At 40.8% G+C, this 57671-nt stretch carries 39 protein-coding genes (2 of these 39 cut by a window edge); 13 read left to right on the forward strand and 26 right to left on the reverse strand.

Translation table 11 applies throughout. The features are described from left to right. The 3 genes in view from R2R28_RS24455 to R2R28_RS24465 are tightly spaced (at most 19 nt apart) and all read left to right on the forward strand, a layout consistent with a single transcriptional unit that may run on beyond the window. On the forward strand, nucleotides 1-407 hold the 3' portion of the coding sequence (locus tag R2R28_RS24455) for a DUF3347 domain-containing protein (protein WP_316828280.1). 136 nt of this gene lie to the left of the window's left edge; the window shows 407 of its 543 coding nt (coding positions 137-543); its start codon lies off the left edge, out of view; it ends in the stop codon at nucleotides 405-407. A 3-nt stretch (nucleotides 408-410) separates the two neighbouring features. Then, nucleotides 411-878, forward strand: a complete 468-nt coding sequence (locus tag R2R28_RS24460; RefSeq protein ID WP_316828281.1) for a heme-binding domain-containing protein — start codon at nucleotides 411-413, stop codon at nucleotides 876-878. 19 nt (nucleotides 879-897) lie between these two features. After that, nucleotides 898-3258, forward strand: a complete 2361-nt coding sequence (locus tag R2R28_RS24465; RefSeq protein WP_316828282.1) for a multicopper oxidase family protein — start codon at nucleotides 898-900, stop codon at nucleotides 3256-3258. A gap of 173 nt (nucleotides 3259-3431) precedes the next feature. Here R2R28_RS24465 and R2R28_RS24470 read toward each other — a convergent pair whose 3' ends face one another. From R2R28_RS24470 to R2R28_RS24560, 19 genes are all read right to left on the reverse strand, one after another. Continuing rightward, the gene (locus R2R28_RS24470; protein WP_316828283.1) at nucleotides 3432-3848 is read right to left on the reverse strand and encodes a hypothetical protein; all 417 of its coding nucleotides are present in this window, start codon (nucleotides 3846-3848) and stop codon (nucleotides 3432-3434) included. 59 nt (nucleotides 3849-3907) lie between these two features. Beyond that, nucleotides 3908-6076 carry an IPT/TIG domain-containing protein gene (locus R2R28_RS24475; RefSeq protein WP_316828284.1) on the reverse strand — a complete coding sequence of 723 codons (2169 nt, stop codon included), beginning with the start codon at nucleotides 6074-6076 and terminating at the stop codon, nucleotides 3908-3910. Nucleotides 6077-6093: 17 nt separating this feature from the next. Next, nucleotides 6094-9405, reverse strand: coding sequence for a carboxypeptidase regulatory-like domain-containing protein (locus R2R28_RS24480; protein ID WP_316828285.1), 3312 nt, complete (start codon nucleotides 9403-9405; stop codon nucleotides 6094-6096). A gap of 27 nt (nucleotides 9406-9432) precedes the next feature. Continuing rightward, nucleotides 9433-10440 (reverse strand): fasciclin domain-containing protein, encoded by a 1008-nt coding sequence (locus R2R28_RS24485; RefSeq protein ID WP_316828286.1) that lies wholly within the window; start codon nucleotides 10438-10440, stop codon nucleotides 9433-9435. A 1-nt stretch (nucleotide 10441) separates the two neighbouring features. Next, nucleotides 10442-11776, reverse strand: a complete 1335-nt coding sequence (locus R2R28_RS24490; RefSeq protein WP_316828287.1) for a fasciclin domain-containing protein — start codon at nucleotides 11774-11776, stop codon at nucleotides 10442-10444. Between the two features lie 15 nt (nucleotides 11777-11791). Then, entirely contained in the window at nucleotides 11792-12901 is a 1110-nt protein-coding gene (locus tag R2R28_RS24495; RefSeq protein ID WP_316828288.1) for a fasciclin domain-containing protein, read from the reverse strand. A 13-nt stretch (nucleotides 12902-12914) separates the two neighbouring features. Next, on the reverse strand, nucleotides 12915-14105 hold the full coding sequence (locus R2R28_RS24500; RefSeq protein ID WP_316828289.1) for a hypothetical protein: 1191 nt from the start codon (nucleotides 14103-14105) through the stop codon (nucleotides 12915-12917). A 44-nt stretch (nucleotides 14106-14149) separates the two neighbouring features. Further along, on the reverse strand, nucleotides 14150-15883 hold the full coding sequence (locus tag R2R28_RS24505) for a hypothetical protein (RefSeq protein ID WP_316828290.1): 1734 nt from the start codon (nucleotides 15881-15883) through the stop codon (nucleotides 14150-14152). Beyond that, nucleotides 15883-19446 (reverse strand): carboxypeptidase-like regulatory domain-containing protein, encoded by a 3564-nt coding sequence (locus R2R28_RS24510; protein WP_316828291.1) that lies wholly within the window; start codon nucleotides 19444-19446, stop codon nucleotides 15883-15885. The genes R2R28_RS24505 and R2R28_RS24510 overlap by 1 nt, the downstream gene beginning before the upstream one ends. Nucleotides 19447-19611: 165 nt before the next feature. Further along, nucleotides 19612-20634, reverse strand: a complete 1023-nt coding sequence (locus R2R28_RS24515) for a FecR family protein (RefSeq protein WP_316828292.1) — start codon at nucleotides 20632-20634, stop codon at nucleotides 19612-19614. 79 nt (nucleotides 20635-20713) lie between these two features. After that, nucleotides 20714-21325: an RNA polymerase sigma-70 factor gene (locus tag R2R28_RS24520; protein ID WP_316828293.1), complete on the reverse strand. Its 612-nt coding sequence runs from the start codon at nucleotides 21323-21325 to the stop codon at nucleotides 20714-20716. Nucleotides 21326-21806: 481 nt separating this feature from the next. Then, complete coding sequence (locus tag R2R28_RS24525; RefSeq protein ID WP_316828294.1) at nucleotides 21807-22337, reverse strand: hypothetical protein; 531 nt, start codon at nucleotides 22335-22337, stop codon at nucleotides 21807-21809. A gap of 28 nt (nucleotides 22338-22365) precedes the next feature. After that, on the reverse strand, nucleotides 22366-23478 hold the full coding sequence (locus R2R28_RS24530; protein ID WP_316828295.1) for a TlpA disulfide reductase family protein: 1113 nt from the start codon (nucleotides 23476-23478) through the stop codon (nucleotides 22366-22368). 20 nt (nucleotides 23479-23498) lie between these two features. Beyond that, nucleotides 23499-24947 carry a TlpA disulfide reductase family protein gene (locus R2R28_RS24535; protein WP_316828296.1) on the reverse strand — a complete coding sequence of 483 codons (1449 nt, stop codon included), beginning with the start codon at nucleotides 24945-24947 and terminating at the stop codon, nucleotides 23499-23501. 134 nt (nucleotides 24948-25081) lie between these two features. Then, nucleotides 25082-26467, reverse strand: coding sequence for a RagB/SusD family nutrient uptake outer membrane protein (locus R2R28_RS24540; RefSeq protein ID WP_316828297.1), 1386 nt, complete (start codon nucleotides 26465-26467; stop codon nucleotides 25082-25084). A gap of 17 nt (nucleotides 26468-26484) precedes the next feature. Then, nucleotides 26485-29940 carry a SusC/RagA family TonB-linked outer membrane protein gene (locus tag R2R28_RS24545; protein WP_316828298.1) on the reverse strand — a complete coding sequence of 1152 codons (3456 nt, stop codon included), beginning with the start codon at nucleotides 29938-29940 and terminating at the stop codon, nucleotides 26485-26487. Between the two features lie 105 nt (nucleotides 29941-30045). Beyond that, nucleotides 30046-31062 carry a FecR family protein gene (locus R2R28_RS24550; protein WP_316828299.1) on the reverse strand — a complete coding sequence of 339 codons (1017 nt, stop codon included), beginning with the start codon at nucleotides 31060-31062 and terminating at the stop codon, nucleotides 30046-30048. 43 nt (nucleotides 31063-31105) lie between these two features. Beyond that, complete coding sequence (locus R2R28_RS24555) at nucleotides 31106-31669, reverse strand: sigma-70 family RNA polymerase sigma factor (RefSeq protein WP_316828300.1); 564 nt, start codon at nucleotides 31667-31669, stop codon at nucleotides 31106-31108. Nucleotides 31670-31916: 247 nt separating this feature from the next. Further along, nucleotides 31917-32153 carry a hypothetical protein gene (locus R2R28_RS24560; RefSeq protein ID WP_316828301.1) on the reverse strand — a complete coding sequence of 79 codons (237 nt, stop codon included), beginning with the start codon at nucleotides 32151-32153 and terminating at the stop codon, nucleotides 31917-31919. Between the two features lie 179 nt (nucleotides 32154-32332). Between R2R28_RS24560 and R2R28_RS24565 the strand changes: the two genes are divergently transcribed. The 8 genes from R2R28_RS24565 (at nucleotide 32333) to R2R28_RS24600 (ending at nucleotide 45233) form a co-directional block, all read left to right on the forward strand. Next, nucleotides 32333-33733 carry a S41 family peptidase gene (locus tag R2R28_RS24565; protein ID WP_316828302.1) on the forward strand — a complete coding sequence of 467 codons (1401 nt, stop codon included), beginning with the start codon at nucleotides 32333-32335 and terminating at the stop codon, nucleotides 33731-33733. A 78-nt stretch (nucleotides 33734-33811) separates the two neighbouring features. Continuing rightward, nucleotides 33812-34405, forward strand: coding sequence for an RNA polymerase sigma-70 factor (locus R2R28_RS24570; RefSeq protein ID WP_316828303.1), 594 nt, complete (start codon nucleotides 33812-33814; stop codon nucleotides 34403-34405). A 995-nt stretch (nucleotides 34406-35400) separates the two neighbouring features. Then, nucleotides 35401-36423 (forward strand): FecR family protein, encoded by a 1023-nt coding sequence (locus R2R28_RS24575; protein ID WP_316828304.1) that lies wholly within the window; start codon nucleotides 35401-35403, stop codon nucleotides 36421-36423. Nucleotides 36424-36590: 167 nt separating this feature from the next. Beyond that, nucleotides 36591-39839, forward strand: a complete 3249-nt coding sequence (locus R2R28_RS24580; RefSeq protein ID WP_316828305.1) for a TonB-dependent receptor — start codon at nucleotides 36591-36593, stop codon at nucleotides 39837-39839. A 384-nt stretch (nucleotides 39840-40223) separates the two neighbouring features. Then, a complete protein-coding gene (locus R2R28_RS24585) occupies nucleotides 40224-41525 on the forward strand; it encodes a hypothetical protein (RefSeq protein ID WP_316828306.1) in 1302 nt (433 codons plus the stop codon). 97 nt (nucleotides 41526-41622) lie between these two features. After that, a complete protein-coding gene (locus tag R2R28_RS24590; RefSeq protein ID WP_316828307.1) occupies nucleotides 41623-42696 on the forward strand; it encodes a hypothetical protein in 1074 nt (357 codons plus the stop codon). A gap of 268 nt (nucleotides 42697-42964) precedes the next feature. Further along, entirely contained in the window at nucleotides 42965-44383 is a 1419-nt protein-coding gene (locus tag R2R28_RS24595; protein ID WP_316828308.1) for an inorganic phosphate transporter, read from the forward strand. Between the two features lie 28 nt (nucleotides 44384-44411). Further along, nucleotides 44412-45233, forward strand: coding sequence for a universal stress protein (locus R2R28_RS24600; protein WP_316828309.1), 822 nt, complete (start codon nucleotides 44412-44414; stop codon nucleotides 45231-45233). 182 nt (nucleotides 45234-45415) lie between these two features. Here the strand turns inward: R2R28_RS24600 and R2R28_RS24605 are convergent, their stop codons facing one another. Further along, nucleotides 45416-45748 (reverse strand): hypothetical protein, encoded by a 333-nt coding sequence (locus tag R2R28_RS24605; RefSeq protein ID WP_316828310.1) that lies wholly within the window; start codon nucleotides 45746-45748, stop codon nucleotides 45416-45418. Between the two features lie 202 nt (nucleotides 45749-45950). On the opposite strand from R2R28_RS24605, the gene R2R28_RS24610 reads away from it, so the two are divergent. Further along, the gene (locus R2R28_RS24610; RefSeq protein WP_316828311.1) at nucleotides 45951-47105 is read left to right on the forward strand and encodes a PepSY-associated TM helix domain-containing protein; all 1155 of its coding nucleotides are present in this window, start codon (nucleotides 45951-45953) and stop codon (nucleotides 47103-47105) included. Nucleotides 47106-47639: 534 nt separating this feature from the next. On the opposite strand, the gene R2R28_RS24615 is transcribed toward R2R28_RS24610, so the two are convergent. Continuing rightward, nucleotides 47640-50057, reverse strand: coding sequence for a TonB-dependent receptor (locus R2R28_RS24615; protein ID WP_316828312.1), 2418 nt, complete (start codon nucleotides 50055-50057; stop codon nucleotides 47640-47642). Nucleotides 50058-50158: 101 nt separating this feature from the next. Then, complete coding sequence (locus R2R28_RS24620; protein ID WP_316828313.1) at nucleotides 50159-50893, reverse strand: hypothetical protein; 735 nt, start codon at nucleotides 50891-50893, stop codon at nucleotides 50159-50161. 336 nt (nucleotides 50894-51229) lie between these two features. On the opposite strand from R2R28_RS24620, the gene R2R28_RS24625 reads away from it, so the two are divergent. Continuing rightward, the gene (locus R2R28_RS24625; protein WP_316828314.1) at nucleotides 51230-51586 is read left to right on the forward strand and encodes a response regulator transcription factor; all 357 of its coding nucleotides are present in this window, start codon (nucleotides 51230-51232) and stop codon (nucleotides 51584-51586) included. Between the two features lie 16 nt (nucleotides 51587-51602). Here the strand turns inward: R2R28_RS24625 and R2R28_RS24630 are convergent, their stop codons facing one another. The 4 genes from R2R28_RS24630 to R2R28_RS24645 all read right to left on the reverse strand — a co-directional run. Then, nucleotides 51603-53561 (reverse strand): ATP-binding protein, encoded by a 1959-nt coding sequence (locus R2R28_RS24630; RefSeq protein WP_316828315.1) that lies wholly within the window; start codon nucleotides 53559-53561, stop codon nucleotides 51603-51605. A 246-nt stretch (nucleotides 53562-53807) separates the two neighbouring features. Continuing rightward, nucleotides 53808-54143 (reverse strand): hypothetical protein, encoded by a 336-nt coding sequence (locus R2R28_RS24635; protein ID WP_316828316.1) that lies wholly within the window; start codon nucleotides 54141-54143, stop codon nucleotides 53808-53810. A 309-nt stretch (nucleotides 54144-54452) separates the two neighbouring features. Then, entirely contained in the window at nucleotides 54453-55313 is an 861-nt protein-coding gene (locus R2R28_RS24640; RefSeq protein ID WP_316828317.1) for a PorP/SprF family type IX secretion system membrane protein, read from the reverse strand. Between the two features lie 14 nt (nucleotides 55314-55327). Beyond that, nucleotides 55328-57671: part of an MBG domain-containing protein coding region (locus tag R2R28_RS24645; protein ID WP_316828318.1), annotated on the reverse strand (this coding region is incomplete at its 5' end). 1594 nt of the annotated region lie beyond the right edge of the window; the window shows 2344 of its 3938 annotated nt.

Genomic DNA, 57671 nt, shown 5'->3' on the forward strand with positions numbered 1-57671 from the left:
CTTACCTCAAATTAAAAAATGCCCTTAGTACGGATAATGGCAAAAATGCTTCCGCAGCCGGAAATGAACTGGTAAAAGCATTTAAGGATTTTGATCAATCTAAACTTACACCCGCGCAACGCAAAACCTATACCAATATTGAAAGTGATGCTAAGGAGCATGCGGAGCATATTGGATTAAATGCAGGTAAAATTGCTCACCAACGTGAACATTTCGATATGCTGAGCAAGGATATCTACGACATCAGCAAATTATTGGGTACAGACCGCGAAATTTACGTTGACAGGTGCCCTATGTACAATAAAGGTAAAGGCGCCATTTGGCTTAGTGAGGTTAAAGAGATTAAAAATCCTTATTTCGGAAAATCAATGTCTACCTGTGGCTCAATTAAAGAGACATTGCATTAGCAGATGACTACCGTTAAAAAAGCCTTAACCGGGCTGCTATTAATCATGATAGCGGCCCAGTTTTACAGGCCTGCCCAAAATAGTAATCCGTCGGATATGCCAAACCATATTTCGAAAGTTGTGGTTATACCTGCTAAAGTAGCCGGAATACTCAAAAAGGCTTGTTACGATTGCCATAGCAATAATACCAAATATCCCTGGTATGCTCAAATACAACCGGTTAACTGGTACATTAATAAGCATATTGAGGCTGCAAAAGCGCAACTCAATTTTGGAAACTTTAAGGAATATACCACGCGAAAAAAGATGAGTAAACTCCGTGCAATTGAAAACAGTCTGGAAGATGGTACCATGCCCATTACATCATACACCTTGATCCATAAGGGTGCTATTTTAAGCGAAGATGAAAAACAACTGGTTATCGCCTGGATAGCAGCATTGAGGGAGGGCCTTGAAAAAAATCAGTTTTAAAAAAGATAAATATCGAAAGATGAAAAATATAATATTCAGTATTTTAATCCTCTTTTCGCCGGGCGCTTTTGCCCAGGAGATGAAAGGAATGAAAATGCCAGAGCAAGAAAAAGACAAAGCAACGGCGGGCATGGATATGGGTGATCAATCCGGTACGATGGAAAACATTAAAAAGGCAAAAGCAAACCTTGGCCCAATAAAAACAATCACCTCGAACGTGCCTCCAAGAACCGTTCGCTACGATTTATATGTTGCGGATACTACGGTAACTTATGCCGGCAAACCCAAACATGCCATTGCCGTTAATGGCAGCATCCCGATGCCTCCCCTTACCTTTACCGAGGGCGATACCGCAGAAATTTACGTACACAACAAGTTAAAGGAAGAAACTTCGCTGCACTGGCATGGTCTTTTTTTGCCAAACCGTTATGATGGTGTGCCGAATATGACGCAAATGCCGATAAAACCGGGTGCGACGCACCTCTATAAATTCCCGATTATACAAAATGGAACGCACTGGTACCACAGCCACACGGGCTTGCAGGAACAAATTGGCATGTATGGCGCTTTTATCATCAAAAAACGCAAAGAATGGGATATTCCTTCCATTCCACTCGTACTAAGCGAATGGACAAATATGGACCCAATGGAAGTTCAGCGAAGTTTACACGCAGCATCCGATTGGTTTTCGATTAAAAAAGGCACCACACAAAGTTATGCAGAGGCTGTTAAAAGCGGTAATTTTAAAACGAAAGTGGCCAACGAGTGGAAAAGGATGAACGCCATGGATGTTAGCGATGTGTATTACGATAAATTCCTGATCAACGGAGAAAATCAAAATGTACAACCACAGTTTAAAGCGGGCGATAAAGTGAGGTTAAGAATTGCAAACGCTGGTGCATCATCCTATTTCTGGCTTAAATATGCCGGTGGAAAAATCACGGTAGTAGCAACAGATGGAAATGATGTGGAACCAGTTGAGGTGGATCGTTTGATTATTGCGGTATCCGAAACTTACGATGTGGTGGTGACCATCCCCGAAAATAAAAGTTATGAGTTTTTGGTCACGCCAGAAGACCGGACAAAATCTGCTTCCTTATGGCTTGGAAAGGGCGAAAAAGTGCCTGCAGGACAAATGCCGAAGCTAAAATATTTTGCCGGAATGAAGATGATGAACGACATGATGGACATGAATGGCAACATGGTAGAAATGAAAGGCATGAAAATGCAGAACCAGGTGATGGACATGAATATGGTGATGTACCCGGAAATTACCGGGTCAGAAAATCCCAAAAAAATGGACGATATGGATATGGGCGACATGAATATGGATGATGAAACGCCCAATATCGTTACCTTGAACTACAACATGTTGCGCGCTCCAAAAAAAACAGTTTTACCAAAAGGCCCGATCCGGGAGTTAAAATTCGACCTTACCGGCAACATGAACCGTTATGTATGGACACTGGATAATAAAACGGTTTCAGAATCGGACAAAATCCTGATTAAAAAGGGAGAAAATTTGAGGATTATTTTATATAACAATAGCATGATGCGCCACCCCATGCACCTGCACGGACACGATTTCAGGGTAATTAACGGACAGGGCGATTATGCCCCCCTGAAAAACGTACTCGATATTATGCCTATGGAAAGGGATACCATCGAATTTGCGGCTACAGAAAACGGAGGTGACTGGTTTTTCCACTGCCATATTTTATACCACATGATGAGTGGTATGGGCAGGGTTTTCAGTTATGAGAACTCACCTCCAAACCCAGATGTACCTGATCCGAAACTGGCTCAGCGCAAACTTTTCTGGGATGACCGCATGCCACACCTGATGGGCCGCGTAGGCATAGAAAGCAGCGGCAGCGATGGTCAACTGATGCTGGCACAAACGCGCTGGTCGCTCAATACCATGTGGCACTTAGGCACAAACGCCATGATGGGGTATGAAAGTGAAACCATGCTCGGCAGATATGTCGGCCGCAACCAGTGGTTGTTCCCTTATGTGGGCTTCGATTACCACTATAAAAAGTTCAATCCTGATGAAAAAAACATTTTCGGAAGTGATGAACGCAATATGTTCGGGCAAATCAGTAACAAAGAAAACCGGAAAACCATTGTTGCAGGTATCGCTTACACCCTACCTATGCTGATTGTTGCCGATGCGAGGATTGATGGTAACGGAAAATTAAGGTTTCAACTGGGGAGAGAAGATATACAGGTTTCTAAACGTTTACGTGCAAATTTTATGGTAAATACCGATAAAGAATATGCGGCCGGGCTCCGATATATATTAACGAAATACATGGCACTTTCTACGCATTATGATAGCGACATGGGCCTTGGAGGCGGATTAACTTTTAATTATTAATATCGTCCTTGTACCAACCCAGGTGTGCTCAGGTGGTCCATATTTAAATACCGCTTTATGTTTTTTCACAACCTAAGCCAACTGAGTGCACTTAAGATGATTTATGGGTGTTGGGTGAGCCGCCGAAATATGGAGAGATAGAAAAGTTTATTAAAAGGATATGGAAAACAGTGTCAGCAGTGCTTCGGTTCGGCTGGTCCTGCTGTACGCTGTACCGATGAAAAATCGGTGCCGCTTCCATCAGGTTTAGCTAACAGTGGTACAAGCTTGAAATAAAAGGCAAAATTAAAGCATTTTAGCCTTTCACTTTTATTAAGTTTCCTGATCCTGCTGCTTACAAAATTGATGTTTACATCGTTATAGGCCCTTTTATAATGCGCAATGTGCAGCTCAATATCAGCAAGTTTTTTCAGGTATTCGATGTATAAAGCCTGCATCTGTAAACGTTTAGACTGAATGGTTTCAAGCTCGGCAAGTAATTGATGGCCATCTTCGTCCAACGGACAAGCTTTTTCGAGTTTAAGGTTTTCTTCCAGTTTGATCAGCAGGCTTTTTAAATGCTCATGCTGGCTTCTATTAATCCCCTGCATTAATTTTTAATAAAACCCGGGAAGCATTAGCCGCTTCCCGGGTTAATAATAAGATTAGTTTATTTCAAAAACACTTTTCTAACAGCTTTATTCGTCGCATCCAGGATGTAAACATTCCCATCCTGATCTACAGCCATATCGTCCATAGAACCAATTTTCGCTGTTGCCAATGTTCCATCGGCAAAACCATAAGTAAACCTGACCAGGGTTGAAGCACTTTTGGCTGCAATATCAATTTCCCTGAGTGCATAATTATAACGGTCGCCGGCTATCAGTTTCCCTGCGCCATAAGGCATCAAACCGCCAGCAATGTTGTTAAACCTGGCCTGTGTTCCAATTCCATCCTGATAACCCGGTTCACTAAATCCGATCCAGTTGGTGAGGTTTGATCCACCAGAAGGAATATATGAAATGGCATTATTACTTGCCTGACCTGAATCTACGTAATATAGATTTCCAGAAGCATCAACAAATGGGTGCGCCGTAGGCCAAAGCGGTCCGGCAATTTTGGTAAAACCACCAATGGCATTTACCTTGTTCATCCCTGCAAAGGCGCCATTAATATTTACATACAGGTTGCCTGCGCTGTCAAATGTCATTAAACCTGGCGAGAAGCCAGAAACATATACGGTATTTTGGCCCGAAGGCGTAATTTTTCTAATCTGGTTGCGGCCGATATCGGATACAAAAATATTGTTCTGTTTATCAATCACAATGCCACAAGGTGTATCAAAAATAATATCGGCGCCATTGGCCTGTAACACGGTTACCGTACCGTCCGGTGCAATTTTTTTAACCACTTTGTTCATCCGGTCGGTTACATAAACATTACCGCTGTTATCAACCGCAATACCGGTCATAAAAGTTCCAAAAGCATTGCTATTAGGCCCTCCTGCCAAGGTAGTCATACCTGCCCTTCTAAAATTTTGTGGGGCTAAAGCTTCCTGACCGGCAACCACCACTTTTAAATCGCCTGTGCTCAAACCTGCCGGAGCATCCAATACCAATGTATTTTCGCTTGCGGTTTTTACCGTTGCCAGTACACCATTAAAATAAACTTTGTTATCAGCCGCAGTGCTACTAAAGCCAGAACCTTTAATGGTAACGGTTGTTCCGGCTAAACCATTATCCGGACTAACCGAAAGAATACCGAGGGTTTGATCTTTAAACTGTGGCCCATCAGTTGGTTGATCGTTCACCACTACCCTTACGCTTCCACTGCCAGTACCACCCGGCAGGATTAATTTAATCTGATTTGCCGAGGCAGATGTAACCGGAACGGAAACGCCATTAATGAATACTTTATTTTCATCAGCCAGGTTACTGAACAATGTACCCGAAATGGTCATTTCTGTACCTTTTGGACCGCTTAATGGGGTAACGATGCCAATAGATGGCGGTGCAACCACGGTAAAAATTGGTCCGGTAATTTTCTGCCCGCTTATATTTACCGATAATGGGCCAGTTTTTACACCATCGGGTACAATAACAACCAATTTTTCATTACTGGCTTCCAGTACGGTTGCCGTTGTGCCATTAAAATCGACCAGGTTTCCTGCAACAAGTTCTGCAAAACCTGTACCTGCAATGGTTACTTTGGTGTTTTTACCACCGGTTAAGGGTTTAATACTGGCAATAGCCTGGTAGGTAAAATTCTGTCCTTTTGCTTCTTTTCCGTTCACTTTTACCATGATGGCACCAAAACCCGCATCGGCGGGTACTTCGGCAACAATCAGGTTATCTGATACGCTCACCACCAAAGCCGCTTTACCGTTGATAAAAACGGTGGCAGGTGCGTTTGTACTGCTAAAACCTGCTCCGGTAATCCTGATTTGTGAACCTGCAGGGCCATTTGCAGGTAAAACGGTGGTGATGGTTAAATCCTGATAGGTATATGGGCCGACATCAAAACTTTGGGTATCGTACTTTAAGGCCAATGCACCTGTAGTTCCACCTTCGGGCATACGGATTACCAGCGCTTCGGCTGTTGCACTGATTACTTCTGCAGTTTTGCCGGCAATGGTGGCCGAATATTGTTTAATATCGGTACCAAAACCTGTTCCGGTAATGGTTACCAAGGTACCTGCATTACCGCTGTTTGGGTAATAACTTTCTATTTTAAATGCTACCGAAACCGCTTCGGTTTTATCCTTTTTACAGGCCCCAATGATGAGCATCAGGAAAAGCATCAATCCGATACTTAAACTCTTTTTATGTTGAATAATCATAAGATTTATCTTTAGTGTTAAAAACTATACCTTAATCCCAGTTGCATCTGTACCCTCGAGCTAAAATAATCGATGCTATAAGGCTGACCAGGGTTGTTGAAGGTAAATACCGGATAGTTGCCTGCATTTTGTTGTGGCGGGAACAAAGTTGGCGTTAAGCCTACACTGCTGGTGGAGTTAAAGGTATTGGGTGAGAAATACTGTACCCCCCAGGTTTTATTGATGAGGTTGGTGAGGTTGATGATGTCTACATTTAAACTCAGCGACTGCGATTTACTGCTATTTACAAACAGCTCATGTGCCAGATGCAGATCGGCCTGTACATTCCATGGGGTACGGCCTTTGTTACGCTCGGTAAAATCGCCCCTGCGGCTGCTCAGGTATTTGTTGCCATCAATAAACTGGTTAAAAGCTGTCGCCTGTTGTGCGGCCGTTTGCATAGGCAGATCCTTAAAATAGCGGATGGCTTCTTCGCGCAATGGAATATAGGCCAAACTTACCTGTTGCGATAAACCCTGGATACTACTGTTTACAATACCATAACTAAAGGGGCTACCCGATTGCGCACTAAAGAATAAACTTACCGTTGTTCTTCCGGCTTTTTCCCAAACATGGTTATAGCCGATACTAGACACGATGCGGTGGCGGGTATCGAAATTGCTATAACTCAATGCCGGATTATTGGGTACCAAAGCCTGGTTTAACTGCCAGTTACTCTCCATGGAGTTCCGCACCCCATTGCTTAAATCTTTCGATTCGCCATAAGTATAAGAAGCTGTAACATTTAATGCTTTAATAAAGGTTTTGGTTACTGTTCCGGTAAGGCTGTAACGATACCCCTGACTGGTATTGCTCAATAAATAGATGTTAGAAAAACGGGGATCAACCGTTCCACTATATACGGGCTGTTGTTTCTGTTTATCGTAACCATAATACAGGGGATTATCTTTGGTATTCAGTTGCTGAAAAAGCACATCTTTTAAACTTTTGGTGTACATGCCTTCAACGGTAAAACGCCAGTTGTTATCGGTTTCATAATCGATGCCCAAACTTCCACGGAATACCTGTGGCATCACAAAATTGTTATCCACCAGATCGATCTGTGTACGGCCACTGTTTGGGTTATTGATTACGGCACCGTTTTGCTCGATAAAATTCCCTATCCCGTTCGTACCCGGTTTAATGGCATCGCTGCCTGGCGCAAAAGGCTGCTGATCGGCCCGCTGATCGAAAGCACCAAAGTTATTGCCTGTATTGTAATAGGCGTAAGCTAACCAGGCGAAAGGAATACGGCCGGTAAATAAACCCGCTCCTCCTCTAACAATTAGTTTTTGATTGCCCAATGCATCGTACCTGAAACCTAAACGCGGCGATAACTGTACTTTGTTTAAAAATTTATTTTCGATGCGGTTAAGCGGTGTGTAGGTATAGGTATTGCCAAAATTCGGATCGGCCATAATATCCCTTACCTTATCGCTCAAGGCTGGCATGGTTGGTAAATTCACCATATCGGCGCGTAAACCTGGCGTAATGCTTAATTTATCGCTGATCCTGATTTCATCCTGCACATACAAACTGTACATGTTTACATTAAAATCGGCCGCCGGGTTAGCCAGCAGGTACTCGCGGCTGTTATTGGTGTAATTGTAACTTCCCCTTACGCGGTATGGATTGTTGCTGGTAAAATCTTCAATACTCTGGTAATCTACACGGCCGTTCCAGGCATTAACAAAACCATACTGGATGTTGTATAACTCATTATGTGTACCCACCAAAATTTTATGGCGTCCTTTGGTCCAGTTTAAGTTTGCGGTAAATTCCCATGTTTTTTGTTTCATGTTGAAAATACTCGCTTCGCGATCAGTACCCAGATAAATGGTGGTACCGGGTGTACGGCCCATAATCTGTACCTGCGGTAAGGTAGGATCGCTTAAAGGATCGCGGCTATCGCTTACATGGGTAAAACCCACCAATACATTTCCGGAAAGTTCATTGTTGAACCGGCTTTTTAACTCGGCAACGGTACTGGTTTGGTTATTTTCTTGTTGGAAGGCCATACTACTGAAACGGAAATCCTGCTGATCGCGGTCCATATGGGTGGCCTTGCTAAAAATCGTATTGTTCCTAACGGCCAATTGGTGTTTATCGCTGATGTTCCAGTCTAAACGGTTAAAGAATTTTTGCGATTTGTTCGAATTGGTGTATACACCTGCAGTACCGGCATCGAAAACATAGCCGTAACGGGTTTTAACGGCATTGCTGATTAAATCGGCATCAGCTACGCTTAAAATATGGCTTGTTTCTGCTGTACCTACATACAATTGGGTAGGATCCTGACGGTGGGTAATCTCTTCATTGCTAAAAAAGAAAAGTTTGTTTTTAATAATTGGGAAACCGATACGGAAACCTGCCTGGTAGTCTTCAAAGTCTTTGTTCATTTTACCCAAACTGCCCACACGGTCGTTGCCCGTAATGGCTGCATTCCGGCCAAAACCATAAACCGATCCACTCACTTTATTGGTACCACTACGGGTTACCGCATTGATTGATCCACCTGTAAAGTTTCCGATTTTCACATCAAATGGCGCAAGGTAAACCTGCATGTCCTCAATTGCATCTAAAGAAACTGGGTTCGTTCTTGTACTGCTCCCGTTCATGCCTGATGTACCGGTTTGTCCTCCCAGCGAAGGGCTAAAACCAATGGCATCGTTGTTTACGGCACCATCAATGGTTACGTTGTTGTAACGGAAATTGGTTCCACCGAAACTGTTATCGCGGCTTCCCTGTGGGGTTAAGCGCGTAATATCGGTTAAACTCCGGTTTATAGTGGGCATATTTTTCACCTGCTCGGCACTGATATTTTTACCCGTGCCATAATTATCGGCCTTTTGTTTGGGTTTGGCCCTGCCCGATACCATTACGGTACTCAGTTCCTGTGCATTTTCATGCAGTACAAAGTTGAGCTGCTGACTGCCGCCTAAACGAACCGATACATCATTCATCACCTCAGTTTTCATCCCGGTGGTAGAAACCGTTACCGTATAGGGTGAACCAATACGTAAATTATTTAAAAAATAGCGCCCATCGGCATCAGCAGAGATGGCATAACGTGTTCCGGAAGGCGTATGGATAGCCACAATGGTTGCGCCGGGTATCGAAATCCCTTTGGCATCTTTAACCTGCCCGGTTAAAGAGCCGCTGGTTTCTTGCGCCATACCATAAAAGGATATGAATAGTAAAACGCAGAGCATGATTATTTTTAGCCCAACCTGCTGCAGTGAAAACATCTCCTGCAAAAAGACGGGTGTTGGATATATATTTTTCTTCATCAGTTTAATTTTAATTGCCTACGTTTCTTATTGGGTAATCCGTAAGGCGCCATCTATAATATGTAATACCCCATTTCCGGCGAGGATATCCTGTTTAACCAGTTTTACCGCCGTCGTATTTCCAATTCCCTTTAATGTAATGCCATTAAAACTGCCCGGAGTGCCTGGATCTGGGGTTAAGGTCATGGTAACCGAATTGCCATCGAGCATGGCCTGGCGGCTGGTATTAGAAGAACCAGTGCTGAGGATATAATCGTAAATGAACCTTCTGTCTTTTACGATATGGTAATTCACCAGGCGCTTTAATACCTCCACATCGGTATTGTTGATCTGTTCTACACTGGCATAACCCATCGCCTGCATGGCCTGGTTGTTCGGAGCGAAAATAGTGTAAGGCCCTGCGCCATTAATGGTTTCCAGCAGACCAGAAGTTTTTAAAGCTTGTGTAAACAGGGTAATGTTCGATTCGGCCGAAACGGCATCGCCCAGTAAATCGTGCAGGTAAGGACTTAATACCCGGTTAAGCACCTGAATCAAACCATTTGAAGCCGGAATATTCTGCGAGATGATCCGCGAACCGTTTAAGGTAAGCACGGTATCGGTTCCTTTGATCCAGTGTGTGGCATATAATTTACCCCCACGCGAGCGCAACTCCTGGTTAAACAGGTAAGGCAGTTTATTGAGCTCGTATTTTCCATCCAAAGTATGGTATTGGGCAATGCGCGAAATAATGGTGGGATTTGCAGTGAGCACACTTACCGGACCAGCATAACCCGCCAATGCGAAAGCGGCATCAGAAGGTACCAGCGCCGTGTAAGGTCCTGCGCCCTCTTGCAAGGTTTTATCCAGACCGCTACGTTTTAGCGCTGCACTGAAAGATGAAAGATTAAAATTATCGGCAATAACGAGGTTGATTTTATTGTTGTCGTAATCGCTTAGTTTATTTTCATCTTTACTACACGATGTACCCAAAAGAGTCATCAGCAATAAAAAAAATAAGGTATTCTTATGGTATCGGTTTATTTGCTGGGCCATGTTATTTAAGTTTAAATCCTTTAGGAAAAAGTAGGCGATCTACCACGTGTATTGGTCCGTTAAGGGTATTGATATCCCCATCAATAACGGTTGCTGCAGGATATTCGGAGCCCTTTACCTTAAGCTGGGCACCATTGTTGCCTGTAGAAAATTCGAGCGGCATGGTATAGGCATATTCTGATGGAGGGTTTCCGCCAATATTAACCGGATAATTATTTAGCGCCGGTTTTAACACATTACTATAAAACACTGTGGCATTATTGGCGGTTTTATCTCCACCCGAAGTAGCAGGTTGAAACATCCTGCCCCAATTACGGTGAAAATTATATACGGTATCCATCGGAAAAGCGCCTACGGCCGAATAGCTATTTTCGTCAAAAAAAACCCCATCCATACTGCGTTCGTTAAATTTCAGGATATCGGCAACGGTTTGAAACCCGGCCTGATGAAAAGCCTCATCTGTTGGCGCAAATAAAGTAGATACCGTGATATTTGGCCCTACAAAACCTGCATATGGAGGTGTTTCTATCGCCCAATCTTTTTTGTAGTAAAGCCTGTTATAGGCATAATCCCTCATAATATCCTCCGGCTCTATTCTCACTCCGAAAATGGCCTCGATATCATCGCCAATTTTATTCAGGAAAAGCTCATCTGCCAGGCGTTGCGATTCTACGAACATCGTAAACCGTCCATCGGCTTTTAAAGCATCCAACATGGTTTTTACAGGCCTTTCTATGGCCTTTTCCATAATGTAAAGCCCGCCGTTGGTTGCAGGCAGGTAATTAATTTTACCTACGTTTTTACCGTTCATCAGTAAATCTTCGCCTTTTACCCCAACATAATGCCTGTAATAATATAAATCATATTGATTATTGCTTTGGGCATTTTCATAATATTTTACATACAACCCGGGATGGAGCAGCAGGCTTTTGACCATAAAATTATCACTCCTCAGTTTCAGTTCATCTTTGGTTACCGGGCCAATGGTGGTATAAAACATCATCAAACTATCCAACTCTTCTACAGGCAGTTGATTAATGGCACTAGCGCTTAAACCTGCGGCTTGCATGGCGGCATCGTTTGGTGCAAAAACCGTAAACACCACTTTATTTCCCTGTTTTTTTAAGATATTTTTGATATTGCTTTTTTGCCATGCGCTGTAAAACAGTTTGGCAGGCGAGGCAGTCAATAACTGCTCTACCGTTTGCGTGGCATCGCTTTGAAACGGGACCTGGCCCCCTTCCTGATCGGGCATAAATTCTGTTTTAGAACAGGCACCTAAAAAAAGAATGCATGCTCCTAAAACGAAAACCCAAAAGTTTTTTAAATTTCTCATATTCATGATGATATATTATTTCTTAAGCGCCTGATCGGGTGTAACCAATCCACTAATTAAATGGTGGACAATGCCGTTGCTACACAGGTTATCGTTTTTTGATGTTAAATTGCTGGTTACCGAGTTTAAGATCACATCAGAAAACGTGTTCCCGCTACGCAGCGTAAGGGAATAACCCAGCTTAAATTCAGGATACAACTTTCCCCCTCCGAAATTCATATAATGGCTATCGTTTTTAAGGAAATAGTTATAGGCCCCGTTATTATTGATCAGTGAAAACACCTGCGAATCGGAGATAAAAAAGTGCCTGTCGTATAAAATGTAAGCGCCAAAAAGCCTGTCGCCAACGTATTTACCGGTTTCTAAAGTATTTAATGACGCTTCGGTAATGCCCACATCCTCAAGTGCTTTATTATTGGGTGCAAAAATGGTAAATGTTGTTCCGGTGGCCAGCTGGTCCCAAAGGTTAAACTTCTTTAAACCCTTTACAAATACACTGTAATCGGCATGTTCTGCCAGCCATTGCTGTACCGTTTTGTTAAAGTTCGGCTTCAATACATTATCCATTAAATGCAGTACACCATTGGCTACAACCACATCTTTTCTGATCACCTCAACCCCATCAATATAAAGTTCGTTTTCAACACCTCCACCGGGGTTAAAAGCCGCACGCGAAAGGTATAATTCCGAACCACTTAATGTAGCGTATCGGATATCTACCCCATTGCTGGGCATGTCATTTACCATTAGTTTACGCGGCAGGATGTGGTAGCCGATTACTTTTTTTAAGCTATCGACATTCATTTTATCAAAATCTGTCGTGTTGTAAATACCCAGGCGGTTAAAAGCTTCGTCGGTTGGTGCAAACACGGTAAAAGGTCCTGCACCATTTAACTGTTCAGTATATCCTGTTTTTTTGAGTGCGGCATAAAAAAGGCGCATTTCATAATTGTTCTTTACAAAATCACCTGCCGGACGAATGTTTTCGTTGGGTAAGGCTACCGATAAATCATCATGTTTACAGCCTGCAACAAAAAGCAGCTGTACAGCAATTGCCCATGCAAAAAGCATTTTTCCCATTTGTAAAACCGGCTTGCGATGCTTTACATTATTTAGTTTTTTCATTGAAATCATGTTTTTAATAAATGGGCGGTGCATATTTTCGTTGAACGGTGGTTAAATAAACCCGGCCATTAACCACTTCGATGGTATTTACGGTAGCAAAAGTTTTAGGGTTATTTACACCCGAATGGATGTTGACCAGCAAATTGGGCAGTATAGCTGCATTATCGTTACTGGTCATCCTTACTTTACCGTTTTGCAAACAGTTTACCGAAACCCAGTTGCCCCCGTTATCGGTTGAGGCTTCGTAAAAAGGATTATTGGTAATATCCATCCCCGGCACAAAAAAATCGAACCTTTGCCACATATTGGTGGTGATGCCATTGCCGGTATTACTTGCCCAGATGGGGAAACTTACGTAAGGACTAACCTCACTTGTTGCCGTATTCAGTTTAACATTGGCCAGATATTTCCCTTTAAAACCAGGTATAGTGGCTCCCGTGGTGCTTAAAATGCTTTGATTTTCGTAAAGCGACAGGAAAACATTCATTTCATCTTTCATACCTCCCTGAAAACTGGCCATCAAGTAATCTTCGGCTTTAAGCGATTTATCGGCTTCCCAATATCCTTTAGCGCTCATATTATAAAAGTTCACATAGGTAAGCGAATCAGACAAAGGCAGCTTTTGAAAAACCTCCTGGCGGAGTAAAAGCCCGGTTCTTTTGGTTACAAAATCTTTTTGTAACACATGTAGCGTGTACACCTCTTTACTGGTCAGGTTAAGTACGGTATCGATCAGGATATCTTTTTTTAGCTGACTTTCCAATTGAAAAAAGGGCACTGTATTTTTCGGGCGGTAAGCAAACATGATCCGCATTTTACCCGACGGAACCTGTGCCCAGCTGCTTAAATCGAAACCGTTTAAAATGGGTCCAACCAATACATTTTCCTTACCCGGATATTCGGGATTGTTAACGGAGGTACTGGTACCAATATGTGATGGATATGGAGGTGCATAGGCATCGCGCTGATCTAAAAAGTCGCCTACAATTTCGGCGCTTGTTGGCATGCCGTTAGCATCCAACACCGGATTGATGAGCATACAAAAAAACGGTACTTTATTATCCTTACTGCCAAGTGTTTGTATATAATTAAGGTTATTAAATACCCTTAAATATGCCGGATCGTCGATTTTAGAGTATTCTACCTTAACGCAGCCCTGGTTAAGCAGCAGCAAGCAAGCGGCAAAAAGCCAAGCTAACCGCATTAATCCGGTTTTTATTATTCTCTTATTTAATCTCTCGTTTTTCATTATTTGTTGTGTTTGATAATGATCATTCTTGCTTTGTTTGCGGCTGTACTGCCTGTGCCCGACTGGCCAATAAGGCCGACGGTGTAAATTCCGGGTTCTTGTACCGGCAATCCCCGCCCTACTTTCTGATAAAGGCTTTTGTCGGCAATAAAGGCCTCACTTTTTAACACCTCAATATCACTGGCCCATATACCCGGCACCACATTAGGTTTAGAACGGTAAGCCATAATCTCGAATGCTTTTTGTGTATAGAGGTTACTGATGTAAGGGCGTTCGAACAAAGGCTGCCCAGGTTGCAGGTTAACCCCTGCATTTGCATTGTCGTTCCCTCCGGCCGAAGATTGCCCGTTACTTTGGGTAAAAGTGATATAAGGATTCCCTACCGAAAGATTTAAAAATCTTTTAAAAAAGAAATAAGAGTATTGATTGCGGCTGTAAGTGGCATCATCTTCTGCCCCGAGGTAGGTGGTACCACTTAAATCGTTGGCTACAAGCAGTACCTTAGGTGTTCCTGATTGATCGGGATATAACCATGCACTATAATTTTGCGCGGGGCGGAGTACCTGACTGGCACTGGCAATGGTTTTGCCCGATGCATCCAAAGCCTCAACCGTATGGCTGCCCTGAATCAGGTTTGCATAAGCTCCGGCCGTGCCAAAGGCCAAATTGCCGGCGATGGTTTTGCCATCTACCTTAAAACTTACACTTTGCCCCGCCAAACCATTTACGCCCTGTACCCTGAAATAAGTATTGTTGGCCGATGGACTGTTATCGCTAATCACCTGAAAGGAATTTTGATAGGTTGATGAAGTTTCATCAACTTCGTTAATGAAGTAATCAAATTTTTGCGGTGCGATTAAAATGGTATAAATACCTCCGGGCTGGAAGGTTTGGATAGGCGCATAAGTTTGTTTGGTCGAATTCATCAAACTTACCGGAATGCTTGATGTAGGCGGATCGATCAGCGTAATGGCATCTAAACCTGTGCCTAAGGCTGGCATCTGTCTGCCATCGGCCATCAATATTTTAAACTGATAGGTTCCGTAAGGCAATTCTATATATTCGGACGTTCGGGTTGCCGAACTGATATGATTGGTTTTCGCATCAACTAAAGTTCCATCTGCATAAGCCAGCGATACGTCTCCGCTTAAATCTTCCTGACGGCCACTGCTGTTAAATCCAGGGTTTTTAATGGCACCGGAAAGGTTTACTACCCTGATTTTAAAATAATCGGGTTTCGAGGCTACTGAAACACCTCTTTTTACAGGCACTACCTCTTGCTGGCCATCCATTGCAAAAGTTGGTAATAAGAAATAATCTGTCGGGTTGTTGTAATCGTTTTTTACATCGAGTTTTACATCTCCGGCAAATACAGGGGTATAACTTCTTACTGTAAAATTCAGTTTTGCAGTTTCCTGTGCATTAAACAGGTCTTGCGGAACAAACCAGGTTTTCCCCAATTGTCCGTTTGAAGGGAAATACGAGGTACCCGGATACTGCTGGCTGTTCGGTTTGTTAGGCTCCCGCACGATAAAATTTGTCAGGCTGTCGCCATTGGCAATCACCTGGTTAAAACCTGCTACATTGATAATGCGGGCGGTTGAACTGGCCCGGTTCTGGGTTAAAATCCTGTTGTCTGTTTCGAAATCTGCCTTATCCTTTTTACAGGCCTGAAACAGCAGCATCATACTAAAAAAAAGCAGACTAAAGCATTTATAATTTATCTTATTCATTATTTAAATAGATTATAGGTAAAGCCTAACATAATTTCGGCACCACGGGTATAACTTCTGTTGATGTATTCGTTGCCATACCATTTGCCCCCGGTTTGTGGATTGGCATACACGGTTTTGATATCAGGATTGAGGATGTTTTTGGCATAGCCTTTAAACTTGACACTTTTAGTAAGGCGCTGACTGAATACAAAATCCAAAACAGGTACCGGACGGGTATATAAATCGGGTTCGCCGGTGAGGTTAATCTGCACCAAACGTTCGCCCACCACATTAAAGGTTAGCGTAAAATCAGAGCCTGATTTTGGGTTCTCATAATTTAACCAGGCATTGATGGAATAGGGCGCCTGCTCAAAAAGCGGACTGTTTTTTGGGGTATAACGGTCGAGTGAGCGAATAGCCTCGTAACGCTCAGGCGTTTTTTTAATGTCACTCTGTGCCAGCAATAAATTAGAACCGAAATAGAAATTTTTCAACGGATCCCAGATATTGCCCAGGCTTTTTATTACCTCTAATTCAAGTCCCCATACCCGGCCCACGTTAGGATCGTTCTGGAACTGGATGGTAGGAAACTCGGGATAGGTAGCGGCTAAACCAGCCGTTTGCAAGCTAAATACCTTGACCAATTGATTTTCGATACGTTTACCAAATGCCGAAACAGCCAGCACCTCTCCTTTTGCCGGAAACCATTCCCACCTGAAATCGAGGTTTTGGGTAAACTGATTTTTAAGGTTTGGATTACCTACTACTAACCCCATCTGAAAGGCATCAAATTCGAAAACATTGGTAATTTCCCTTAACTCTGGTCGTGCCAGTGTAGTGTTGTAAGCACTGCGGAAATTCATGTTATCGTTTAGCGTATAGGTTGCATTAACTGAGTAAAATGGCTTGTAGCCGGTTTTATATACCGAGTTTGGATTGATAGGATTTAACGGGATTTTGCCTCCGTTTGCGCCTCCGGCAGTAAGCGAAGGATCTAAAAACACACCAGCAGTATCAACAGACGAACCAATATTGGTCATTTCGAAGCGGACACCACCTGCAATACGCAACTTTTCGGTCAGCTTTAAATCGAGCATACCATAAAAAGCATTGGTTTCGAAATAACCTGTATAATTATTGGGCGACTTTTGGCTGTTGTATAAAAACCCGCCAACCGGCATCATGCCTTCACCCTGATTTCCGGTAGGAAGTTTAACACCGATAAATTCGCTGCTTACCAGACGGTTCAGGTTGCCTTCGGCACCATAAAGTGGTAAAGCCTTGTTGCTGGTAAAGTTAGATCCCGGCAGGAAAAGTTGGTTTTCGCTAAAATCGCGGTCTCTAAACAAATAATTTACTCCGGTTTTTAACTCCTGTTTTTGTCCGAAGAGTTTAAAAGGGATACTTAAATCGCCCTTGTAATTGTAATTTTTCTCATCCAGGTTTCGCCATCTTCTGCCGTTAGGTTCGGCCTGTATAATACCATAAGGACCAAAACCGTTTACATAACCAGATGTTAAGGCATAAAGGTGTTTGCTGTAAACCGTTGCACCCGCATTACTGCCTGTTCCAACCGTATAATAACCGCCACCCCTTGGGATATAATCGGCCAAACTGGCGAAACGGAAATCAGGATCGTTTTGTTTTGATCTCGAACTGGCCACATTATAACTTAAACGTGGAGATAATTCTTTATCAAAAAATTTATGCTCACCCTGGAGGTTAAAGGTATTCAGGTTGCGGAAAGTTTGTTTTAGCGAGTATGTTGTCGTTTTCACCTCCCCAGGCAAACCTGTATATTCGTAACGGCCAGACAAATTAGTGGCTTTAGTTTCGCCACCCCAGCTGCCCAGGTATTGCATACTGATTTCGTTACGGCGGTTAAACTGATAGGTAACCCCCACCAGCGTTCCATAATTGAGCGTTTCTACACCGGTGTTTTCTTTATAGGTTTGGTATTTACCCATATATAAACTGTTCGGTGTAATGTAGTTTGGAATATTCCGCGGACTGTAAACATCAGGGTTACCGGTTACTACGCCCTGATAAATACTGTATTGGGTTAAATCACCACCACTAATGTCGGTAATGCGGCGATAATAATTCCCGCCCATGATTAAACCCAGTTTATGTTTTTTAAAAATGTTAAAGCTATTGCCATAAGTAGCCGAATACAACTGGTTTAAGGGCGCTTTTTTGTACTGGGTAGTCATTACCGGATCGAAAGACTGCATGATGTTGTTGATGCGGTTGACTTCCTGATAAGCTGTTGGACTGTAATTGCTGCTGGCAATCATGCTTTGGATAGAACCCAAACCATTCGGATATTGACTGGCCAGGTTTTTAAAGTCGCTGCTTAGGTTTTTATTGGCGATTTTATTGCCAAAAGCCCCCATATCGCTGTTCCAAAAGCTATTGTATTGCCCGCCGATACCTACATTTGAGTTTACACCCGATTGGGCAATGATTTCGAAGGTTTCCTTTTCGGGAACTGATTTGGTTTTGAGTTCTACAATACCCGCAGCTGCATCCGCTGGTTTATCAGGTGTTACAGTTTTATAAATGGTAATGTTATCCAGCAGTGATGCCGGAACCAGATCTAAGGGTATTGTGCTCCTATCGGGATCAGAGGAAGCTAAACGCACACCGTTTAACTGTCCGATTACACTTCTATCGCCCAAACCACGGATGGCCACATATTTATCATCCGTTACGGTTACGCCCGAAACGCGCTGTAAAGCCTGCGTGGTGGTGATACTTCCGGTACGCTCAATCTGTTGTGAAGATATCGCATCCTGAATAATCGACGATTTTTTACGTTCTTCCAATACGGCTACCTCGGTATTTGCCTTTCTCCTGGCCTGTACCATTACCTCATTCAACTGTGTTGACGAAGCTTTTAAAGCGATGTTTAGCACTTTGGTACCTGCATCTACCTTAATTTCACGGCTAATGTAACCCAGGTAAGAAATGACTAAAGTAGCGCCTCCTTCGGGGACGGTAATCCTGAAATTTCCATTCACATCGGTCGAAGCCGCAGCAGTTCCACCCTTAACCCTTATGCTTACACCAATGAGTGTTTCCTTGTTCTTTTCGTCGAAAACCGTTCCTGTAATTAAAATTGGTACAGGTTTTCGGGTGATGACCACATAACCTTCTACCACACTGTATTTGAGGTTGGTATTGGCTAAAATAGTATTCAAAGCCTCGCCAACGGTAATGTTTTCGGTATTGAGGTTAACCTTTTTGCTGACCTTGTTGAGCAGGTTTACGGCTACATTAATCTGGATATTGCCCTGTTTCTCTACCAAAGCCAAACTGTTTTCTATCGTTGCGGCTTCGAGTTTGAGTTTGATTTTCCGATTCAGATCCTGACCTGACACATTACTGGCGAAGAGCACCCCCAGGCCGGTAAGATTTGCAAGGATCACTAGAAAAGAGCATTTCATAAAGAAATAAATTTTATCTGCGGACAGATTGTTATCAGCCATCTGCCTCAGTTTCCTTTTAATATGGTACAAGGCTTTATCACATTGCCTTGCATATTGAAAAGAAACATGCAGATGTAATACTTTTTGCATATTTTTGATCATTATGATTTTTCGCCTTTGGGCGGATATTATGAATACTTTATCGCGGGCTGACGGGTCTTCGAAAACAGCCAGTCCGTTGATGATTTACGCGTCCTCCCTTAAAGGAGGACGTTTTTCTTTTAGTCTGTTTGTTACATCCCCATCCTTTCTCTCCTAAAAAATGCTAACATGATTTTGATTGATTTTATAGTTAAAATTGCCTGCAACACTGAGGATTTTAATCAGTTTGCTTACAGGAATATCGGTGGTTAAATTCACCCTGATCTGCCTGTTGGCAAGTTGTGGACTGTTAATCTGGATGGCAACATTATAAGTTCTTTCCAAAATGGCAGCAATATCGGCCAGTTTAGTTTTCCTGAATACCAGTTTCCCGTTTTTCCAGCCCAGAATATCGCTAACAGGCGTAGTACCGAATTCGCTTTGATGGGTTTGCTCGTTCCACACTACACTTTGACCGGGCAACAATACGGCAATAGGATGTAATATCTTGTTCACCTCCCGATCTACCCTTACTTTTCCGATACTCACCAAAACACTAACCGGTTGGTTTAAAAAAGCGTCAACTTTAAAAGAGGTGCCCAATACCCTGGTTACGATGTTTCCGGTATGGATGATAAATGGTCTTTTTGGATTTTTAGTGACTTCAAAAAAAGCTTCTCCCCTTAAAGATATGGCACGCACATTTGCAGCGAATTTTGAAGGAAAAGAAAGTGTACTTCCTGAACCAAGATATACTACAGAACTATCGGGCAAAAGGATTCTGGAACGTTTTCCATTTGGGTTTTCGAAATGCTGGACCTGTACATTTTGTTGAGGTGTTTTGTTCAGCCTCGGGATCAATATTGAAATGGAACCCACCAATACCAAAATAGCTGCCGCATACGATAAATACCTGCGGAGTTTTTTCTTTTTTGGTGATAAGCTTAAAATTTTCGGTTCATTGCCTTTAATGCCTTCGGCTGATTGCTTTTTGTGAAATTTGGCAAGAGCATCTTCAAGATCCGGTTCGTTGTATAAATCAGTGTTTGCTGAAGCGATCTCGTCCATCACCTCTTCAAAAAGTACAGAAAGATCATCGGTTAATAACAGCGATTTCAGTTCAGCAGTTTCTTCCGCTGTGCATTCGCCGTTAATATATTTTCTGATGAGTGCTTTTTTTTCTGTTTTACGATCCATTGATGTTGTTCTTCAATAGTCATAACACAAGTTTTTAAGGGTACCACCTATTCAATGGAAAAAAAATATATTTTTTTATTTACGAAGGTAAAAATAGGAGGATATAGGGCGCCAGAAGCAAAAAAAGGGTAAAATCAGCATGTTCTTTTATATGCTGTCTGAAAAAGCTCAATGCAGCAACCATGTAATTTTCGACGGTATTTACAGACAAGTTCATATCGCTGGCAATTTCGGCATAGGTTTTATTTTCTTCCCGGCTCATTTGAAATACTTTTCTACGCGCAGGACTTAACTCAGCCAGTTTTTCGCGGTAAATTTCTTCGAGTTGTGCATAAACCAAAGCATCGTCTGATGGTCTCGATTGTACCATGGCGCTTTCGAGCTGTTCATCAAGTTCAACCGTTAGCATTATTTTTTTACGGTAATGGTTGTACAGGGCATTTTTTACAGCGCGGTAAAGGTATGGGGCCAGATCGGTTTCAATTAAAATATCACCTTGTTTCTTCCACAAACCGAGCATCACATCCATTACCAGTTCTTCGGCAACAAAAGTATCTTTACTGTTTTTTAAGGCATAACGGTATAAGGCAGAATAGTACCGTTTAAAAAGCAGGTCGAAGGCAGCTGAACTTCCGTTTTTATGCTTTTCTAAAAGTACTACATCCGGTAAATCTTTTATTTCGTTGAACATGCCTTGCGAAGAGAATCTCTGTGCAGCAAAAATAGAACCTATACCACCGTTGTATATTAAGGCAATATTAAGTTATTAAACATTAGCAAATCCCTTAAAAACAGAATAAGCCACAACATCCGTTGTGGCTTATTTACTAACCAAATAATAACCAATATCTATGATATCTATACCTCAAAAGTAATAAGGGAAGATGAACAAAAAATGAAGTTTTCATCGATGTCTGGAACCATACAGATGGATGACAATTGTCGGTTTAATGAAGTTGTAGAGGAAGGAATCGAACCTTCGGCATGCTACCGGCCAGCGCTCTACACGATCATTTTCTTTTTGATCGCCGCAAAAGTAATAAGTTGAATGACATTTAAAAGTGCAAAGCGAAAGCTTAACAGTTTAATAATATCACGCTATTGCTGTGCTTTACTTTATCCATGCCTATTCAATTAAGTATCATAAGCGCTCAGTAATGTTCGCCAATGCCTCAATTCCCAACAAAGGAATTATATATCCTGATGGGTACACTATACCAAACTTTAGGAAAAGTACGCTTAAAGTAGCTGAACTTATTAGCAGGATGATCAATTTTATTAAGAATGGAATGGCACTCTAGACTTTTAATCGCACCTGGAAAAATGAGTTCGGCAAAAAGCCGGTCCAAAACCGGGTAAGTTTGGCAGGCACCTTCAAGTTTTGTTTTTGAAATAAGGACCAGATATGAATCTTCAATTGCCTCCAGATTGAAGCATTCAGTATGCTGTAGCGATCTGTCGTTAATAAACACACTTTTTGCCTTACCTAACCAAATATCCCGCCGGCGACCTGCCTGTTCTGAAAGAAAGCCACTTACAAAGCCTTTTAACACGATCACAATTGTATTATCCTGCCCTTTTATCTTTTCTGTCCGTACATAATCGCCAGCCGGAACAGAAAGCATTTCAGCATTGCTGAAGATATACTTTATTGCCTGCCGTTCAGACTTTCCGACAATGGGAAATAAAAATGTCAGAAACATTTTTATTTCCCCTAAGCCATTTTTTTTACTATAACCCATTTTTAAGCATACTCTCCAAATCTTTAAGTTCTAAATTCTGTTTTACCACTATTCCGTCCTGGTTGATAAGAAAAGTAGCTGGCAACGTTTTTACCTGGTAATTTAACACCGCTTTAGATTTCATTGCTGTGGGGGCAATTAATTGTACCCATGGAATGGCATCGGCTAATATCGCTTTCTTCCATAAATCCTTGTTTTCATCAACCGAAACAGAAACAATTTCTATTCCTTTCTTTTTCAAATCAGCATAAATAGGGGCTATATTTCTGTTGGTGGCACGGCACGGTGTACACCACGATGCCCAAAAATCTAAGAGCACAAATTTATTATTCTTCAATAATTGTGCTAGTGAAACAGTATCGCCTTGAAGCGACAGCAATGTAAACAAGGGGGCTTTTTTACCAATAAACCTGTTGGCCTGCGCCAGCAAAAGTTTCTGTTCGATTTCATCAGACACTACATTATTTTTTCGGGTAGCGTAAAAAATCTCCTTAAGTACAGCAAGATCTTTCTCTCGCCAAAGGTTGATGTTGGTATGTGCCAGCCATTGGCCAATAATATTATTTGCATTCTTTTTTACAAATGCCAACCTAACCGACTGAACTTTTTCGGCCTGAATTTGGTTTTCTTTTTCTGCCAATAGTTTCTCTTCAAGATTAGCTGCTTTCATATATTTATTGCCTGTTGCCGCCCAATCCTTTTCCATGGGTTTCATCATTTTCAGGTAAGCTTCAAGAATGGCCTGTTTTTCGCCACCACTTACGGTTAACTGAGAGTCGGCATTTAATACGACCCTGCAAATGCCCTTATCCAATATGATGGTCTGATCCATAAATGGTTTTCTCGCCGATAGGGTAAAAACGGCCGGCAGGCTATCACTAACATGAAAGGTAAATTTACGTTGGTTATCCAGACTGCCGGTATCGATAAGTGCTCTTTTGGGCCATTCTCTGTATAGCTTTAATTTGGCCCCCTCTTGGTGCAGGGCCGAACTGAATTCGACATCCATGCTAACCGGTGCTGCCGATTGCGCCCTTGCACTCCATGTAGCTGCCACAAGCATAACTGCTGCAACAAAGCTTCTTTTTAAATAAACAATCATTTTTAATAGCTAAAATTTCCTTAATTATTTTTTGTTTCCAGCAAGCGATCTAATAAAGCGGTAACTTTTGCATCGCTTGGCCTTGGTGCATCGTATTGAAGCAGTTTTCCTTCAGTATCAAAAATCAAAAACCTTGGGATGGCGGTGATGTCGTAATATTTTACAAATGCCGATCCGCTACCTGCAAAAAGCTGATCTATATTGATGTTTGCTTCCGATTTCACCATATCCAGCCATTTCTGTTTCTGGTTTGTATTATCTATTGAAACTCCAACAAAGCTGATATTTTTGCCTTTGTAACGTGCCGCCAGTTCATCAAGATAAGGGCGTTCGCGTTTACAAGGACCGCACCAGGTAGCCCACACATCGATGTACACGTATTTGCCGGCATATTGTTTAAAAAAAGCAGGTTTCCCATCTGTACTTTCGAGTGCGGATTTAAAACCATCGGCACCTGCAAGCATTGTTTTAGATTTTTGAAGGTTTGCTAAAATTGAATTGGAATATGCTGTATCCTTGATCTTCTGTAGGTTATTGAAGACTATTTTCTCCGTTTCTTCATTAAATTTAACACCTTTTGTTCTTTTTATAAAGGCATTTAATTTATAATAGGAATAGGCATCGAGTAATTTCTGGTTGTTAACCAGTTGATATGCTTTCTGCAGATAATCATCCAAAACCTTTGCTTTATCTGTATTATCTGCCGTTTTTCTATTTACTTCTATATACTGATCTAACCAATATATAGGTGCATCTAACAGCATCATCACACCATCATGATTCAAATATTTTTTATAGTCATATCCATCATCGTAATAACCGGCCTGCATTACCCAGGTAGTCTCTTTATTCTTCTTTTGTGCCTTAAAAAAACCCGGATAATCATATAATATGGCGGTGTATTGGAAAAATGCCGATAAATCCAGGTAATCTTTTATAAATGGATTTTTACCCTTATAATCTGCCTTTACTTGTGCAAACAATTGTTTAATCTGATTGAGTTCCACCTTAACTGAATCGGGATTTTTATTCTCTTTGTAAATATTTCTTACAATCGGGTTAGCAGCGCTATTTGCATTGTAGAGGGCTTTTGTTTCCTCATTAATGCCACTTGCAAGATCTAAAGATACCGCAGCATCGTTTACGTCAAGTTTTGCAACTACATTCTGGTTGGGCTGGACAAAAAAATCAATCGATCCCGGACTGCCTTTTACCGTATAGGTTAACTTATAGAAGCCATATTTTTTAGGGTTCAGCAATAATTTAAAACCACCGTTTTCGTCAATTACAAGCTCGTATTTTTTCACCGTTCCTAATGCAACATTCTGGTATCCTTCTGAGATATCCCAAAGTGTTGCTTTAATTTCGGTAACGGGTTGATGGCCTATAAAACGGCCCGAAAATATAGTTGGATTGGCACCGGCAATGAGCACCTGCAGTATAAAAAATATAAAAAGTAAGTATTTCATAATGAATGGAATTGATATGTTGTTATTAAATAAATATTTAAAGCAGGGCCGATAACCTTTGACATGAGGGTTGCGTTACCCAGGCCATTTGACCTGGGTTTCTGTTACAATCTTCACATTAAATCGATACCGACTTATCTTGGGTTCTGAACTATTAATGGGTTTATGGAAATTATTTTAGGTGCAATTTGAAGCAAATAGCGTTCAGTATTAGGTTCGAGTGTATAGGTTTGCCCTCCTACTACACGACTCAGTGTTTTTTTGAACCGGTCATCTCGATTTAACCTTTTCAGGTCGAACCACCTGATGCCACGAAAAAGCAGTTCTCTTCTACGTTCTGATAATACTTTAATCAGGGCATCATCTGCTGAAGTGGCTGATAACGCAACATAATCAGCTGGCTTAAAACGCTTTATACGCAATACATTTAAAACAGCAACCGCTCCATCTTTATCATTAGCCCTGGCCAGGCATTCGGCTTTTATCAACATCATTTCGGGCACCCCGATACTAAAATTCGGCGTGGCACCCAAATAATCGGGATTAATACTTGTGCTTGGCAGCCCGGTTGAAGTTAAACGTGTAAAATTGAAAACATAACGCAGGTCTTTTAGGTCCAAAACCGTTAACAGATCTGAACTGGCCATAAAACGTGTTAATAGCGTTGGGCTTGCAGCACTTTTGAAGTAAATATTTTCTACATTATTCTGTGGCAGCGGGTTGTTAACAATTGTTGAGGCCGTTGGTTTTAGTGGGTTACTAAAACTCAGCACATTCCAGTCAAAGAGGGTATTTTTCGTTGCCAGCACTTCATTGGCATATTTTAATGCGTTTACATAATCGCCTTTAAAGAGGTATACCCTCGCCAGCAGCGCCTTCGAAGCTAATTTACCCGGGTGGATATAATTGCGGCCAACATCAGGAAAATCTGCAGTGGAAATAGCGGTTTCCAGATCACCGATTACCTGATTATAAAGCTCTTGTACAGTAGCCCGTTTAGCTTTGGCTTCGAGATCGGGCTGCAGCATAATTGGCACAGAGAGATCGGTAGCTGCTGTTGCCGGCACATAATCTTTTCCATATAAATTAGCAAGCGCAAACAGGTAATAAGCACGTTGGGTTAAAGCCTCTGCTTTTAAGCGGTTCCTGGTCTGATCGTTTCCTTCAGTTGCCGTCGCCAAATGATCCATTACCAGGTTGCAGGTATAAATGTAACTGTATGGGGCATTCCATTCGCTGTCATCATCTGTTGCAAACAAGATATCTTTCTGCCAGGTGTATGATCTGGCTGATCGATCTGCGCTCGTTGAGGTAATTGTACTGCTCAATATATCATCCGTCATAAACTCGGGGTAGGTATAACCAGACTGGCTAAGCAGGATATCATTTAAGAATTCTTCGTAATCAGCAAGTGTTTTTGGCACCACCTTCCCTTTTATCGGATTGGCATCCAGGTATTTTTTGCAGGATCCAAAAGTAGTGAGGATGATAGCTGCGATGATGATTAATTTAATTTTCATGATCTTATTTTTCTTGATTAAAAACCTGCACGCAGGCTGATCGTTGTAACTTTAGGTGAAGGCAGGTAATATGCCCCGGTTTGTGCATCAACGGCTTCGGGATCTATACCATATTTATTTTTTGTCCAGATGGCGATGTTATTCATCTGTGCAGAGATTGTGATACTCTTAACCGGTGTATTTTTTAATGCAGAACCCGGTATTTTATAGCCGATCTGCACTTCTCTCAAGCGGATAAAACTGCTGCTTTCTACACTGTTGCTCGAAAATTTTGCTGCTCGGTCGCGACCATCGTATAGTAAGGATGGCACCGCCTGAAAGGCCGCAATATCGGTGCGGGCTTCATCTCCAGCTGTTTTCCATCTATCGGCAACCTGATAATTGATTACCGGGCTCCATTCGTAACCATTCATCGATGGCATTTCCCTGCGAAATACCCCTCCGAAATTATAAATCAGCACTGCACTTGCAAAAACACCTTTATAATTGAAAATATTGGTAAAACCACCGGTATATTTTGGTCTGTATGAGCCGCTATATGCTAAAGAGCCTAAAACAGGTACCAACACTTTATTGCCATTTGCATCATAAACCTGCGGATCGCCGGCACTGCTCAACCCTGCCCATTTATAGCTCCACAGGCTTTCGCGCTGATATCCTTCTACATAGTATGGCACTGTAGCGGTAACACGTCCAATAACGGGACTACTTTCTGCGATTTTATTTTCAGTGATTTTATTGGTGTTATAAGCAAAATTAAAAATGCTTGTCCAAGAGAAACTCCCCAGCTGCAATACCCTACCCGTAAGCGCTATTTCTAAACCGTTATTTGTCATTTTGGCTCCGTTTACTTTTGTTGAAGTAAATCCGATTGTTGGATCAAGTAACTGGGTGCCCAACAAATCATAGCCATATTTTTTGTACATATCTACAGTTAGCTGGAACCTGTTTTTCAAAAAAGCTATATCAGCACCAAAGTTATATGTTCTTGTACGCTCCCACCTTAATTTTGGATTATAAGGATTGTTCACATCAACCCTTGAGCGGTAATCGGAAGTTGCCGCTTGAAAAGCCCGCGTAGCCACAAGCAAAGGCGTTGTTGTTGGATCATAGTTTCCAGTCAATCCAACAGCTGCCCGTAGTTTAACCAGGTTGATAAAATCGATATGGAAAAATTTCTCTTTGCTCACATCCCAGGCTCCACCGACTGACCATAAAGGTGTACGTCTAGATTTTGGGTCCACACCAAAAAGATTGGACTCATCAAAACGCAAACTGCCCTGTAGAGTATACTTGTCATCATAGGTATAGGTACCAGTTGCATAAAAAGAAACTTCTCTGGTATTTAAATAGCTAAACTTATCATATTGGGTTGCATCATAAGTAGTATTAGAACCACTTTGCCCAATTACCCCATTTAAAAGTACAATCTGGTTAATTGGCGACCAAGACTGTAAATCGTCGTCATAATTGTATTTACGGTTAGTAAAGCCATTGGTTAAGTACTGCTTAACTTCTACTCCACCACCAAAATTAACAAAGTGTTTACCTCCAAATAAGTTAGTATAATTAACCTGCGAACGGACAGAGGTATTATCGTTTGTTGTTTCGGATAAATTCAGATAATCTCCTTTTGGCAGGTTAAAAACAGCTTTTCCACTTCCATCTAAACTGGCATATTTGTTTAAAAGTGCCCGGGCTGTACTCGAATACTCATTTACAAGCTGCCTATTGGTGGTTTTCATTTTATCGTACAGAAAATAAGTATTAAAAGTTAAGCCTTTGGCCAATGTAGCTTCTATGCCAAGTTTTGTTCTTAAACCGAAAACACTGTTGTTGTTATCTGCCAAGCTTGCATCCTGCAATAAATTTTTACCATTATCGTAATAACCTTTAGCCATTAAAGTGGCATTTGTGTTTACGTTAAACGAACTATAATCGTATATGTAATTACCCTTTGCATCGAGCTGCATCTGATAGGGTGACAGGCCGTAAATCTGCGACCTTAAGTCGGTACCTACATCCTGATTGTTAAAAACAGCATTCAAATCTGCAACAGCATGAAGCCATGGGGCAATTTCATAATCGTTACGCATATTAACCTGTATGGCACGCGATGCGTCTCCGATAAAGTTCGATTTATTGTTATCGTACGATCCTGAAAACCTGAAACGGTACCGCTCTGCTCCACCTGCTAACGACAGGTAATAGTTCTGGCGTACACCTGTACGGGCTAAAAGATCTCTGTTCTGCCGAAGATTAGACAGACCTGAAAGGGAGTCTTGTTTACGGGCCAGATCTCCGGCTGAGATCAGTCCTTTTTCTTTTTGCAGGATGTAATCGAATGATGGTGAAAATCCGCCTTGTGTACCTTGAAAAAATGATGAATTAAAGAATCCCTTCGCATAAATTTCGTTATCTACGCTAATCATATCAGCTGAGCTGGCACGTCTGAGCACGCTGAAATCATCTTTTGCAGTGAAATATAAATTAGATGAAAAATCAATGGCTAAAGCACCCTTTTTTCCGCGTTTGGTTGTGATTACAATTACCCCGTTAGCGGCCCTTGCACCCCATATTGCGGCAGCAGATGCATCCTTCAGGACATCGATTTTTTCAACATCGTTAAAGTTATCGGGCAACTGGTTAACCGGAAAACCATCTACAATAATTAAAGGGGTATTGCGCTCGCTCTGAATCGCACTTCCGCCCCTTACCTGGATATCTGATCCAATTTGTCTTCTTACACCCTCTACCGCCCTGAAACCATTATATACCGAGAGGCCAGGCACGGAACCTTCCAATATGCGATCGAGCGTTTGACTACTCCTACGTTCAATATCTGCTGCCGAAATTGTAGCATAACTACCCGTTGTATTTTTCTTTGCCAGCGTTTGATAACCATTTGATACCACCGTAACTTCTTTCAGCGTATTGGCATCAACCTTTAAATTGATATCCAGCTGTGCATTGGCAAAAACATCAACCTCAGTAGTCTGATAACCGATATAACTGATAGATAAGTGGGAAGACGTTGAATTGGTTCTGATTCTGAAATTTCCCTTATCATCAGTTATGGCCGCGTTTTTTGAACCGGCTTCGCGCACTGTAATGCCAGCCACATAAATGGTATGATCTGCGTCTATCAAACCTACTTTACCTTTTACCTCAACATCCGTTCCTGACGAGGCGGCACCCGAAAGGTTTTCGTTCTGTTTTTTACTTACTGCAATCATATTGCCATTGGTTTTAAAAACAAAACCATAAGCCTCACTCAGGTATTCCAGTACCTCGGTTAAAGAACGTGCTTTAGAAGCCATGTTAATCCTTTCCTTTTTGTCGATATTTTTAGTCGAATAAAAGAAACGCACATTAAATTCTTTTTCAAGCTTAGCAAAAGTTTCTTCTACCTGAGCCTGATTAAATGCAATTTGTTTTTTTACCTGTGCGGATGCATTTAAGTAAAGCACCATAAATAAACAACTGATTAATAGAAACTTACTTAATAGAGTTAGACTGTAGCCCCCCCATTTTAATTTTTTAAAATTCATGAAATGTTTGGTTGTTTGGTTTGTTGGTTAATAAATAACAATGTGGTTCGGGTCGGTAAATCTGTAGTGTTTGTTTACAGAAAAACACAGCATATCCATTACCGATTTAATAGAATCGTGCCTGAAAGTTCCATTAAAAGTTTCTTTGCCTACATCGCTCTCTTCTACATCAATGGCAACATTATAATAAATTTCAAGCTGCAAAAGCACTTCTTTAAGCGGTGCATCCTTAAAAATAATTTCCTGGGCTTTCCAGTTATTAAAATTCCGGAGCGAAAATCTTTCGGTTTGAAGTAATTTAAGACGATCGCCAAAACTTACACTTTCTTTAGGGTTTAAGGTGGCAATCAGATTCCAGAGCTTACCTTTTCTTTTTGCGATGGTAACCTTACCTTCTTCTAATTCTACTTTGAGTTTTTTACGCGAATTATTGGCTTCTAACCTAAATGCTGTACCAACGGCAGTAGTTACATAATCGCCTGTGTAAACCTTAAACGGATGCGTTTTATCTTTAGCTACTTTAAAATAAGCAACTCCCGATAAATGCATGGAGCGGTCCGCCTGTCCAAAAGTTGAATCGATATATAATTGGGCATTTTTTTCAAGAATGACAAAACTACCGTCCCACAGGTTAATGGCTTTCCTTTGGGATGCACCTGCCTGATAAAAATATTTGTGAGAAGAAAATCTGGCCAGACCAGAATCATTTGTCCTGTTCTGCAGGCGATAAAATATAAATGTTACGGCTGTTAAAACCAATAACGCGGCAGCAGCAGGCAACATATACTTCCATAAATAGGTTTTTGCGCTACTTTTAGATAAATTCCTTCTTAGAGAAGCAACTGCCTGAGGCTTTAATTTCTCAGCCAGCAGCAGCAATTGCAGATTTTCGATCCGATCTGCAGCCTCTTCCATATAAATTAATTTATCTGGATTGTTAATGGCATATTCTTTCCAGAAAGCGGTATGTGCTTCATTTATATTAAGACAATAATCAACAAAAGATTCGTCTGTTATAAAATCATCGCTAGAATTAAACTCCATATTTGTTTGCTCTTTTTAATACAGAGAACAACACAATTGAAATTTACCACAGCCAAAGAAAGTTTTTTTCATTTATTTCTGACCGGAGTTTATTAATGCCCCTGTGGAGCAGATTGTAAACCGTTCTTATGCTAGTATTTTTGTGGTCGGCTATCTCCTGCATCGATTTATTTTCCAGAAAACGGAGTTCTACAACTTCCCTTTGCGCGGGACTCAGCAACAGAAGTGCCTTTTCGAGTTTTGAAAATTGTGCTGTAATCAGGTCTGCATCCAACAATTCTGAATCATGCAAACTGAGCGAGTGATAAAACTCCTCTGTGGGTTGGGTTTTCTGGTACCTTTTCCACTGATAAATCAGTTGCCTGCGAAAAGAGGTTAACAGATAAGCTTTTACATTAACATCAAGTGATAGCTTGTCCCGTTTCTCCCAGATATAAATAAAAAAATCCTGAAGCTGGTCTTTTACAAAATCAGGTTCACCACTTAGCCATTTACAGCCCCAAACAAAAAAAGTGCTATAATAATGCTCATATAAAGTAACCAGCGATTTTTCGTCTCCCGCACAAAAAGACTTCCAAAGTTCAGCTTCTGTGCGGTTCACATTCATTATAAATATTTATAGGATGGAGATTAATAATTTCTGGATTTTGATTAACAAGGCACATTACAACCTATCAATCACAAATATAACTATTCATTTTGAATCAGTTATTATCTTATAGTCAATTGCCTGCAACCGCGAATTAAACGGTTTTAGATCAAAAAAGTGCCGGCCCAAATACCCATCTATAAAGCTTTTCGGTCTTACATTGTGTATCTGCACCAGTTGCCCAACTCCAGAATGATGGTGTAAACTATAGATAATTTGGCCTGAAAGTTTTACTTAATACTTTAAGTTCTTCGGTACTGATGAGGTTAGGGTCTTCGAATTGCCGTTTTACCAGGTTTACAGGAACTTTAACGGTGCCATTTGTGGTGCGGATAATGCAGATTTCATGATCGGCAGTGGAGGATACATAATGCCCGATTTCGGATTCAATTTCGGATAAACGGATCAGCAATTCGTAATAGATATAGAGCGGGAAATTCACCCCACAAAGTTAACATAATAAAAAGTAAAGATTTAATTATTGTTATGTTAACGTTAATTATAGTGATAATAATTAATTAACAGTGCGAATCAGTTCGCTTTGGGCCAATCAATCTAACCAAAAATTAACCATTGCTTAACAATAGTAGTTTTAAGTTTGCTGTTAAATTCAGAAAGGTCATGAAAAAACGCTCAACTCACTTAAAAAGAACCGTTTATTGCTGCGCTTATCTTATTTTGCTTCTTATTATACTTTCTTCCTGTAAAAAAGATAAAAAAAAGCCCGATTATCCCGCAGGAAGCAACGAAAATATCAATACCTGGATTCTTGATAGTTTAAAACGTTATTATTACTGGAATGAGCAACTGCCTGCTGATCCGAATATTGGCTTATCGCCAAAAGATTTTTTCAATTCGGTGCGCAATGGTGCCGACCGTTTTTCGTACATCAATATCCCGAATGATGCCGCGACCGTAATACCCAACAACCGCAATTTCGGCTTTGATTATGTAACGGTCAGCGATCAGAACAGTACAAAAATAATCGGGATTATTAAGCTCGTTTTAAAAGATTCTCCTGCATCAAGGGCAGGTTTAAAACGCGGAGATTACATCAGCAAAATAAATGGCAAAACGCTAACATCGGCCAATGCCCAGACTTTACAGGAGGAGATTTTAAGCAGCGACCGATTTTCTTTAGGCATGGCAGAACTAAACAATAATACATGGACGGATACGCGAACAATAGAACTGGCCAAAGGGGTTATCCTCGATCAAAAGGAAATTAGCAAGGTGATGGAGATTAATGGAAAAAAAATCGGCTATTTGTATTTCCTTGATTTTAATGGGGGCTTGGCCAGCTCGCTCGGAGCTGTTTTTAGCAATTTTAAAAACGAAGGCATATCCAACCTTATCCTTGATCTGCGTTACAATTCGGGCGGACAGGTTTCAGAAGCTGCAGCAATATGTGCCATGATTGCTCCAAATATCTCTTTTGATAAGCCATTTATTACCTACAGGGGCAATAAAAATGGGGGCACCAGAACAGAATCTATTGGTACAGCTGCTACTTTCGATCGTACGGTCAATTTTAACACCCTGCTTCAGCAAAACCTGGGATTAAGCAGCGTCTATATTTTATCCACCGCTGCTACCGCCTCTGCTTCAGAAGTAATGATCAATAACCTCAAGCCTTTTATCCAGGTGATACAGATTGGTGAAAAAACCAGGGGAAAAGATGAAGCATCGTTCAGGATTTTTGATGCCCGCAATCCGAAACAGGTAAATTGGGAAATGCACCCAATAATATATAAACTGTTTAATGCACAAGGAGCCGGAAATTATAGTGCAGGTATTGCCCCTGATGTGACTGAAAATGAAATCAATACCCTGCCCCTGCTCCCTTTTGGCGATGAGGCAGATCCGCTGGTAAAAGTAGCAATAGCCAGGATAACCGGTAAAGTGGCTAAAAGTGGCATTAGTCTCAATGCAAAGCGCTCTGGGGGTTTCCAATCAGGAAATATCTTAATGGATTCGAGGGTGCAATCGGCGCAGCGAAGTATGGTCATCACGCATCGCTAAAATTGATAGAAAAGGTTCTCATTAGCTTAACATTAACTTTAAATGTAAGGCCTAACTTGCCTTCATTAACCGCTACTCATGGAAAAGTTGGATGATTTTAAAAATGTAAAACTCCTGAATGCAGTGAAAACTGGCGATTCTGCTGCTTTTAATGAAATTTACCACAAGTACCGTCAAAAAATATTTGGTTATGCCTACCACTTTACGCGTTGTCGCGAAGAAGCGGAAGAACTTACGCAAGACACCTTTGTAAAGCTTTGGGAAAACAGGGCCAAAATAGATCCTGACAAAAATTTCGATGCCTTTCTTTATACCCTTATCCGCAATAATTTTCTGGGTACGCTTCGTAAAAAAGCAAGAGAAAAGGCTTATAACAGCGAAAATGTAGCACAAGAGCAATCTTTTAATGCCATAGAAGATGAACTTGATGCAAAGGAATCTAAAAAACTGGCCCTTCAGGCGATTGAAAGCCTTTCGCCCCAGGTAAAAAAGATATACCTGATGAGCCGCAACGATCACCACACGCACGAAGAAATATCACAACTGATGGGGATTTCTAAAAACACCGTGAACAACCACCTTAAAAAATCGCTGGGCATTATGCGGAAATATTTCAAAACTTATTCTCCTGAAACGATTATATCATTGGTAGTAGTTCAATTATTCAATTAGTCATTGGTTCAGTGGGCATTAACCACAGGTTATTCATTTCCATTACCCATCTTACATTTACCATTTTTTCATCATTAAGCAGTTGAGAAAATTAAGTTTTTACCCGCCCGTTATTCATCATTGGTTATTAATTTCCGTCATCCATCTTACATTTTCCATCGCCAAAGATCCTTCGACTACGCTATCAATAACGAATTCTAAAAATGGTCGTCATTCCCGCGCAGGCAGGAATCTTAATGCAACCAGCAACCCCTACCAAGGCATTACGATTGCCAGTCGGGCTGGCAATGACGATTCTACGCACTGTCATTAAACCTCCAATGTATTTGAAAAATTCTAAGCGCTATCAATAACGGATTCTAAAAAATCGTCCGTCATTCCCGCGCAGGCAGGAATCTTAATGCAACCTGCAACCCCTACCAAGGCATTACGATTGCCAGTCGGGCTGGCAATGACGATTCTACGCACTGTCATTAAATCTCCAATGTATTTGAAAAATTCTAAGCGCTATCATTGACAGATTTAAAAATCGTCCGTCATTCCCGCGCAGGCGGGAATCTTAATGCAACCTGCAACCTACCAAGGCATTACGATTGCCAGTCGGGCTGGCAATGACGATTCTACGCACTATCATTAAACCTCCAATGTATTTGAAAAATTCTAAGCGCTATCATTGACAGATTTAAAAATCGTCCGTCATTCCCGCGCAGGTAGGAATCTTAATGCAACCTACCAAGGCATTACGATTGCCAGTCGGGCTGGCAATGACGGTCTTTCGCAGCTTATCCTGTATCTAAAAAATATCTCTGTCAATTATATTGACTTTTATAAAATAAAATTATCCCTCAGAATGAAAATCCGCATTAAATTTCCCATAAGCTGTGGTTAAATTTTAATTTTTTAAAAAAAATCTTCTCCCCTTATAGCTGTATCCAAAGTTTCAAGCATATATACAGTAACGCGCAGCATAAAGGCGTTAGAACAAGCAAAAAAAAGTGAAACAAGACCATATTAAAATATTATTTGAAAGTTACCTGGAAGGCAAAACAAACTTGGAGCAGGAAAAATTCCTAATGGACTACCTCGCCGATCCAGCGAATGGTGACAGCGAATTCCATGCGGTAATGGAAAAAGCATGGAAAAAACAGAACAGTCAACCTGATTATTCCGCTGAAGCAAACAAAGGCCTAAATGAAATCTGGAATAAAATTGAATACCAACAGCCTAAAAGCAGATCATATCCTATACTAAAATATGCGGCGGCCATTGTGGTGGTTATTTCTGCGGCGATAGGTTGGTATGCCTATAAAAAAATGCAACAGCCTGTAGAAATGGCCATAGCGCTTTTAAGTAAAACAACCCTAAAAGGGGAAAAAGTAAAACTGATGTTGCCTGATAGTTCTATTGTATACCTGGGTGCCGGGAGTAAACTTACCTGGCCATCACATTTTGTTAAAGGCAACTTAAGAAACATCGAGCTGGAAGGCGAAGCTTTTTTTGAAGTAAAACACGACACCACCAGTCCGTTTATTGTACATAGCGGAAAAATGCAGACCAGGGTTTTGGGTACTTCATTTAACATTTATGCCTACCCTAAAGATGGTACCTTCAGTGTGGCCGTGCGCACCGGAAAGGTAAGGGTTTCGGAGCGCAGTGAAGGTAAGTTAAAACAGCTATCGCTCCTTACCCCGGGGATGAAACTGTTATATCATTTAAAAGCCCGCAACATGAGTGTAAGCACCGAGCGTATAACCGAAGTAAACGGATGGATTAAAAATAGTTTCGCATTTAAGGATGTAAGTCTGCCCAATATGCTCAAATCATTAGGAAGATATTATAATATTCATTTTGAACTCAACAGCAATAAATTAAACAAATGCAGGTTTAACGCCACGTTTACAAACAAAAGCATTGAGGATGTAATGGAAGAAATCCGCGTGATGAGCGGTAAACAGATGAAATACAAAATAGATACCGTAAATAAAACAATTACCGTATGGGGGGAGGGCTGCCAATGATAGCTTAGCTATACCTTAACGCGCTATTAAAATGCGCAAAACCGGATTTATACCTATGAAAAACAAATTAAACCTCTTAACATGAACAAGGAGCCAGATTGCTCGAACAATCCAGCTCCTAAAACAAAAGTTTTTAACCCGTGAGAATTAAAAAACATCTTGAACCTATGAAAATAGGATTTTATGCCTACATAAAAGAATATATTATCAATTTGAATTACCGGCCGGTAGTGGCCCTGTTAGTGTTATGTACCTTTTTGGTTAACCACAGTATGGCCGAAAGTTTTATGCAAACACCAAAAGAAAGTATTTTAAGTATAATAATTGCCGAAAAGAGTATTCCTGATGCACTTTCGATACTGGAAGAAAAAGCAGGCTTTGTAATCAACTACAACAAATCAATTTTTAGCCAGAATGGAAAAATAAACCTCGAGGTAAAAAATATGTCCCTTGAGCTTATCCTCAAAAAAATACTGAGCGGAACAAGGGTTACCTACAGGTTTGCCAATGGCAATACGATATTGCTCTACAAATTACCCGATCCGGTAAAACCTGGACGGATATCTGGTAAAATATTCGATGAAAAAGGAATAACACTTCCCGGCGCTTCCATTAAAATTATCGAAACGGGCAAAGCCACACAAACTGCAAGTGATGGAAGTTATAGCATCATTGCAGAACCTGGCACTTACACGGTAGAGTTTAGTTATATTTCTTTTGCAACCCAACGGATCAGCGAGGTAATGGTGAAAGCTGATAAAGCCACCCTGTTGGATGTTTCGTTAAAACCTGATGCCCAGGGCCTGCAGGATGTAGTGGTAACCGCAACATATAAAAAAGCATCGGTTGAGGGTTTATTGGCCCGCCAGAAAAATGCTTCGGAGATTAGTAATGGAATAAGTGCCGAGCAGATTGCCCGGACACCTGATAAAAACATCGGTGAAAGTTTAAAACGCATCAGCGGTGTAAGTTCGATAGATAATAAACTGGTTCTTGTACGCGGTATTGGTGAACGTTACAATACTGCTCAATTAGATGGAATAACCTTACCTAGCACCGAAGCGCAAACCCGAAATTTCTCTTTCGATCTCATTCCTTCAAGTTTGGTGGATAATGTAGTGGTAAGTAAAACGGTTACGCCAGATATGATCAGCAGTTTTGGCGGTGGTTTGATCCAGATTAACACCAAGGATATTCCCAATGAAAATTTCATGAGTTTTACTGCGGGTACTTCATACAACGACCAAAGTACAGGTAAAGATTTTTTAAGCCACAAACGTGGCAAGTATGATTATTTCGGTTTTGATGATGGAAGGAGAAAATTTCCGACCGATTTACAGCATACCGAACCCACTGCGGTGCCAAATAATAACCTTACACCCGAACAGTATGCACAAAAATTAATGACCCAGAGTCAGAAATTTACGAATGATAATTTTACGATGTATAAGTATAAAACCGCACCATCACAAAACTATCAATTTACCATGGGCAGGTTAATCGGTATCGATACCACAAATAACAAAAAACTGGGTTATACAGCATCATTAAACTACCGGAACAACCAGAACATTAATATTATTGAACAACAAACCAGGAGCGAATGGAATGCTAATACCCCAAATACGGGTGCTAAATATATGTTCAACACTACTTTGGCAGCCATGTTAAATGTAGGCTTACAACTCGATAAAAACAGGTTTAGTTTTCGCAACACCTACACGCACATTTACAATAACGACCTGCTACAAACGGTTGGTTACGATGCAAATGATGGTTTTACTTTTTATACCAACGGAGTAAAACCGAATGCCATTATCGAAACCGACGACCCTACTTATACAGATCTTTTACAAAATAAACTGAATGGACAGCATCAGGTTGGCAAGGTAAAATTAGAATGGAACCTATCCAAAACATCAATAGATCGTAAAGAGAAGGATATGGGCATTACTACCCAGAACTTACAAAAGATAGGTAACGATTACGCGTATTTTTACCAGGCAAGTGGGCAAAGGGAGGGAAATATTAAACCCACATCACGCCATAACTACAGCAATAATGAACACCATTTTTCGTGGGGGGGAGATGCGAGCATGCCTTTTAAAACAGGACCTTTAAATAACACCTTAAAAACCGGTTATTTTGGGATTCAGAAGCAAGGATCGTTAACCTGGGAAATCGTTTCGCTGGTTCAAAATGCTACAATTCCGGATAGTTTAAGACATATCCCAATAGGTCAGATGATTGATCCGGCAAAAATTGGCAACAATGGCTACAATTACTTTATAAGCCCTTACTATTTAAATGGTTATAAAGGAAAAAGTATTACCCATGCTTCTTATTTGATGCTCGATAACCGCCTTGCAGAAAAGTTGCGGCTGGTTTGGGGTGTTAGGGCCGAATATTATCAATATACCGAGCAACGCAACGACCTTAATATTAAGGGAACAAGCCTGTTTTCGCTTCCTCCCGAAAAGAAATGGAGATGGTTGCCATCGGCTAATCTTACCTACAGTCCTACCAAACAGCTTAACCTGAGGGCTGCATTTTCAAATGCGGTAATCAGACCAGAGTTAATGGATAACAGTAAGTTTTTTAGATACGACCCTATGTTTGATGGATTGTTTGGCAATGAAGGTTTAGCCAGTACACAAATTAAAAATTACGATTTTAAGGCAGAGTGGTTTCCGGGCCTTGGCGAAATTATTTCGGCAAGCGCATTCTATAAAAAGTTCGACAATCCCGTCGAAATTACTTACAGTTTATCAAACGGTATTGGTTTTTATTATATTAAAAATTCTGATGAGGCCAAAGTTTACGGCTTAGAATTCGAACTGAGAAAAAATCTCGGCTTTATTTCCAACTATGTCCTGTTATCGCGCCTTACCCTTTACGGAAACCTTACCCTGCAAACAGCAGATGTTGTTGGCACCTACAAAACCAAAGGACCAGATGGAAATGATATAATGGTAAGTTCTAAAGCAAAAAGGAACATGTACGGACAGGCACCTTATCTTCTTAATGCCGGTTTGCAATATTTGGATGAACATTTTGGATTTAACATCTCCTACAATAAATCAGGACGTAAAACTACATTAGTTAGTCCGGAGCTTAACAACATTGAGTATGAAAACCCACGTGCACAGATTGATGCACAGGTAAGTTATAAATTTTATAAAAACAAATTCGAAGTTAAGGTCAATGCAGGTAACCTGCTCAATAAAGCATCTGTTATTTTCAAAAACACAGCCAGTTATGAAGCTAACCCCGATCATATTGCCGGCACTTCCGATTACAGCACCAGATTTCGCCTGAAGCCAGGTTTTTCAAACAATTTAGATGATGGCGACCAGATTATGTTTTCGCAAAAGTTTGGCAGAACCTACAGTACCTCTATTACTTACAACTTTTAAAACGACCATGAAAAACAATATCAATAAGGTTACACCATTTAAAAAGAAAGGAGGAACGCAGTTTCCTGTATAGCCATAAAAAAAACGAAAGGTTGTATCAGAACCCTCCGTTTTAAACCGATCATTTCTAGTGGAACGGCGCATCAGGATAAACCCGAATATTTTAAAAACCTACTGTTAAAAACCAAGGGTAGCTAACAGGTTTACTTAGTGAAATTAATAAGAAATACTAAGATATAAAAAATCATCCCATTTAGGTAAAAACAAGCTTTCATTTCCATAAAAACAATGGATTATTAGCTAGGCATCTAAATAACCTTGAAAAAATCAACCTAAAAAACATGGATCATCCCTATGAGATCCTATGAAAAACAAAAAACGAAAATGAAAAATTTCAAAAACTTAATCGGTCTTTTATCAATTGTTGCTGTTTCTTTTACAGCTTGTAAAAAAAATGAAGGTGGTTCTCCAGCATTCGGTAACCGCAGCACTTCAGCAGCAGATTATTCACAATCATCGTTACCAGTTGTAGCGGTTAGCGGAGACATTACCAGCTCTGTAACCTGGACAGCAGGAAACGTTTACGAATTAAGCGGTGTGGTAACGGTTAGAAGTGGCGCAACCTTAACCATCCAGCCAGGTACCTACATCAAAGCATCAGTAAATACCCAAGGTGTACAAAACGGTGTATTGGTTATCGCAAAAGATGGTACTATCAATGCTGTTGGCACAGCAGAAAATCCGATCGTATTTACAAGCCGTTACCTTTTAGATGGTGATGCCAGCACAACAGGTAAACCTGGTGATTTTGGTGGTGCAATTATTTTAGGTAATGCAAAAATCAACGTTACCGATAAATTAATCGAAGGTTTAGCAGATGAAGGTAAATTCCACTACGGCGGTACTAACGACGAAGATAACCGTGGTACTTTACAATATGTACGTATTGAGTACGCTGGTTTCCAATTGGCTCCAAACGTTGAGGTTAACGGTTTAACTTTAGGTGGTGTAGGTAGTGGTACTACTATCGATCACGTCCAGGTTTCTTACGGTTTAGATGATGGATTCGAATTTTTCGGAGGTACAGTTAACGCAAGTAATTTAATTGCCCTGGCTTCTGATGATGATCAGTTTGATTTTGACAATGGTTTTACTGGTGTACTTACCGACTGTATCGCTATTGCAGATAAAAATGCTACACGCAGCACAAGCAGTGGTGTAAGCGATTCAAACGGTATCGAATCGGATAACAATGCTCCAGGCGAAGATCCAACATTTAGCTTAATTCCAAAAACACACCCTGTATTGATCAATGTAAGCATTTTTGGAACAGAAAATACTTCAGGTATTTCAGGTTTAGGTTACCGTAATGGTATCCGCGAGCGCAGAGGTTCGGAAGTTTCTTTATCTAATGTAATTGTTTCTGGTTACAATACCGGTATCGCTTTTGATGCAGATGCCAATGCAAGCCTTTCAGATATCTCTACTACATCTGTTCACGGTTTCACCAACTCAATCACAGCAGCAGTTGGTGCTTATGTTGATGGTAGTGGCAACAATTTGGTCGTTAACGCTATCACTGCAAGTTCTTTTGGTGTGAGCCAGCCATGGTACAACACACCAGGTTCTCCATCTACAGTTACGCTTCCAGGCTGGGCTGCTACATGGTCAAAACTTGTATTTTAATTTTTCTCTCTTATCAAATGAGACCGTACCCTTTTGGGTATGGTTTCTTGATTATAAAAACAGGATTGTTCTGTTTTAAATAATAATTACCCTTTTTATGAAACTAAAAACCTTTACCTTTTTCTTTTTTTCGGCCATTATAATTTTAGGTTTATCTTGCCGCAAAGCAGAACTTCTTCAACCAGAACCTGCTAAAATTATCCAGTTAAATATTACCGGGGCGTCTGATGTAGCATTAGAATACCTGTATAAAGACAGTATTATAGCTAGCCCTCCTGTTGGTGGCATTAGTGTAAAAACCCTCCTCTCTGTAAAAGGCGAGAATGCAATTTTAAAGGTGAGAAAAAAAGGCACCTCAGAAATATTACTCACCAAAACCATTACTGCAGTACCATTTGACCAGAACATCAGTTTATTTTATGATGGAACCAAAATATATAACAGTGCCATTTCATTGATTATTAAAGGTTTTGCCTTATCTGGTGAAGTCGAATTTTTATTAGATGGAAAGTTATTGTCTTCGGGCACCAGCATCATCAATAATACTTTTTTTATCCTTATTGATAAAGGCACCACGAGGGAAATTACCATCCGCAAAAAAGGAACAACCGAAATTCTGTTTAGCAAAACAATCGAATCTGAAATAGCAAGGCAGAATATTGATTTTTTTTTCGATGGAACCAAAATCGCAGATAACGTTAAACTCACTCCTCCGGCAAATCCGGCCAATATGATGATCAGTGCAAAGTTTGAATCCATATTGACCCCACAATTTAAAAATGTTGATGTAGATATTGTTTTTTATACAAAACCTAAATCTGCCACCATTACAACAGCAGGAACCAAAGTTACACCCGAACTTAGGCTTACCCTTAAGAAAGATGGCTCGTTTAATTCGATAGAACTTCCAGCCCTGCCAGGACCGGATTACATCTATAGTTTTGATATATTTGAAGCAGGGACAAACAATGTTCCTTACTCTACCACAGCTGCACCATTTGTAAACGCAGCATTTCCTTTTAAGCAAAACGAAGGCAGGTACGGTTCAATCAGTTTTGAAGCAAATACATCGAAGTTATTTATTATAAAAGATACAAAAAATTTAGCTGCAGCAACAAGATCTACCTATTTTTCGGGTGCCATCACCGATCTTTCTGAATATTTCAATTAAAATTATTAACTAAATCACCATAAAGGGGAAAAACCAGCGTTTGGCCCGGGTTTTCCCTTTTTAAGGTTATGGGCAGAAAGACCATCGCCTTCATTTGTAACCAGAATGGATGATGTTGGCTATTTATCTTCATTAAGTTAAAAAACAGCCTCTTACTTTAACGTATTGATAACAATCATTTAACATTCAAAACGATTTAAATCAGTTACTTATTCATTTATTTGACTTGCGGATAAATCATCTGCAATTGATATCCCAAACTGATTTTATGTCGTCCTTTTGTACCATTATACCCTTTTTAGGAAACACCGATTTAAGTACACCCCTCTCTATTGTTTTCATTGTCTGCCTGCTTGCCGTAATTGGGTTTGAGTTTGTAAATGGTTTTCACGATACGGCCAATGCAGTAGCTACTGTAATTTATACCAAAGCATTAAAACCCGTTATAGCCATTCCATGGTCGGGTTTCTGGAATTTTATGGGTGTTTTTACCGGAGGAATTGCTGTTGCCATGGGTATTTTAAAACTCGTTCCGTTAGATGCCTTAATGAACCTTCCGGTTGGCGTAGGTGCTGCAATGGTTTTAGCGGTTTTACTGGCTTCCATTGCCTGGAACCTCGGCACCTGGTACCTGGGTATCCCCTGCTCGAGCTCACACACCATGATTGGTGCAATGATTGGAGCTGGTTTAGCTTTTACCTGGTATTATGGCGGCAAAGGCGTAAACTGGGGCAAGGCCGAAGAAATCGGTTTATCGTTAATCCTATCGCCGATTATCGGTTTTGGAATAGCCATACTGCTGATGTATTTTTTAAAGCATGTAATTAAATACCATGCACTTTTTCATATTCCAACCGGCGAAAACGACCGTCCGCCGCTATTGATCAGGGCTTTGTTGATTACCACCTGCACTTTGGTCAGTTTTTTCCATGGCAGTAATGATGGACAAAAAGGCGTGGGCCTGTTAATGTTAATCTTAATTGCTTTCCTGCCGGCAAAATTTGCAGTTAACCATCACATCCCAAATGATAAAGTGCTGTTTCAGCTTAACCAAACCGAACAGGTACTCCAAAAAACAGCAGGGTTAAACCACGGTAAAAAATTAGACATTACCACGCTGGTAGGCAAAATAGATAAAGCGAAGTTTCATTTATCGCTTAAAAACGAAACCGACAAAAAAAATACTTATCTTTTCCGTAAGCAGATTGAAGAAGTAGTTGCTTCGGTAAAAACCATAAGGGAAGATAAAACATTGGTGCTTAATGCTGCAGATGATCAGCTCCTTCAAGATAATGCTTCCGAGCTGTCGAAACTGGTAGAATTTGCACCGCTTTGGGTAATCCTTTTAATTTCCATTTCGCTTGGCTTGGGTACGATGATCGGTTGGAAACGCATAGCAGTTACCATTGGCGAAAAAATAGGTAATGAGCATTTAAATTACGCGCAAGGTGCCACTTCCGAAATTGTTGCAGCCTCTACCATTGGCTTAAGCACGGCTTTTGGCCTTCCGGTAAGTACCACACACGTATTATCGAGTGGAATAGCCGGTGCAATGGTAGCCTCAGGTGGAAGAAAAAACCTAAACAGCAATACCCTTAAAAATATCGGTCTGGCCTGGGTACTTACCTTGCCGGTGTCAATTGTATTGGCTATTTTATTGTTTATGCTTTTTCACCTGTTTATTTAACAGTTTCAAAATAAATTATCTTCAAAAAATGAAACAGATACTTGTAGCAACGGATTTTTCAAAAAGCGCCGGAAATGCCCTTTCTTATGCTTTGGCTATGGCAAAAACGCTGAAAATGGAAGTTGTTGCCATCCATGCCATCCACCCTACTGAAGGGATTAACAACAGTACCTACAATGCCATTTTTATCGAATCGTACTACGGAAATAAAAGAGCTGCTTTAAAAGAATGGGCCGAAAATATCCGCGAAAGGGAAAATCATAGCGATGTTAAGCTTGAAACCATTTGCGGTGTGGGCTTTTTAAAAACGGTAATTACCAAACACACCGAAAATAACCCGGTAGAACTGTTGGTAATGGGCATTACCGGTGCCACAGGAATCAGTGGTATTGTGGGCAGCAACGCCAGTATGGCGGTTACCAAAATGAGGATTCCGACATTGATTGTACCCTTAGAAAGTAGTTTTACCAATTTCCCCATTATCACACTAGCCACTGACTATGAAACTGTACTTTCGCCAAAAGATGTTACAGCTCTTAGTGAACTTTTAAAAGCTTCGGGAACAAGAAAAATGCAGGTGCTTTATGTAGCCGAAAAATCGGATGAGGTGCACATCCAAACCGGCGAAAAAAGAATCAGGGATCTTTTACCGGATACCGAAATAGAATTCAATTACATTATGGACAGTAGTGCCCCAAACGGCATTATGGATTTTATCAAAAGCAATCATACTGATATTTTATGCCTGGTTAAACACCACCATAATATCATTTACCGTTTATTTACCAGCAGCACGGTTAATCAGGTAATGAACAAAACGGTGAAGGCCATTTTGGTTTTACACGAGTAGATTATTTAATCCGGAGTAGAAGGATATTTAAGGATGGAAAATGTAAGATGGGTGATGGAAAGGGATTTCAATCACCAATCTGGCGCTTGCATATAATTAACCGATTTAAACAATTAACCGGATAAACCAGTTTTCAGTTGGTAGTGCTCAATGAACCAATGACAAATGAACCAATGAACTAACTACCTCCTCACTTTCCTATAAAGTCTTTCAATCTTCTTTGCATCCTTTTTAAAAGTATCAAGATAATCTTCTATTTCTTTCTTGGATAGCTTTTCTACCTTAGCCTTTACCTCCTCTTTAAACCGGCCCACGGCAAGCAGCTGGTTTTTACTGTCGCGGAATTTTACATTTGGAAAAAGTTCGGTGATGTGGCGTTTATTTCTTTCCCTGATTTCGCTTAATTTAGTAAAAGATTTTGGATGTTTTTCGCTGTCGATATCAGTCAGCGCATCATAATAATCGTAATCACCAATATAATTGATGAGGCTTAAAGTAACAATATTCGTATCCATACTATCATTTGTTTCAGTTAAATATACTAAGTTTTGTGTCTGAAATACACTTAGTAATATAATTTTTATACGGTTAGCTTAGCAGTATGTAATAATATTATATCACAGGCTATCCGGCACAAATTCTTATTTTAATTTATTCTAAATTAACTTACTTTTGTGGTTATAATTCTATTCCATCAGGATAGCCAACAAACATTTCATGAGCTTAGGCACAAACAACAAAACTACAGCTAAAAAAAACGCGTCAAAATCTCTCCTTAGTAAAACAGTTTCATTTCTGCACCTTTGGCTCGGTCTCCTGGCAGGAAGCGTGTTGATTGTGGTTGCCTTAACGGGCTGTATCCTTTCTTTTGAAGATGAACTTACCCCCACCCTGTTTTCGAAAGAACAGCAGGTAATACCAAAACCCGAACGCTTATCTATCGATTCGTTAACAACAATTGCGAAGGCTGCTTATCCAGAAAAGAAAATTTTCAGGATGATGCTTTCTGCTGAACCAAACAGAAGTGTAAAAGCAACTTTTGGCACAAAAAAGGCAGGTTATGATTATATATATCTAAACCCCTATTCTGGCGAAACTCTATCTAAAGGCAAAGAAAATAAACGTTTTTTCACCGTTGTGCTTAATTTACACCGTTTTTTACTTGTGGGGGCGGTTGGCAAAACCATAACAGGCATCTCCTGTGCCATTACATTTTTCATGACGATTAGCGGGCTTTACCTCTGGTGGCCAAAAAACAGAAAAGTGTTAAAACAGCGTTTAGTGGTAAAGCAAAATGCATCTTTTAAAAGAACAAACTGGGATTTACACGCTGTAGGTGGTTTTTATGTCATGATTTTTCTTTTCATCATCACCTTAACAGGATTAATCTGGAGTTACGATTGGGTAGAAAATATGATGTTTAAACTCACAGACGGAAAAATATCAAAACCGGAAGTAGTAAAACAGCCAGAAGTAAAAGGAAAAAAGGAAGCAGGACTTTACGAGAAAATTGTATCGGCTACCAATACCATTTATGCACACCAGGGCGATTTAACAATCAATTTCCCGGATAAAAAAGATAAACCCATATTGGTATCAAAAGAAAACGGCGAAGCAAGAGTAATTACAGTCGATCAGGTTTATTTTAACAACCGCAATGGCGAATTAATCGAAAAACGACCTTTCGCCGGTTTAAGTTTGGGCAATCAGCTCCGTAAACTGAATAAACCGATCCATACGGGAAGTATTTTTGGCTGGCCAACTAAACTGTTGATGTTTATTGTGGCCTTATTAACGGCTTCGCTACCCATTACGGGTTTATTGATTTATTTAGGGAGAGGAAAGAAAAAGAAAAAAGCACTTGTAGCTTAGTTAGTAAAGTTTTTCTGTCATTATGAACGCAGTGAAGAATCTCTATTAGTGAAAGCATCTGATTAAGTGTAAGATGGTAACATCTTACACCACGACTATCGGTAGCTGAGGAAAGACTGCGCGGATGGATAACGTCACAAATATTAATTTTTATACAATAAATTATAGTGAAGTCAGGTGTTACCACCTGACTTAGCGTGTATCTAAAAAGATCTAATTAGTGTAAGATGGTAACATCTTACACCACGACTAAGATTACTTCGCCGGCCGAAAAAGCCTTTCTCGCAATTGACGATTCCGCCCGGCCAATAAACCGCATTAAAACCTTTTGTCATTTATCTATTTTTATAAAATAAATTATCCCTCAGAATGACAAAATCCTATAGAAAACTCCCCATTGCTGTCATTCTAAAATCTTTGAATAGTGAAGTCAGGTGTTACCACCTGACTTAGCGTGTATCTAAAAAGATCTAATTAGTGTAAGATGGTAACATTTTACACCACGACTAATCAGCCTTTTTTATAATGTTCTGCTTAAAACTTCAATATAAAGTTTCCGGTAAATCTTGCCGGAGCCTGTGGTGTAAGGCGTACCGACCAGGCTTTTTCGCTGGTTAAGTTATCCACTTTAAATCCGATACGGAATTTAGCATGATCGTAAAAAATACTGGCATCAAAGATTTTATACGATGGAATAATAAATCTTGATAAACCACCTGTAAGGGTTGGATAAGTATTGAGATAATAAGACTGATCACCAATATTTCCACCTACACCAGCACCAACTCCTTTAAATTTACCCATCGGAATACGGTAACTTACCCAAAAGTTATAGGTATTAGGCGGGCCGGTTACGCCTGGACGTAAGCCATTGTTCCGCGGATCGGCTGCTCTGGTAACCTTACTATTGTTATAGGCATAACCTGCCACAATATTTAATCCATCAAAAGGATTTGCCGTTAACTCAACTTCCACTCCCCTGCTCAATTGTCCAACATCCTGAATAAAGAAGTTAACCGGGTCAACAGGATCAGGGCGTACAATATTTTTAACGTTAATGTCGTAATAGCTAATGGTACCTACCAACCGATGATCAAAAAGATCGGCTTTTGCACCAAACTCCATTTGATCGGCATATTCAGCTTCTACCCTGCTGCCATCACTTTTAAGTCCGCTTTTATTTAAAAAGCCATTCATGTAATTTCCAAATAACGATAAATGGTCTTTATACACTTCGTAAACCAATCCCAATTTTGGAGAAAAGTTGGTTTGTCCGTAAGGGCTGTTAGCTGCAGTTGCTGTAGCAATACCACCAGAAAGTTGGCCGGTTACAATATTATAAACACCTTTGTTTTGAAAACGGTTTACCCTTAAACTCAACATGGCATTTAACCTATCGGTAATGCTAAACACATCAGAAACATAGGCCGAATAAGTATTATCACCATTATACTCTTTTCTTAATGTTCCCCTGGAGGTTAATGAATCGACTTTAAACTGACTAATGCGGTAAGAAGTGGGTGTATTGATAAAATCAACATCAGTTGGCCAGTTTACTGTTACGCGGTCGAAATCGTTAAAATTGTTGTAATAATCTACCCCAACAACCATCCGGTTACGGTGACCTGCTATTTTAAAATCACCGACAAAGTTCTGTTGAATATCTGTTGCAATAAACTGGGTATAACCATTAATAATTTGTGGACGGATGGTGGTTTCGGATCTTGAGTTTAGAGCAGTTATGTTTCCACTGATGGATGAACGGGCCCTTGAAATAATGGTTTGAGAAGTCCACTCTTCGGAGATTTTATAATTAATCTGACCGAAAATGTTCATCATCTGTGTTTTATACGGCAAATCGTTACTTAAAAAGGTTTTATTGTATGGAAAACCACCATCAGCAATCGATCTTGTAATTTCGGCAACACCAGCAGGCACTGCTGTATAAGGGTTATAACGCACTACTGAGGTACCGGTAGCCTGACCAAATTCTATATCCAATAATAAAGACAAACGATCAGTAATCTGGTACGAGAAACTGGGCGCAACACTTACACTATTGGTAAATCCCTGCTCCTGAAAACTGTGCTCCCAGGTAGTTGCACCATTTAAACGAAACAATGCCGTTCTATCGGCGTTAATTGGGGTATTTACATCAACGGTTAACCTGTTAAAATTCCAGCTTCCGGTGGTATAACCCACTTCGCCTCCAAAACCGTTGTAAGGTTTTTTGGTTACCCGGTTATATAAACCACCATAACCGCTCGAAATGCTGTTACCAAAAAGTGTAGCCGATGGGCCTTTAATGGCTTCAATACGCTCTAAATTGGCCGGATCGATAAAGGAAAAAGCTGCTCCGGCCACACCATTACGTGCATTTGGTTCAGTATCGAAACCACGCGAACGGAAAGTTACACGGCCCTGGTTGGCAATCATCGGAATACCTGCTCCCGGTACATTTTTGGCAATACTTGCTAAATCAACCGCCATTTGCTCCTGAAATAAAGCTTTTGGAACGGAATTATATACCTGTGGGTTTTCGAGGTTTTTAAGTGGTAACCTGGCAATATACACACTTTCTTTCTGTGTAAATTTATTGGTTGCGCCAGCTACGGTGACCTCTTGTAAAGCCTGTACATTCTCTTTTTCCAGGCGGTAATCTGCAGTAGCGGTTTCGCCTGCAACAACGGTTACCTTTAAATCTTTTTGAGGAGAACCTAATACCTGGATCCTAACGGTATAACTTCCGGCAGCAAGATTAGAGAAAAGATAGTTCCCCTGCTCATCGGTAAGGGTGGTTTTATTAATTTCCAAAAGAGAAACGGATGCAGAAGCATAAGGTTTGCCATCTACCAGGCTCACCTTACCGGATATTTTCCCGGGCGACTGCGCAAAAACAGCATTGCCTGCAAACAAAAGGCAGGCTAATAACATTAAGTAAAAAAATTTCATCAAATGATAATGATAAGGATGTCTGAATATTCGCGCAAATATAAAAACATTATTTATAATTAGTCTAAATAATTAATTTGTATTAAACATTTACTTTGATTTTATTCTATAAAAAGGCAATAATTACAGCGGTAACGAATGCTGGTATAACTTATTCCTTTATAAGTGCCAACTTTTGGATCGACCCAATCCAACCTGATGATGTACATCCCTTTCATGGTGGGTGAGAAAACGGCTGTACCTTTTTCATCCAATGCCAACTCTTTTTCCCAGTTTTCGGGATTAAAAACCCGGAGTTTAGTTTTAGCTTTTGCGGGTTTATTGCGCTGAAATGCTTCTACTTTAATTGCCTTATCTATTTTCGAAACCAGAATATCGAGAAACTGCATAGGGTTTGAGTTTCCTGAAGGTTTGCCTACAACATATTGGCTACAGAGATAATCAACAGGCAATACATTTTCGCCACCAATTGCTGCCCGGTCTACAACAGGATGGGTATTGTTGATCCCCAATATGCGGTACGTTCCTGTTTCTTTTGGAATGAATGTAGTTTCCCAACAATCGGATTGCTGACTGAGCTGGAGTGCTGTCTTTTTTCCATCAGGCCCGATAAGGCTAAAACTGAACTCCCCTGCAAGCTGAAGCGCTTTACCCGTTTGCCTGTGCCGGATTCCAAAATCATCAATGTTACCATAGATTAACTGCAGGGTAACTTTTTCGCCAGCTTTACCAGAACCCTTAACTTCCATCCAGTAAGCACTTGAATGGCTTAAAAAAGGAATAAGGATTAGGAAGAGTAAGGCAAAGGTATTTTTTATGGCTATGCAGGCTTTCATGGAGCAAAGATATGAGATTGAGGTAAAGTTATTTGAAGTACCGTGATTTAGCCCGTAGCCGAGAACCATCGATTACTCAGCGAAGCTAAATCTATCTCCAGGTAGAGTTCTCCATTCCACTACGTTCCAGTCGAGATGACGGTTTTATTTTTAGCCGGTTTTAGTACGAATGAACCAATAATCAATTTTCAATTGCGGTTTGCAATTAACAATTTAGCCATTTAACAATGACCAAATTAAAAGTCAACCCAAACAAAAGTGTTAAATAGCTTATAGAATTTCGAAAAACAAATTATCTTTATTGCGGATTGTCTATCCAATACACGAACTAACTATATGGGCAAAAAAATCAGCATTCTCGAAGATGATCAGGGAATCAGGGAAATTGTTGAACTTATTTTTTCACAGGAAGATTATGAAGTAACAGGTTTTGCAAACGTAAATGAGTTTATGAGCAGAAAGGGTAATGCTGTTCCAGATCTTTTTCTGCTGGATGTAATGCTACCTGACGGAAACGGGCTCAATGTTTGCGAAATGCTGAAATCAGAAGAAGCCACCAGTAATGTACCTGTATTGATGATGAGTGCACATGCCGACCTGCTTACAATGAAAAGCCAGTGTAAGGCGGATGGTTTTATTGCCAAACCCTTCGATATTGATCATCTGATCGACATGGTAAAAAAAGCGATTTAATAGCAGTAAAGGAAGATTATATTTCTATTTCAAGCTCATTAAGTGGTAAGGTAAAGAAAAATTTACTGCCCTGGCCTAATTCACTTTCTACGCCAATTTCGCCCCCATGACGTTTGATGATGTCGGCACAGATAAAAAGCCCAAGGCCCAAACCAGAAACCTGTGTACCCAATTCATCAGCCCTAAAATAACGATCGAAAAGGTGGGGAAGTTTATTAGTCGGAATTCCAGGGCCATTATCGCGTACTGATACCTTTACTTTATCTTCAAAAGCCTCTGTTTTAAGGAAAATTTGCTTAGAATCTGGTGCATATTTTACGGCATTATTCACCAGATTAACCACCACCTGGTCAATGCGGTGTTCGTCGGCAAAAACCATCAGGCTTTTATCTCCTTCTAAAACCAATTCGTAGCTACCCGATTCCCTCACATGGATACAACACTTATCAAGCATATCGCCCAGGTTAAACCAGTCTTTTTTAAGTCCAACATGCCCCTGGTTAATTTTAGAAACGTTGAGCAAGTCATCAACCAACTCGGTAATTTTATCCATACTCCGCGAAGCCTGGTCAATTACCTTCGGAAAAAGAACGGTATTTGGATTTTCGCGCATTCTGGCCAGTAACTGGAGCGAGGCTTTTAACGTAGTTAACGGCGTTTTTAATTCATGGCTGGCAATGGATATAAAATCATCTTTTTGCTGCTGTAAGGCTTTATATGCAGTAATATCCATCACTGTACCCAGGGTGCGCAGGCGATTTCCGTCGGCATCAAAATAAACTTTTGCCTGAAACCTTAACCATTTCATCGGAAAACCTTCACGCAGGTATCGGGCTTCATAAAAAATATGCCCAGTTTTTTTTGCTTCTTCATGTGCCAATACACTTAAATGTGCATCATCGGGATGGTAATGATCAATGATGGTTTCACGGCCTATGCCATTGCCAAGACCAAAAATTTCGTCAAAACGTACAGAACCAAGCAATTCACCTGTTTTATAATTGAGGTCGTAAGTGCCTATTTCTGCAGCTTCTACGGCAAGGCGGATACGTTCTTCCATCTCTTCGATGGCGTGCCGGCTACGAACCTTATCTGAAACATCTATACCCACCACCATAATGGCCGAAACACTGCCTGAAAGATCGGTAACAGGTTCGTAAACAAAATCGATAAAAACCTGTTCTGGCGCTCCATTACGGATGAGCACTACCTCTGCTTCTGTGGCAAAAAATGTCTCTCCTGATTGAACAACCATCTCCATTATTGGCGCATAAACTTCGGCAGCTTCGGCAACGGCATCCCAAATGGGCTTTCCATCTACAATTGAGCGTGGTTTCCCTACCAGCTCGAGGTACCGGTCGTTTACTTCACTCACCACCAAATCGTTCGCTCTGATTACACAAATAGCGAAAGGGGCCTGCAAAATCAGGTTACGAAACCTGTTTTCGCTTAGCTCAAGTAACCTGGCCGATTCGGTGAGCTCTTCATTGGTGGTAGCGAGTTCTTCATTGGTTGCTGCAAGGGCTTCATTAATTGTTTCCAATCGTTCATTATTTTCTACAGCCTCCAACCCCAACCGACTGATGTCATCAGCCGATTCCAGCAATTGGGTTACATCTGTTGCATGGCAAACTACACCGATAACCTTAGCTTCAATATCTTTAACCGGCAGATAAGAAAAATTATAATGAAACGTTTTGAGCACACCGTCGAGAACGATTTTTATCTGCTCATTAACGGCATGGTAGGCTTCACCCGTATTTAAAACCTGGCGCATTAAAGCCCCAAAATGATGCTCTGCAAACTCGGGAAGAATTTCTATAAGCCGTTTACCGATGATGGATACATCTTTCCCCCATGCTTTTAGGGTTGCAGCATTTGCCAATACAAGCCGGAGCTCATCGCCCAAAACGAGGTATATAGGATAAGGAGAGCCTTCGATAAGCCCAGCCAGAATTTCTTGATCAAGGTGCATAGTGGTATAAATGGCAAAATACAGTTATTAAAACCTAGCTATGCCAAATACGAAGTTAACAAATTTAGTCTTTAGTCCACAGTCTTTAGTCCAAAGTCCTTAGTAGGGAATTCAAAGTTAAATGAAGCAGGATAAGTTTGGAGTTGAGGGTTTGGAGTTTGGAGCCGGTTAACGAGGTAAGTTTGGAGCCGGTTAACCGATTTAAACAATTAACCAAATCCCCAGTTAACCAAATGAACCAATAAACTACTCAGCTCCTTCCCCGGCAATACCCAGGTTGCGAACCACATTGAGCACACCGGTTTGCCAGTGCAGGTAACCCAGCATTCCGCAGATATCGATTACCTTTGCTTCGATTTTGGCAGGTACATCGTTTACTACACGGAAACGGATTTTGTATTTTGGATTATAACTGATGTAAATAATCATATCATCGTTACGCTCACCAACATCAGCAAGAAAAGCAAGATGTTGATCACGCAGCTCATTAGCCGCCTGTTGCAAACGTCCATTCATCAATTTCGAAAGTGCTTTATCTGGAACAAAATCAGTCTCCAGGATAGCCAATACCGTAACGACCATGGACGCAAAAGTAAAAACCTATACCATAACTGCAAATACAATCTCTCAAAGTATTGAAAATGAGCCAAAATAATTTCGCGCAATTTCTTGAAAGCGTAAAAACAGCTTAAATAAAGACATAAATTAATAAATAAATAGTCCAAAAACCTTTGTTATAAGTATCCATCTTTATGTCAACAATAAAAGAATAAAAAACAGGTTAAATGGAAAGAGCCCGGTGGATACCGAGCTCTCGTACAAAAAACTTTATTTTAAATCTGTCCAACTTTTTGGCGTCAAGCCATACTTTGGTTTAACGCACTGCGTTTGTTACCAGTTGATCCCTAGATTGATTTCAAAACTTCCGGCGGTATAGCCGCTTAATGCACCGGTTTGCGTGGTATAGGAAGTGTTAATGCGGTATTTCTTTTTGTAATGCAAACCTACGCCAAAACTTGCCGCTTTACTGGTATGGTACATGGCTGTAAACAATACCTGTTGGTTAGCTATACCAAACTGTCCACCGACATCAACAATATCCGAAATTTCTGTAAAAGAGCGGTAAGCTACCTTTGGCTGAAAGATGTTCTCTCCTAACGGAATTTTGTAGCCTGCCGATGCATAAACCACCGGAGTATTGATCAATTTAAAATTATCCCTTTTGAAATAATTTTTCAGGTTTACCATGGCCACATCGGCATTAAAACCTTTAGTGGTTAGCCCCACTCCAAAGTCTCCGTCAAAATAGGTTTTATGGTCAGTATTATATGCACCTATCTGGCCATCGTTCGGATTTCCGATAAGATCCTGCATATCTATCCTCTGGTTCATAAACCCAGCAGACAAACCGAAGTGTAATTTGGCCGATTCGCTTATTGGAAGGTGGTACGCATAAGTTGCAAGGATACGTGTTTGCCTTTGCAAACCTGCCTTATCAAGGTTCATGTTTAACCCTACACCTACCCTTTCCCACCCATAGGTAGCAGTAAGGTTTTGGATCACCGGCGCACCAGGTACGTCATTCCACTGCGAGCGAAAAGCAAGGTCTAAATCTGCACCTTCTGCTACCCCGGCCATTGCCGGGTTAGCGAGGTAAGTATTATTGAAATATTGGTTTAACAATGGACTGGTTTGTGCTTTCACCTTCGAAACCCCGATAAGAGCAAGCAATATCAATATTTTTGTTTTCATCGTTTTCATTTTTCTTAACGGTTTCTGATAATCGTGATAAATCCTTTTTGAACCAGTTTATCTGGTCCATAAGTTATGATGTAATAGTAGGTGCCTTCTGCAAGCTCATTCCCGCCGATGGTACCATTCCAGCTATTATCATATCCTTTTTTATTGTACATCAATCTACCATTGCGGTCAAATATCCTTACCTCATTGCTCGGATACATATCGATGTTCTGTACAATCCAGGTATCGTTCACACCATCACCGTTAGGTGTTAAGATGTTGTTGGCTACAATTTTGTAATCCTCGTTCACTTTAATGGTGATCGATGCTACACTGCTACATCCACTTGCATTGGTTACACGGACAGTATAAGTAGTGGTTTGTGCAGGACGAACAGTAAGTATTGCCGTGTTCTGACCACTAATGATTCCGCTAGCAGTAGACCAGCTGTAGCTTGTGCCGCCACTTGCCGTTAATATTGCCGTTTCACCTTTACTGATCTCTGTACCTTTATTGCTTACAATGTTTGCAGCTGGAAGTGCGTTAATGGTTAAGGTACCATTTACATACACAAAGCTATAATTGTTAGCTACACCATTTGCTGAAACGAGGGCATAAGTACCAGCTACATTTCTATTTGCGGTGGTGCTTACTGTAGGTTTAGCAGTTAACGAACTTTCGGTATCGCCTACTTTAAATCCACTGTATGTTACTGCAAATGTTGGGAATCCATCAGACTGACACATTACTGCATTGCTTGCCGTAACGGTAAGTACTGCTTTATTGATGGTTAAATTGGCGCCTGCATAAGTAATCGAATAGTTACCATTTAAAGCTAAAGTACCCTGGTTAATGGTGTAAGTTCCTGCATTCTCGCCAGCTGCTCTTGTTAAGCTTCCGCTGAAGCTATCACCTGTTTGTAAGGCCGGAGCAAAAGTATAGGTTAAGGCCGGATCAGCATCACCATAGGTTTTGCTTTTCGCCACTGCTGTTACCGTAATGGTTTTCGCGCCAATGGTAAGATTAGCACCAACATACGTTAAAGTGTAATTAGCGTTAAGTGCAAGTGTACCTTGGTTAACCGCATATGTACCCACGTTTTCACCAACTACTCTGGTTAGTGATCCTGTAAAGCTATCGCCTGTTACCAATGCCGGAGCAAAAGTATAGGTTAAGGCCGGATCAGCATCACCATAGGTTTTGCTTTTCGCTACTGCTGTTACCGTAATGGTTTTCGCACCAATGGTAAGATTAGCACCAACATAAGTTAAGGTGTAATTAGCGTTTAAGGCTAAGGTACCCTGATTGATGGCATAAGTACCGATATTTTCGCCAGCTGCTCTGGTTAGGCTTCCGCTGAAGCTATCACCTGTTGCCAATGCCGGAGCAAAAGTATAGGTTAAGGCCGGATCGGCATCACCATAGGTTTTGCTCTTCGCTGCTGCAGTTACCGTTACGGTTTTCTTACCTATGGTTAAATTAGCACCAACATAAGTTAAGGTATAATTAGGGTTTAAAGCTAATGTACCCTGGTTAATGGCATAAGTACCGATATTTTCACCAGTTGTTCTGGTTAAGTTCCCGCTGAAGCTGTCGCCAGTTACCAGTGCCGGAGCAAAAGTATAGGTTAAGGCCGGATCGGCATCACCATAGGTTTTGCTCTTCGCTGCCGCAGTTACCGTTACTGTTTTCTTACCGATGGTTAAATCAGCTCCAACATACGTTAGGGTATAGTTAGGATTTAAAGCTAATGTACCCTGGTTGATGGCATAAGTACCGATATTTTCACCAGTTGTTCTGGTTAAGTTCCCGCTGAAGCTGTCGCCAGTTACCAGTGCCGGAGCAAAAGTATAGGTTAAGGCTGGATCAGCATCACCATAGGTTTTGCTCTTCGCTGCTGCAGTTACCGTTACTGTTTTCTTACCGATGGTTAAATCAGCTCCAACATACGTTAGGGTATAGTTAGGGTTTAAAGCTAATGTACCCTGGTTGATGGCATAAGTACCAATATTTTCACCAGTTGTTCTGGTTAAGTTCCCGCTGAAGCTATCACCAGTTACCAGTGCCGGAGCAAACGTATAGGTTAAGGCCGGATCGGCATCACCATAGGTTTTGTTCTTCGCGGCTGCCGTTACCATAATGGTTTTCGCACCAATGGTTAAATTAGCACCACCATACGTTAAGGTGTAATTAGCGTTTAGTGCTAGTGTACCTTGATTAATCGCATAAGTACCTACGTTTTCACCAACTACTCTGGTTAGGTTTCCAATGAAAGTATCACCTGTTACCAATGCCGGAGCAAAAGTATAGGTTAAAGCCGGATCAGCATCGCCAAAGGTTTTGCTTTTTGCTACTGCGGTAACCGTTACT

Source organism: Pedobacter miscanthi (assembly GCF_032678605.1).
Classification (GTDB): Bacteria; Bacteroidota; Bacteroidia; order Sphingobacteriales; family Sphingobacteriaceae; genus Pedobacter; species Pedobacter miscanthi_A.

Coding starts and splice junctions, on each gene's coding strand:
- R2R28_RS24550 (WP_316828299.1), bottom strand. CDS start 31,062: ATGGAGTTTAATTCTAGCGATGATTTTATAACAGACGAATCTTTTGTT.
- R2R28_RS24480 (WP_316828285.1), bottom strand. CDS start 9,405: ATGAAGAAAAATATATATCCAACACCCGTCTTTTTGCAGGAGATGTTT.
- R2R28_RS24635 (WP_316828316.1), bottom strand. CDS start 54,143: ATGGTCGTTACGGTATTGGCTATCCTGGAGACTGATTTTGTTCCAGAT.
- R2R28_RS24640 (WP_316828317.1), bottom strand. CDS start 55,313: ATGAAAACAAAAATATTGATATTGCTTGCTCTTATCGGGGTTTCGAAG.
- R2R28_RS24570 (WP_316828303.1), top strand. CDS start 33,812: ATGGAAAAGTTGGATGATTTTAAAAATGTAAAACTCCTGAATGCAGTG.
- R2R28_RS24525 (WP_316828294.1), bottom strand. CDS start 22,337: ATGTTTCTGACATTTTTATTTCCCATTGTCGGAAAGTCTGAACGGCAG.
- R2R28_RS24470 (WP_316828283.1), bottom strand. CDS start 3,848: ATGCAGGGGATTAATAGAAGCCAGCATGAGCATTTAAAAAGCCTGCTG.
- R2R28_RS24540 (WP_316828297.1), bottom strand. CDS start 26,467: ATGAAAATTAAATTAATCATCATCGCAGCTATCATCCTCACTACTTTT.
- R2R28_RS24515 (WP_316828292.1), bottom strand. CDS start 20,634: ATGGATCGTAAAACAGAAAAAAAAGCACTCATCAGAAAATATATTAAC.
- R2R28_RS24580 (WP_316828305.1), top strand. CDS start 36,591: ATGAAAATAGGATTTTATGCCTACATAAAAGAATATATTATCAATTTG.
- R2R28_RS24535 (WP_316828296.1), bottom strand. CDS start 24,947: ATGAAATACTTACTTTTTATATTTTTTATACTGCAGGTGCTCATTGCC.
- R2R28_RS24585 (WP_316828306.1), top strand. CDS start 40,224: ATGAAAAATTTCAAAAACTTAATCGGTCTTTTATCAATTGTTGCTGTT.
- R2R28_RS24475 (WP_316828284.1), bottom strand. CDS start 6,076: ATGATTATTCAACATAAAAAGAGTTTAAGTATCGGATTGATGCTTTTC.
- R2R28_RS24530 (WP_316828295.1), bottom strand. CDS start 23,478: ATGATTGTTTATTTAAAAAGAAGCTTTGTTGCAGCAGTTATGCTTGTG.
- R2R28_RS24615 (WP_316828312.1), bottom strand. CDS start 50,057: ATGAAATTTTTTTACTTAATGTTATTAGCCTGCCTTTTGTTTGCAGGC.
- R2R28_RS24610 (WP_316828311.1), top strand. CDS start 45,951: ATGAGCTTAGGCACAAACAACAAAACTACAGCTAAAAAAAACGCGTCA.
- R2R28_RS24505 (WP_316828290.1), bottom strand. CDS start 15,883: ATGAATAAGATAAATTATAAATGCTTTAGTCTGCTTTTTTTTAGTATG.
- R2R28_RS24630 (WP_316828315.1), bottom strand. CDS start 53,561: ATGCACCTTGATCAAGAAATTCTGGCTGGGCTTATCGAAGGCTCTCCT.
- R2R28_RS24495 (WP_316828288.1), bottom strand. CDS start 12,901: ATGAAAAAACTAAATAATGTAAAGCATCGCAAGCCGGTTTTACAAATG.
- R2R28_RS24625 (WP_316828314.1), top strand. CDS start 51,230: ATGGGCAAAAAAATCAGCATTCTCGAAGATGATCAGGGAATCAGGGAA.
- R2R28_RS24545 (WP_316828298.1), bottom strand. CDS start 29,940: ATGGTGCTTTACTTAAATGCATCCGCACAGGTAAAAAAACAAATTGCA.
- R2R28_RS24620 (WP_316828313.1), bottom strand. CDS start 50,893: ATGAAAGCCTGCATAGCCATAAAAAATACCTTTGCCTTACTCTTCCTA.
- R2R28_RS24590 (WP_316828307.1), top strand. CDS start 41,623: ATGAAACTAAAAACCTTTACCTTTTTCTTTTTTTCGGCCATTATAATT.
- R2R28_RS24485 (WP_316828286.1), bottom strand. CDS start 10,440: ATGGCCCAGCAAATAAACCGATACCATAAGAATACCTTATTTTTTTTA.
- R2R28_RS24565 (WP_316828302.1), top strand. CDS start 32,333: ATGAAAAAACGCTCAACTCACTTAAAAAGAACCGTTTATTGCTGCGCT.
- R2R28_RS24460 (WP_316828281.1), top strand. CDS start 411: ATGACTACCGTTAAAAAAGCCTTAACCGGGCTGCTATTAATCATGATA.
- R2R28_RS24520 (WP_316828293.1), bottom strand. CDS start 21,325: ATGTTCAACGAAATAAAAGATTTACCGGATGTAGTACTTTTAGAAAAG.
- R2R28_RS24600 (WP_316828309.1), top strand. CDS start 44,412: ATGAAACAGATACTTGTAGCAACGGATTTTTCAAAAAGCGCCGGAAAT.
- R2R28_RS24500 (WP_316828289.1), bottom strand. CDS start 14,105: ATGCGGTTAGCTTGGCTTTTTGCCGCTTGCTTGCTGCTGCTTAACCAG.
- R2R28_RS24510 (WP_316828291.1), bottom strand. CDS start 19,446: ATGCAAAAAGTATTACATCTGCATGTTTCTTTTCAATATGCAAGGCAA.
- R2R28_RS24595 (WP_316828308.1), top strand. CDS start 42,965: ATGTCGTCCTTTTGTACCATTATACCCTTTTTAGGAAACACCGATTTA.
- R2R28_RS24555 (WP_316828300.1), bottom strand. CDS start 31,669: ATGAATGTGAACCGCACAGAAGCTGAACTTTGGAAGTCTTTTTGTGCG.
- R2R28_RS24490 (WP_316828287.1), bottom strand. CDS start 11,776: ATGAGAAATTTAAAAAACTTTTGGGTTTTCGTTTTAGGAGCATGCATT.
- R2R28_RS24465 (WP_316828282.1), top strand. CDS start 898: ATGAAAAATATAATATTCAGTATTTTAATCCTCTTTTCGCCGGGCGCT.
- R2R28_RS24605 (WP_316828310.1), bottom strand. CDS start 45,748: ATGGATACGAATATTGTTACTTTAAGCCTCATCAATTATATTGGTGAT.